Below are 57671 nucleotides of genomic sequence, written 5' to 3'. Positions count from 1 at the left end.
GGCTTCACTTCCACATCTTCAAACTGGCATTGCGTGTTCGCGTCGCGTCCGTCCGGGCAGTACCAGTAACCAAAGTCAACCAGCTCACGACGCGCTTTACCCGCAATACACCAGTGCGAAATTTCATGTAAGGCGCTGGCGTAATAACCATGCGCAAAAACGATACGGTGATACGGTACTTCCGCATCAGCAGGAAGATAGATCGGTTCGTCATCGCCTTTAATCAGACGGGTATTAAATTCATCGGCAAAGCAGCCGTTAAAAATCTCAATTAACTGTTCGTAGTGATGGGTGTTATTCATTAGTTCATCCCCAGCCAGTGGAGAATCTCCTGTCCATGATTATCGTAAAGTAGCTTGGCGCTCATCACGGCGGAGACAATGACGATCATTGGCCGAATGAGTTTTTGTCCTTTGCTGAGCACCAGTCGCGATCCCATCCGTGCGCCAATGAACTGGCCAATGAGCATCACAAACCCGGTCGCCCAAATCACTTTGCCGCCGAGGGCAAACAGCAACAGTCCACCGATATTCGAGGTGGCATTTAATACTTTGGCGTGGGCCGTCGATTTTGCCAGGTTATAGCCGCACAGCATGACAAAAGCCAGCGCGTAGAACGAACCCGCCGCCGGGCCAAAAAAGCCATCGTAAAACCCAACACAGCCCCCGGCCACCAGCGCGAAAGGCAAACCGTGCAGCCGACGCTGCCGGTCTTCTTCGCCCACTCTGGGCATCAACAGAAAGTAGAGGCCAATACAGATAACCAGCACCGGCAGGATCTGGCGTAATATGTCGGACTGCACATGCTGGACCAACAACGCGCCGCTCATGGAACCGACAAAAGTCATGAAGATGTTGAGCTTCTGATCCGCCAGATTAACCACGCCCCGGCGAATAAAATAGATCGAGGAAGAGATGGATCCCCCGCAGGCCTGTAGCTTATTGGTGGCCAACGCTTGCGCGGGCGGCATTCCGGCCGCCATCAATGCCGGGATGGTGAGTAAACCGCCGCCTCCGGCCAGAGAGTCAATAAAACCTGCCAGCATTGCCACAAAAAAAAGCACACCTAACAGCAGTGGCGACACCATAAACAGAGAGACAAAATGATCCATTAGAGTACATGCTCATCCAGTAGCGCCTGGCAGGAAGGCGGCAACGGCGGCGGTGTCTTCTTCTCAGGCTTGGTGGTTCCAGGTTTAGGAGGTTCGAACCAGCTTTGCAGCTCCGCGCCACAGCCATCGCCTGGAGGAGGCAACGGTTGATCTTCGCACTCAAGGCTGTCAGCAGGACAACGTAATCGTACGTGCATATGCGCACGATGCTGGAACCACGGTCGAACTTTACGCAACCAGTCCCTGTCAGTCCCTGCATCCAGACACAGTTGCTGCTTAATCGCCGGATTCACAAAAATGCGCGTGACTTCATTATCTTTTGCCGCCAGCCTAATCAGGCTGAAAATCTCCGGCTTCCACAGCGACGGCACGACATGTTTGCCATCCCGTGAGACCAGATCTAACGCCTGAGGACGCAGCAGTTGTGACTGGGTCCAGCGCGTTTTCGGCAACTGCAGGAAAATATCGACATCCAGTCCCGTCTGGTGGCTGGCGTGACCGCCATTGAACCGCCCACCGGCCGGCATACCCATATCGCCGATTAACACCGTGCCCAGCCCCAGATTATTCGCCTGATTACTCAGACGCTGGATAAACATCACCAGATCCGGATGACCAAAATAACGTCGCTGATCGGTGCGCATCACCTGATAGTGTTCAGACTGTACAGGCAGCGTCTCGGCGCCAACAATACAGCCATTGGCGAATGCGCCGATAGACTGCGGGCTGCCCGCCACCGGATGGGTAATTTTCTGCCAGGGCGTCGCCGCCAGGCAGGCGGTGCTGGCAAAAAGAGCCAGCGCCGCAAGTGCCGTTTTTTTCATGTCTTACCAGCGTGGAATGTCAGTCTTCACGTCCGCGTTTTGCGCCCGCTGACGCAGCAGGTGATCCATTAATACGATCGCCAGCATTGCTTCTGCGATCGGCACGGCGCGGATCCCAACGCACGGATCGTGGCGTCCTTTGGTGATCATGTCGACTTCTTCGCCAAAGCGGTTAATCGTGCGTCCAGGAACGGTAATACTGGACGTCGGTTTCAGCGCCATATGTGCAACAATTTGCTGCCCGCTGCTGATCCCGCCCAGAATGCCGCCCGCATGGTTACTCTGGAAACCGTCTTTGGTGATTTCATCACGGTTTTGGCTGCCGCGCAGCGCGACAACGTCAAACCCGTCGCCAATCTCTACGCCCTTAACGGCGTTAATGCTCATCAGCGCATGGGCAATGTCGGCATCCAGGCGGTCAAAGACAGGTTCACCGAGACCCGCAGGTACGCCGCTTGCCACCACGCTGACCTTTGCTCCGATGGAGTCGCCCTCTTTTTTCAGGCCGCGCATCAGTTCATCGAGCGCCTCGATTTTATCCGGGTCCGGGCAAAAGAACGGGTTAAGCTCTACCTGAGACCAGTCTTTAATCTCCAGCGGGATATCGCCCATCTGCGTCAGACAGCCGCGAATTTCAACGCCGAGTTTTTCCGCCAGATATTTTTTGGCAATCGCCCCGGCCGCCACGCGCATTGCTGTTTCACGTGCGGATGAGCGTCCACCGCCACGATAGTCGCGCAGACCGTATTTTTGCTCATAGGTATAGTCGGCGTGACCAGGACGAAAAACATCCTTAATCGCGCTGTAATCCTGTGAACGCTGATCGGTATTTTCGATCAGCAGACCAATGCTGGTACCGGTGGTCACGCCTTCGAACACACCAGAGAGGATTTTCACCTGATCCGGTTCACGGCGCTGCGTAGTGTAACGCGACGTACCTGGGCGACGTCTGTCGAGATCGTGCTGCAGGTCAGCTTCTGTCAGAGAAATGCCCGGCGGAACACCATCGACAATACAACCGAGCGCCAGCCCGTGTGATTCGCCGAATGTGGTTACGCGAAAGAGTTGCCCAATTGTGTTTCCTGCCATCACGGCTCCGTTATGAGTGTTGTGTTTGTGCGCGTGTATTTAGTCTTTATAAATGCTGAAGTGCTCGCGAGCAGCAACTAACTGTTCTTTGGTCAGCATGAATACACCGTCACCGCCGTTGTCAAACTCCAGCCAGGTAAACGGTACATCCGGGTATTGCTCTATCAGATGTACCATGCTGTTTCCGACTTCACAAATCAGAATACCGTTATCTGCCAGGTAATCTGGAGCGTTCCCCAGAATGCGGCGAGTCAGTTTCAGCCCATCGCTACCGGACGCCAGACCCAGCTCAGGTTCATGACGATATTCGTTTGGCAGATCGGACATATCTTCCGCATCGACATACGGCGGGTTGGTCACAATCAGGTCATACTGCACTTTCAGCAGTTCGCGGAACAGATCGGAACGGATCGGCGTCACGTGATGGATCAGACCATGTTCTTCAATATTGTGCTCAGTCACCGCCAGCGCGTCAGTCGAAATATCCACCGCATCCACTTCGGCTTCCGGGAAAGCATACGCGCAGGCAATAGCGATGCAGCCGCTGCCGGTACACATATCGAGGATATGCTGCGGCTGCTCATTGATGAGGCCCGCAAAACGATTATTGATCAGTTCGCCAATCGGTGAGCGTGGAACCAGCACGCGTTCGTCAACATAAAACTCATGCCCGCAGAACCAGGCTTTATTGGTCAGATAAGCAACCGGGATACGCTCGTTGACGCGGCGAATCACGCGTTCAACAATACGATGGCGCTCGCTGGAGGTCAGACGCGCGGTGCGCATATCTTCAGGTATATCCAGCGGCAAATAGAGCGACGGCAGCACCAGTTGTACGGCCTCGTCCCATGGGTTATCCGTGCCATGGCCATACCAGATATTCGCCGCGCTAAAACGGCTGACCGCCCAACGCAACATGTCCTGAATGGTATGCAGTTCACTCACTGCTTCATCGACGAAAATTTTATCCACGTATTCCTCCAGGGCATGCTCGTATTAATTTCGGCGGCTAGTTTGCCACGAAGACGGCGATAAATCAGCATCCACACCGGGCCTGAACGCGAAAATTGCGTTTTAAGCGATCGGATGCCCGTCGAGTCGGGTTAAACTAACGGAAAATAAAAGATGAGACTCTCGAATGAAAAAGAAAACATCGCTCAGCGAGGAGGATCAGACGCTGTTTCGCCAGCTGATGACCGGCACGCGTAAAATTAAGCAAGACACTATTGTTCACCGACCGCTACGTAAAAAAATCACCGAGGTTCCGGTTAAAAGGCTGTTGCAGGAACAGGCTGATGCCAGCCACTATTTTTCTGACGAATTTCAGCCGTTGCTGAACACAGACGGCCCGGTAAGATATCTACGTGCCGACGTCAGCCATTTCGAACTCAAGAAAATGCGCCGTGGCGACTACTCCCCGGAGCTATTTCTTGATTTGCATGGACTGACCCAGCAACAGGCCAAACAGGAATTAGGCGCGCTGATCGCCGCCTGTCGTCGTGAGCATGTGTTTTGCGCCTGCGTTATGCATGGCCACGGAAAGCATATTCTTAAACAGCAAACGCCTCTCTGGCTGGCACAGCATCCGCACGTGATGGCCTTTCATCAGGCACCGAAAGAGTATGGTGGCGACGCCGCACTGCTGGTGCTGATTGAAGTGGAAGAGTGGCTGCCGCCAGAACTTCCCTGATGCAGAAAAACAGAAAGAGCCGCGTTTGCGGCTCTTTTATTTTCCTGATGGCGGTTGTGCCTTATCCGGCCTACTTATATCGCTTTCGCCATTTTGAGATTACACGGGCTCATTTGCCAGTTGAAAACCCCTTTTCCGCTTTCATCAAGCGTAACGCTGGCAATCGCTGACGTGGTAAACATCGGCGGAGTTTCGCCTGGGCAAAGCTCAGACACCAGGTACCCCACTAAAGGTAAGTGAGAAATCACCAGCGCCGTGGTGATACCTTCATTGGCCAGAGCCTGTAAATAGGCGCTGACCAGACCAACATCGCCGCAGGGAGTCAGCTCCGGCAAAACATCCACGCCGCCTGGCAGGTTCATGCATTCCCCCACCACATCCAGCGTTTGTTCGGCTCGCAGGAACGGGCTCACCAGAACACGTTCGATATCCACTTTTTGACCTTTCAGCCAGTTCGCCATCAGGCGAGATTCGTCACAACCACAAGAGGTTAAAGGACGAACCGAATCACTGGCGGCATCGAGGGCCGCGTCGCCGTGACGCATGATAAAAACTTGCATATTGCACCGCTTTTGTTAACCAGAATCACCAACACCAGTTAATCACGGCCCCTATTGACCGTGGTAACGATATGGTGGCCGGCATTGTGCCTTATCCATTCACCGAATGAAACGCTGTTTTTTACCTCAACGGCGTAAGTATAGTCAATCTCTGTTTACATTTTGAGCATGAGCCATACATTCAGTGCGGATTCATCCTACCTTTGACCTCATGAATTCAGGTCAGTTTCCCTACTATTCCAGAATCTTTCACCGCGTTCCGCCATCAGCAATAACTGCTCACACGGCGTAAACCGCGAGCCATATTGTGTTGATAGCCGTTGCAGAACCGCAACTACTTCACCCGCGCCGAGGGAATCCATATACCGGAACGGGCCGCCGAGGAATGGCGGAAAACCAATACCAAATACAGCGCCGATATCGCCATCACGGGCGCTGCGGACGACCTTCTCGTCGAAACAGCGAGCTGCTTCATTGAGCATTAACATGACACACCGCTCAGCAATTTGCGTGGCGGTGAGTCGAGCCTGGCCCTGAGCGCCAATAAGCGTATAAATTGCAGGGTCGACCTGTTTTTTGCTTTTACGCCCTTTCGCCCCATAAAGATAGAAACCACGACCATTTTTTCTACCTTTGCGATCGTCATTCAAAATTGAAGCAACAACATTTGCAGGCGCGCTAAAACGTTCTCCATACGCCGCTTCAAGCACAGGTATAATTTTAGTGCCCGTATCAATTCCGACCTCATCCAAAAGTTGGATTGGCCCAACCGGAAAACCAAACTTAACCAGCGCGGCGTCAATGGCTTCAACCCGCTCGCCTTCGGTTAACAGGCGTATAGCTTCATTGATGTAAGGCGCTAAAATGCGGTTAACGTAAAATCCGGCCTTATCTCTGACGACTATCGGTGTTTTACCCTGTTTTTTCGCCAACTTGACAGTTGTGGCAATAGTTTGCTCAGAGGTCGTTGCATGCGGAATGACCTCAACCAGCGGCATTTTTTCCACCGGGCTAAAAAAGTGCAAACCAATCACTTGTTCAGGTCTGGCAGCCTTAGCCGCAATATCACTAATTGGTAAAGATGAGGTGTTGGAAGCAAAAATAGTGTGAGGTGCGCAATTTTGTTCAACTTCTGCCACCATCTTTTGTTTTAACGCCAGATCTTCGAACACGGCTTCAATAACCAGATCGCGATGCGCAAAACCGCGATAATCGGTAGATCCAGAAATCAACGCCAACTGTTTATCGCGCTCGCTGGCTTTGATATGACGGCGACGAACTTTCGTTTCAAGCTGATCCCAACTGTACTTCAGCGCGTGGTTGATTCCCTTAGCAGTAATATCCTTGATACGTACTGGCAAGCCACCTTTACAGGCCGTCACATAGGCGATACCTCCGCCCATCAGACCGCCACCCAGAATGCCGACACTGTTTAGCGGACCGGACTTTGCATCACTACCTGGATCCTTTTTCACGTCGGTATTGGCAAAAAAGATGTGCCGCAGCGCCTGAGACTGGGGTGTCATCGCCAATTCCCCAAATGCGCGGGCTTCTGCGTCATAACCGCTACTGCTTCCCTGGGCAAGGCCGGTTTCAATGACCTCAAGGATACGTTCCGTCGCGGGATAATTTCCCTGCGTTTTTTGCGCCGTCTTTTTACTGGCCATACGGAATAGCAGCGCTCGCCCCAGCGGCCCCGCTAATACCCGCTCACGTACGGGCAGACTCCGATGTGAGGAACTCTCTTTTTTAGCCAGTTCAACGGCAGCTTCCAGCAAAATGGACAGCGGCACGACTTCATCCACCAGCCCCACTTTAAGCGCCTGTTTTGCGCGCAATTGTTTCCCTGTGAGGATCATATCCAGCGCAGTACTGACGCCAATAAGGCGTGGCAAGCGTTGCGTGCCGCCGGAGCCGGGCAACAGACCAAGCTGGACTTCCGGCAAACCCAGTACGGTTTTAGCATCATCGGTACAAATACGATTATGGCAGGCCAGCGCCATCTCCAGGCCACCGCCCAGACATGCGCCATGAATCGCGGCGATAACCGGGATCGGCAACGCATGGATTTCCGCCATAATCTGCTGCCCCTGGCGGGCCAGCGTTTCGGCTTCCTGCGCGCTGCGGCAGCTACCAATCATGTTGATATCTGCTCCGGCGATGAAGTTATCGGGTTTCGCTGAAATGAACACCACACCGCGCAGCGCTTTGTTGTCGCGAATTTGTTTCAGGATGGCCCGAACCTGAGAAGCAAACTCCGCTTTCAGGGTATTCATTTTCTCTCCGGGCACATCAATGGTGACAACAGCAATGTTATCCAGACGCACGTTTAGCGTAAAAGCCGATGTCATTTCCATCATTCCGCCTCCAGAACCATTGCCGCACCCAAACCACCTGCCGCACAGGCGGTGACTAAACCAAAGCCGCCGCCACGCCGGCGTAATTCATTGAGGGTTTGCGTGATCATTCGCGCACCGGTAGCAGCGAAAGGATGTCCATAGGCAATAGACCCACCCAGCACGTTAAATTTACTGTCATCAACCTCGCCAGTGGCATGCGCCCTACCCAACACTTCGCGGGCAAAACGTTCGCTGCCCAGCAACTGAAGATTCGCCAGCGTTTGTGCGGCAAAGGCTTCATGCATATCGATCAAGGTTAAATCCGTCATCGTCAGTCCAGCTCGCTCCAGCGCAAGCGGTGTTGACCACGCCGGTCCCAGCAGCATGTCCTGCCAGACATCAATTGCGGTGAAAGCATAGCTGCGTAAATACCCCAGCGGCACCAGTCCCAGCTCTTTCGCACGCGACTCCGTCATCAATATCACCGCGGCTGCGCCGTCCGTCAGCGGGGTACTGTTCGCCGCAGTGACGGTGCCGTGCTTTCGGTCAAACGCCGGACGCAGTTTGGCGTAATCGGCCAGCGTAGAGTTGCCGCGAATATTGTTATCTTCGGAAAGAGGATCTTTAAACGGTGGCGCGTAGGTGGTCATCACCTCATCGGCGAGCTTTCCTTCAGCCCATGCCTGAGCGGCACGTTGGTGAGAACGATGCGCCAGGGCATCCTGCTGCTCGCGCGTAATGCCATAGGTTTTCGCCATTTGCTCGGCCGTATCCCCCATGCGCAAGCCGGTGGAATATTCAGCGACGGCGGGGGGTACAGGCATCAGGTCACGCAAACGCAGCCGGGAAAACAGTTTCAGGCGTTGCCCTGTTGTGCGGGCTTTATTGACATCCACCAGCACGCGCGCCAGCTTTTTGCTGACGCCAATCGGCAGGACAGACGACGAGTCCGCCCCGCCGGCAATTCCGGCGCGAATTGTCCCCGCCATCAGGCTTTCCGCGACATTCGCTACTGCCTGGAAGCTGGTAGCGCAGGCTCGGCTTACGCTGTAGGCATCCGTGTGCACATTCATACCGGTTCCCAGTACGATTTCACGAGCAATATTGGGGGCTTCAGGCATTTGTACCACCTGACCAAAGACCAGTTGCTCGATCACATCAGCGGGTATTTCGCTACGCGCCAGCAGTTCACCAACAACCATTTTCCCCAAATCTACGGCGGGAATGCCATGAAATGCGGTTGCCTGACGGGCAAATGGCGTACGCAATCCGCTTACAATGGCGATGCGATCGCCCTGGCGGGTAACCAGCGGTAAAGCCTGACTCATAACACTCCCCTGTAAAAATAAAAATAAGTGGTCTGACCTGATCACAGTCTTAACCAATTTTTTACATTTAGCCAAGCGGAGAGAAAAGAAAGTGGGAGCTAAGACACAGTGAATAATCACTGACTGTTACGAAAATACCCTTGCTACCAGGCAGCAAGGGTATAAAGAGAAGGGATTAACGCAGGCCCAACTGGAAAATCAGCGTTTCAGCTTCACAAGCAAAAACAAAGTCAATATCCAGACGCACACCATCTGATTCTTCGGTAAAGGTAGAGGTGATTTGGCAAGGCTCAGATTCCACGCCACGCGCCTTTTCAGTCAGAGCGGCCAGCGTTTCTTCTGCCTCTGCGCGATTCGCGAACACACGGCTGTATGACGCGGTGCAATCGGAGTTGTCCATGATGGTGCCAACATCCATACAGCAGCAAACCGGGGTTTCATCAGCACTGCATTTACTCATTGTAGATTTCCTCTGTATTCGCACCTGAGGTGCCAGATAAACGATAGGGATATTTTACGCTCCCCTCTTTCGCCTCTCCAGTCGTTAATTGTATGAAATGCGATAAGTGACCGAAATCACACTTAAAAATGATCTAAAACAAAAATCACCCAAACAGGTGAGTGCGCATACCCGCAATTTTGCCAGCTGGATCGCGTTTCCGAGATCAGAATTGAAAATATTTATAAACATACTTGCAACATTTCAGCTGGTCAGACCTATACTCTCGGCACTGGTCTGATTTCTATGTCGTACCTCAGACCCTACACTTCGCGCTCCTGTTACGGTATGTAACATTGTTTGTATAAAAATAAATCTATGAGGTTATGGTCATGAGCCAGAAAACCCTGTTTACAAAGTCTGCTCTCGCAGTCGCAGTGGCAATTATCTCCACACAGGCCTGGTCTGCAGGCTTTCAGTTAAACGAATTTTCTTCCTCTGGCCTTGGCCGGGCATATTCGGGTGAAGGCGCTATTGCAGATGATGCAGGTAACGCCAGTCGTAACCCGGCACTGATTATGATGTTCGATCGCCCCACTTTTTCTGCGGGCGCGGTGTATATCGATCCAGACGTTAATATTTCCGGTAAATCGCCATTCACCGGACGTAGCACCGACGCAGATAACATCGCCCCTACAGCGTGGGTTCCCAACGCTCACTTCGTGATGCCTATCAACGAGCAGTTTGGTTGGGGGGCTTCTGTCACCTCAAACTATGGTCTGGCAACCGAGTTTAATGACAGCTATATCGTCGGTGAGTACGGTGGGAAGACTGATCTTAAAACGGTCAACCTTAACCTGAGCGGTGCCTACCGTCTGAATGACAGCTGGAGCTTTGGTGTTGGTTTTAATGCCGTTTACGCCGATGCAAAAATTGAGCGTTATTCCGGTGAGCAGACCGCCGCACTGCCGAAAGTAAGCCAGAAGATCGCCAGCCTGAAGGGTGACGAATGGGGCTACGGCTGGAACGCCGGTATTTTGTACGAGCTGGATAAAAATAACCGTTACGGCTTGACCTACCGCTCTGAAGTTAAAATCGACTTCGATGGTGATTACAAAAGCGGTATTCGTTCCCAGGCCAATGCGTTACCTGGCGCAGGCACCGCGTTCCCATGGGGAACAACCAATGCCACCGTTCCGGGTTCTTTGACGCTGAACCTGCCGGAAATGTGGGAACTGTCGGGCTATAACCGTATCGCTCCGCAATGGGCTATTCACTACAGCATGGCTTATACCAGTTGGAGCCAGTTCCAGGAGCTGAAAGCAACCGGCACCAACGGCCAGACACTGTTCTATAAAGAAGAAGGCTTTAAGGATTCTTACCGCATCGCGCTGGGCACGACCTACTATATGGATAAAAGCTGGACCTTCCGTACCGGTATCGCCTATGACGACAGCCCGGTTCCTGCAAGCAAGCGTTCCATCTCCATTCCAGACCAGGACCGCCTGTGGCTGAGCGCGGGTACGACTTACGCATTCAATGATGACGCATCTATTGATGTTGGTGTTTCTTATATGCACGGACAGAAAGTGACCGTCAAAGAAGGCCCGTATACTTTCGACTCTGAAGGTAAAGCCTGGCTGTTCGGTACCAACTTCAACTACGCATTCTGATTTTCTGCAGACATTAAAAAAGGTGAGCTTTTTTAGCTCACCTTTTTATTTGCCTCAATTCCTTACTCGGAATCAATATCTTTTAAATCATCCTGAATGGCTTTCGCGTTCGGGTTTTCTTCTGGTTTAAGTTTCCCGCCGTTCGCGATGAAGTCATGACGCTGGAAGTAGGCTTCACGTACCATGATGTAAGGATCGGAAGACTGACGCAGCAGACCGTCGGAATCAAGCAGCTGTGCGCGGGTTTCAATCCCTTCGACTGTCCATTTACCTATCGACAACGGCCAGGTCAGCCAGGACAGTACCGGATACAGCGTATCCACCATATCGCCACCATCATCGCGCAGCGTGAAGCTACCGTAGAACGGAAGCTGCATATACGGTCCGTAACCCACGTCATAGTGGCCTAACGTACTGCCAAAGCGGTGTGGTTCAACGCGCTGTAGCTTCGGATTCGCCATACCCGCCACATCGATAAAGCCGCCCATACCCAACAAGGTGTTCAGGAAGAAACGGGTAAAATGCACCATCCCCTGATAAGGATCGCCTTGCAGGAAATAGTTGACCATGACGGCCGGCTCTTCAAGGTTGCCCGTAAAGTTGCTCAAACCATTACGCGCCGGCTGCGGGACATAATCACGCCAGGCTACTGCTACCGGTCGAACAACATAGGGATCTAACACATTAAAGTTAAAGTTGTACATTGTGCGGTTGAACCCTTCAAATGGATCCGAACGCCCCTGCTGTTCAGTACCGGAGCTCGCACACCCCACCAAAAGTGTGGTTCCCAGCGCAAGCGCCGACAGGCGAAGCTTCATAAGTGTCTCCCTGTGTAATATGGCTATCGCTGATTGCCATCCATGACGGAACGATGACGTATCCGCCTGTTAAGATGTGAGCGATTGTAACAGCACGTCAAACGATGTCTATATACCCGGTCTTACTGATTTGATCATAGCCTGGTTATGCACACTACGCGGCGGTTCTATTTTAGCTAACCCGATAAAAACAAACGTTACCATTTTTGCTATCTCAGACTTTCTCCCGCTGATTTTCGGATAAAAACCGCTACGCTTTAGCAATACGTGCTTATGCAGGATTCGGCTATGAATGATATTGAGAAAGAAAAAATTGATCGGCACAGCGACGAAATCCAGGTCGAAAGTGATGAAAAGTTAGAAGGTAAAAAGATAGAGGTCGATGAGGACAGACTCCCCTCGCGCGCCATGGCGATTCATGAACATATCCGCCAGGATGGGGAGAAAGAGATGGAACGCGATGCGATGGCGCTGCTGTGGTCGGCCATCGCTGCCGGGCTGTCGATGGGCGCTTCGTTACTGGCAAAAGGGATTTTTCACGTGCAATTAGAAAGCGTGCCAGGTGGATTTCTACTCGAGAACCTTGGTTATACCTTCGGGTTTATCATCGTCATCATGGCCCGCCAACAGCTTTTTACCGAAAATACCGTCACTGCCGTACTACCGGTTATGCAAAACCCTACCCTCGGCAATTTTGGTCTGCTAATGCGCCTGTGGGGTGTGGTTTTACTGGGTAATATTATCGGTACCGGCATTGCGGCGTGGGCCTTTGAATATATGCCGATTTTTGATGAAGAGACCCGCGACGCCTTTGTCAAAATCGGTATGGACGTGATGAAAAACAGCCCAACAGAAATGTTTTCTAACGCGATTATTTCTGGCTGGCTGATTGCTACAATGGTCTGGATGTTCCCTGCGGCCGGTGCGGCGAAGATTGTGGTCATTATTCTGATGACCTGGTTGATTGCGCTGGGCGATACCACGCATATCGTCGTCGGCTCGGTGGAAATTCTCTATCTGGTCTTTAATGGTACGCTGCACTGGAGTGATTTCTTCTGGCCCTTTGCGTTACCGACACTCGCCGGAAATATCTGCGGCGGTACGTTTATCTTTGCGCTGATGAGCCACGCGCAGATCCGCAATGATATGAGCAACAAACGCAAGGAAGAAGCCAGGCAGCAAGCAAAACGCGAAGAATCGAAACAGAAAAACCAGAAAAAACAGGCTTGAATGGTGACTGTTTGAGCAGTCAGGCGGCTTGAGACTTACCGTTGAGGGTAAAAAACGCTATACTCGTGCCGCTTCGTCCCCTTAGTTAAATGGATATAACGAGCCCCTCCTAAGGGCTAGTTGCAGGTTCGATTCCTGCAGGGGACATTCCGAACGCTTAAATCCCCTGCTAAATAATCCTACGAAACCCGTACCACGCAAGGCTTAGAGCCGAAATCAGTATCCAACCATTTCCAGCCGATAGCTTTCGCAGCCACGAACAAAACTATCTCTTTTCGTTACTCTCACACGGTCAGAACGTCGGGAGAGATATCTATGGCCTTAACTAATATTCAGATTAAAAATGCAGCTCCCGACGAGACGGACTACACCCTTTCAGATGGGTCAGGATTATTCATTACCATAAAACCTCAAGGTTCCAGGCTCTGACGCTTCCGTTACCGACAGGATCAACTGTTCTTTTTTGCTGACGATATAGCTCGGTAACTCCCCATGAAAACTGCTGGTAAGCAGTTCTTAAAGAGAAGGTGAATTTCTGCGCGTGTAGACTTCGTTTTTCTGTTATGGATATGATAAATTCATTTCATCCCATCAGCCGCAGAAGTAATGTGCACCTCCTGTTCAAGACTTGCGATTAAAGAGGCCCATGTTGCTGTAATATATTCATTTAGCATCGCATCACTTAATGGCTCTTCCGCACACTGGTTCTGAGCACAGAGATTCTCAATATAAAAGTCCAGTGAACGATAAAAATCTCCGACATTATATTCCAACGCAAATGCCAGCAGGTAACAGGCGCTAATCATTGCATATTGAGCAAATGTTCCTTCTTTAGCAGGAAAAGTGTCCGTATCAGGAACTCTCCTTATACAGGCATCCCGTAAATGGCATAAGGATGAAGCAGGCAATCCAGAAGCCGAAGCTAATTTCAACGCATTAATCATATTTTCATAAAACGGGAGAAGCTTCTCATCATAAATACCATCAAAGTGCGCGACACAATTACTTAGATCACGCAAAACTAAAACACCCAGCATTAACTTTCGGTGAAAATCGAGTTTCTCGATATCTTCAGCATACTTACCAAAATAGTGATTGCTATACATTTCAACTTCCTGACTATGTGATGATTCGTTAAGAGTAAGTTACCGTGTCGGCTTACAATAATAGCACTGAGAGACATTGCCTCTTTCTATTCTGGTAACGGGCGCCCTGTCGCGTTCCATGCACTGATAAAATCGTTAATATTAAAATCGATTTCTTCCTCTTCCAGCACATCCAGTATGTCATGGTAAGAATGTTGACTCATACCGGGTTCCTGAAGCCAGCGAAGTAATCCTTGCTGATTAAGGCCCTCCGATGCTACGCGAATTTCACTTCGCAATGAAGACTGCATGTGCGCACGCGTGGTGTGACTGAGCCCCTGCCGCAAAGCTGCTCGTTTACCTGAGGTCGTAGGCATGGCGTAGTCAGTATTCTTTTGTTTAGACTCTTTTATCCACTGACTTATCTTGGTTTTTGAAGTTTTGAGTTTTTTTGCAATTTCATTCTGGCTAATCCCCTCCAGGGACATTGCTAATGCCTTAGCTTTCCTTGGATCACCTGCTTTACGTTTTTTCTGTTTCTCCAACCATATTTTATGTTCTGGCCATGAAACCATAGTGCTTTTATTAATTCCGGTCTGCCTCCCAATATCGGTGAGAGATAACTCACCTTCGACTAAAAGGCGTCTTGCTTTGGCTACATTATTTGCTTTTGTCGAAGATTCTGCCTTCATGGTTTTAGCGAACTGGCGTTCTTCCTCGGTATAAGACTTTCCGGTGCGTTGGCCTTTGCTGAGTTTATGTGAAAAAGGTCGACTGGTGGTGACATGATGCTTCAGCATCTTATGCTCGCATTCAAGACAAACATCCCGGGAGGGTTCAATATGTTTTATTTTGCTGACCTTATTAACCAAAACGGCCTCGGCATGCCCGGCATCTTCCACAACAGTGACACGATGGCTACGTGCCCAGATTTTTAATTTCTGACAAACAGGATAGCTACTTGATGAAAGGTAATATTGATTGTTGTTATCCACCCCAATTGCTGTTGTTGTGCAGTCCCGAACAAAGGGATCCAATTCATCAATAGCTGAACTCAATAAGGCTTTCATTTTTATCTGAACAGATTGAACAGCATTACACTCCTTGCCGACTACCTGTTTTATTGTCGCAATTTGCTTCATCAGTACATTTTCTCTTTCAGAGACTGAGGCAGCAACATCATTTGTTTTTAAATTCTTAAGATCATGCTTCCAGTTATGCAATGTTCTTTCGGCAACCTGAGTCTCTTTTGCAATGGCTCTCACTGACCGCTTTTCAAGCAAGAGTTTCTTCGCTTTTTCTTTATCCTGTATCCTGGTTTCTTTTTGTTTCTCAGGCCTCCGGGCGCGATATTCGTCCATACGCCGCAAAGTGCCCGTTGGAATACCGGTTTTCCTTGATATCACGACAAGATCTTTATGGGTAACGATATCTTTATTACACATAAGTTGAGCGGCTTGTTGTCTCCCCTGGGTTTTCTCTGCTTTGGCCTGATTTTGTTCTTCTATAATTTTTCGGTAGATGGGCCATTTAGCGATACGGGAGCGAGGAATCCCGGTTTTCTGCTCAATAAGTCGGGCAGCTACCTTTAGTTTCACCAGACGTTCAGCCCACTGAGTATCGGTTTCTTCTGGTTTGCGTAATAACATGTCGCTGCTGATTTTTTCGTCCGATACTGCTGCTGGCAACGCTACTGGATGTTGCTCCAGAGTCGCGCTGCCAGCCGCCATCGTTTTTTTTACCTTACGCTGATAGGTTGCAGTCGTACCGTATTCAACCTTTCCAGCATCAAGCCGCAGGTAGCTGCCGCCGCCAATTAATGTAATTCGCTTCTTCCCGGTAATGGAAATATCACTTGCCGAACCCAGAGTCAGCTTCTTCTCTGCAAACAAGCTCATGCTGGCATTTTGCGCCTGTACTTCTACTGGCCCCTCGCCGGATTTCAGGCTCAGTTGTCCGCTCCGGGTAAACACCCCCAGCTTATCCCCGGCAAGCGCTGTCATATTGCCCATCGCTCCGACACTGATATCACCTCCTGCGTTGACAGCAGCATTCTTCGCGGCTGTCATTTGCAGATGCTCCCCGCTGGTCAGAGCCACTCCTTCAGGCGCCGAGAAAAGCACGGCTTCATTGAGCGGTTTCAGTCGTTGCTCAAACATCTGTATCTGGTTGTCGATATCCGCCTTCAGGGACTGCGCCTGCTCTGCCGCCATTCCCAGCTGTTGCAGATGCTGATTAAGCAGACCGATTTCCTTCAGCGCGGCGTCCCTGTCCAGCGCGTCACCCTGCGCCTTTGCCTGTGCATCCGCACTGACAAACAGCCCCTTCCCGGCGCGTATGGTTCCCCACTCATCGGTACGCAGCTCAGCTCCTTTGCCGCGAAGTTGTCGCTGGCTGTCCACCAGGTGCCCGCTGTTGAGCTGCGTCCTGCCATACTCCGTGGCGAGCTTGATGTGCTCCTCACCGCGCTTGTCTTCCATGCGTAATTTTGAGTTGGCCGGTGTCCGGAGGATGTTCCGGGTGTGATTGTCCCGGTTCACGAGGTCGGGATGTTCGGAGTCGTGCAGCGCATATGCTATGTACGGCAGGTCAATATCACCGTTGCTGTACGCTATCGCCACTTCTGTCCCGTCAGTGAGCGGCGTATGCCAGCCCAGCATTTTACCGGCAGTCGGCTTCGCCATTCGCAGCCACAAATAGCCGTAACCTGGCTCCGTATTTTCACGGTCGAAGTCCAGCTTCACCCGATAGCGCCCCTGATCATCCATATGGGCGTAAATGTCATTTTTTTCCCGGCTTTCAATCCGGGCCGGAAGCGTGCCGTGAATTTCCGGACGCGGGATTTCCGCCGGGCGGAAACAGTAACGCTCAGTGTAAGGCATTCCCCAAACAGACACGTGAAGACGGGAATCACGAGCCCCCTCGAAGGTCACCAGGGTGAGGATCATGCCTTCTTTCAGGTCGGCTATCACATTCCCCTGCGGCTCGAGTACCTGCCCGGGGGTGAGTTGGGCAGCGTTGCTGTACAGGTGGATGCGGGCTGATTTGTTGAGCTCCCGCTCGTGGTGGATGCGGGCATAAAAGGCGCCGGATTCGGTCTCCGGCTCCGGACTGGTGTCATCACCCGCGTCACGGTAAGGCGCTGCGTAGCGGTAATGCTCCCCGGTGGTGACAGCATCACTGCGCACGCTGACCGCCGCATCCATCGGCGTGGAAGCCTTGCTGTAGTTGTAGTCACGTGTCTTGACCTTACCGGTGACCACTTTATGCGTAGTACGAAAATCCCATACCGACTCTTCGGCGCTGTCATTCAAACCGGACGGTTCGCTATACGGCAGGCGCACACCAAACCGGTAGCCAAGCTGGCTGTCAGCAAAAACGTACGTATCCAATGCACGGGCGTTATCCATCTCCGTGCGCCAGTATATTCCTACCTCAGAAAGAATACGCTGGATGAACTGCAAATCGCTTTCCCGCCATTGAGTTATCAGACGCCTATCCGGGTAGCCTCGTTCCAGCTGAAACTCGAAATCGGCCCCTTCCAGCCCATGTTCGCGAAGCACCTGTTCTACCACCTCCGGTACCGACTGGAACCGAAACAGGCGACACTGCCGGTTTTCCGACAGCAACGCCAGGCGGGAACTGAGTGTGAGACTGTAGTGAGACTGGTCTTCTGAGGTGGAGAGCCATTCCAGGTGGGTCACTATTCCATGGACATTTTTACCGCCACGCATCAGCAACGTCGCATATTTCATCAGTACCTGTTCCGGGGGAATGCTCTCCTGCGGTGTGGTGAATGCAATCTCCCACGAAAACGGCTCGCTCAGAGCTTCCCTGCCGCGAAAACGCAGAACATCCGGCTTTACCGGGCTGTCATTGATCATCAGGATATAGCGGTTTTGTCCGTCAAAAAGCGCTGGCCAGTTATCCATCACGTCACTCCTTTACCGGCACGAGGCTGAGCCAGCCATCACCCAGTTCAATCGTACGGGGTGTGTCCGGTTCGAGGTCGTCACGGGTCAGCACCAGGCGCCAGCGGTTCTCCTTCTGATCCGGTCGATTAAACAGCCCCACCACCGCCACGAAGTGAGCGTCTTCATCCATAGGCATATTGAGCGTCACGCTGCCTTTGGGCATTACCAGCAACTCTTTCGCCGCCAGCACATCCTCTTTAAGTACCGTATCGGCCTGGCGCAGCAACGTCTGGTAATCGGCGGCTTCAACCGCTTTACGATCCCTGAGTTGATAGACTCGCACCATTGTCGCCAGCGGCGTCTGTGCGCCATCGGCGTTTACGGCCGTGCGCGGAGTAAAATCCAGATGCAGCGTTTTAATTTTCTTGTAGAAGATGGAATTCGTGATGCTGACCGTACCGTCCGTGACGGTCTGCGTCAGACCGCAGCCAGCGAGCAGGCTACAGGCAATAAGTGTCAGCGCCCGCCAGCGGGTTACTGTTGTCATTCAAAAGTTCCTTTTGTGAGAGAGGGAGTAGGTGATTATTCGAAGCGGTAATGTCCGTCCTCAGCGGGCGGGAGCGCAGAACATTGCAGCCCTTCATAGCAGCCCAGACTGACGGTGAGACTCTCCCGGCTATTGCTGAATTTGCCTGCTTTCAGGCCCAGCAAACCGGTACGGCCCAACTGGATACGCCTGCCTTTGCCAAGTCGCGGCTCAGGCAACAACCGCACGGGTACGGTGAGGCTCAGTCGGGCGTCGCTACGGTAGCCGAGATAGACACGCAGCAGGACCAGCAAATCGGTATGGAGGACACCTCCGGGTAACCAACCTTCCGCCTCATCCGGGTCCGCTGTCTCCAGCGTCACCAGCACACGACTACATGATTCCTTTGCCGTTTTACCCAGCGTGGCCCGCTGCGAAAGACGGACGCGGTTTTCGGTACCCAGCCCACTGCGATTTTCGATATGGACCTTAACCGGATCGGGTTCGGTGATGAATGCCCGGGTATTCGGTGCCAGCAGGCTTACCAGGGCCCGGATACCTTCGGCATTGCGTGTGGGCAAACGCATGGTGCCCAGCAGGGCCAGGAAACGGGAAACCGGTGTCGCCACCTGTTCCGCCGTGCCTGGTATACCGAGTCCCACCAGCCCCAGCAGACACTGTGATGTGGCATCGCGGCCACCCGCCTCGAACGTCGCCGGATACGCGTATTTTCGCCAGATCCGGTAATACTGCGTGGTGATGCGGTGGCTGAAAATATCCAGAAATGAGGTGACCGCCTCGTGTCCTTCGCGGCGCTGCGCAATATCATCCAGCCAGGACGTCGGCAGAGGGGAGTCCACCCCATACATCCCGAGAAATGTCGTGCGGACCGTTGGGGGTAATGTCGGATGGTCTTCGTCGGTCTCCACCGCTTTGAGGGTACTGACCGGGAAACCCATACCAGGCCAGGGTCTGAATCGTACCGGATCATCGCCCGGATGGCTGGTGGCGCCCAGTTTTGGCGCGTCCGGATTTTCCTGTTCCAGCAACTGGCAGAAACGATAGAAATTGGCCCGCCAGATGTCTTTGTTAAGGGCCTGCGTCAGCCCGGTACGTGCTGGCTGTGATTCTCGCGCCATCTCAGTCGTTTCCCTGTCGGTTGCAGTACCAGCGTGAGCTGGTTAAAGAGGTGAATATCGGCATAGAGCGCGAAGAACCTGTGCAGCATCTCGCCGAAGAGGTTTACATCGCCCTCGCCTGCAAAATTATCCATGTTCAGCGTGACCTCTATGTCCACGCCCCGAAGCATAAAGCCCTTCTCAAAACGGCGGATCAGGGTGTGCTTCACGGCAACAATTGCTTCAAGCCGACGTCGGTTCATTTCATCGTCGGTCCAGTCATAGAGCGCCAGCGTGCCCCGCAGAACCTCCGGATTGTCCATCATGCTGAGGAAGTTTGAACCAAGGTGGCTCATCACCCGCCAGTGAAAACGGTCGTTTGCCGGGGGATATAGCGGCATCGTCGGGGCTGTGACGTTCAGTACCCTGACGGGCACTTTGCCGGTTTTGACCACTCTGTCCAGGAGCGTACTTTCCAGCGCTTTGCGCGGAAGCTGGCCGTTGGTGCCAGTTATTCGCATTGAGAGGGATTCTGGTTTTTCGGACAGTTGCTCCAGCTCGAATGAACGTCCCCCGAGAATTAGCCAGGTGTCATACAGGCCAGAGGGGCCGCGTTTCACGCGGGTGTGGTAATAACGTTCAGGGGCATCGTGGCGCATCATACCGCCCCGGTGCCGGAAACTGGTGAACGGTACATAGGGGTGTTTACCATTCTTCACCGCACCGTGGATGTTATCGACGCTGTAAATCTCGGTGTGACCATCCTGAAGACGCAGCGGCCTGAGCAGGTATTCGTTATCCAGCGGATCAAGTGTCAGCGGATCGGCTTCGAGGGTAAAAAGATTGATGACCGGGGCACAGTGCAGCCGGAAGTTTTCTGTCTCAAAAGGCAGATCGGATGACCAGGCTTCACTGAGCACAATGTCGATTTCAAACCAGGTGCTGGCCGCAGTGAGTCCGATGGCGTCGAGGCCGCGCAGCTCAACGAACATAAACTTTGGACGGAAGCTGAAATATTCAAGCAGCAGTTGGTAACCACTGAAGGCAGTATCGGCTTTCTTCCACAGGCCATCATTGTCATCAAAACCCATGGGTTTGCACCAGCCATCAAACTGATAACGTTCAGTATGCGTCCCGGCATGACGGGCATACATTGCATGTACACGCCGGGTCATTGCCAGATGCAGCGCAGAGCTAACCGGACTCTCTGCGTTAAGAAAAATGGCGACTTTGTCTACCCCGGCTTTACTCCAGTCCACTTTTTCAGGGCATTCGAAGCGCAGACGGATAGCAGAGCGGCCATCGGTTTCAGTATGGAGGCGAGCATCTGCAAGGTGCAGTGGTTGTAGCGGCACATCGCGGGTCGTCCGGTACTGACAGGCGGTTCTATGCGGCCCGACAGGACGTGACAGAACGGAGAAGCCTTCCGCCAGCATTTCAACCTGACGCAGACTACGCCAGTCAGGAGAGAACTCGACGATGGCCAGCGACGGGATAGTCCGCATATAATGCGGCCACAGCAGACTTACCAGCCCTTCGGTCATTTCCGGCAGATCATCGTCCAGCTTTTCACGCAGACGGCCTATCAGGAAGGCAAAGCCTTCAAACAGACGTTCCACATAGGGATCGCGGGCGCCGGGTTTATCCAGATTAAGCATTGCTGCCCGATCCGGATGGGCTCGGGCAAACTCTTTACCCGCCTCACGCAGGTAACGCATCTCTGCTTCGTAATAGCGCAGGGTCAAATCATCCATGCACGGCATTCCTGAAAATTTTTAAATAGAAAATTAGCCACAGAGCACCATGGCACGGGTCGGGCGGTTCAGTTAACGCGAGATACTCTATCCTCATCGGAGTGTGCTTGCGGGAAAGCGGATCCTGAGCGAGCGTCATACAAACGATATGCGGTGGGGAACGTTACATAATCATGGGACAAAGGAATCCTTCCTTTGGCGCGAGATTATGCTTCAGCCAGTCACAGAGCCATGCCTGACACTGCCGAAAGGCCATAAACTACCACGGGGATAAGTTTGCCCGCCCATCGTTACTGGCGCTCTTCTGCGCCAGCGGCGACACTGAAGATAGTATCGGGCAGCGTGAATCCCTGTAGCTTCAGTAATGCAAGAGGGCCATTGCCGAGCTCGCTGCGCATCACAAACTTCAGAGGATTGCCATCGGCAGTGATCCACACCAGTTGTGTACGACTGGCATCGAGAGGTGTGATCCGGGCTTTGTTCAGCAGGCGAATGAAGCCCCAGTTACCCTGATTACTGGCGTAGAGTTGCATGCCACTGTTTACACTACGCCAGCTGAGCGAGACGCCTGGATAGTAAGTATTCCCCGGCCAGATAAAACTCTGCCAACTTTCCATCTGATTGAAGTAATCCAGATGCTGCTCATCGAGGGTCAGTTGCACCCTGGCAACATCCCGTGAAGGACGCGCCATCAGTTCGAAGTTAACACCGGCATCGCCCTGAGAAAACACGATATCAGACAGCTCAGCCAACTGATTAATCGCCCGGAGAAAATCCGGACTGATAACCATCCCCTGACTTGCGGAAGGGTCAATAACCCAGCGATTCCCCTCTTGGTGGAGGATCCCGCCAAGATTCGTTTTCAGAAAGGCAGTGATTCGACCCGAGTCGCTACGCAGGAACTGAGCCAGTAATGGCAGGGAGGCATCGCTGCCAGTGGCTTTAAACGGGTACCGTCCCGCAAAGGCCTTATTCCACTGTTCGACAATGGTTGCCTGCCAACGGGCATTTAGGCTACCCGCAGCCGGGACAAGTACCTGCCGCCAGGCCAGATCAAGCGGTTGTACAAACAACGACTGGCCAAATCCATTCCACTCCTGCCCCAGACTCGCCGCAACCAGACTGCCGTAGTCGCGGGTATCGGTCAGATCGATGGCTTTGCCCTGGAATATGGTCTGAGCCAGCATCTGAGACATGGCCTGCGGATCCGGGGCGCTGGTAACCTGCTGAAGCTTGAGCCGCACCTGAGTTACGCGGGCCAGCCAGGACTGGAAACTGAGATTGCCGTTTCTACCGGTACCTTCTTTACCTTCCATCACTCCCATAAGTGGCCCAAACACCCCATCGAGCGGCCCTTTAGGACCCTGAGCTTGCTCTATAAACTGTTTTGCATTTTTTTTCTGACCGATCAGCTTCTTCGCTGAGTCCACTATCGAGTCGGCAAGTAGCTCCCCCTTCTGCCCCGTTTTCCCCTGGAAGTTTAGCGTGTTCATCAGGGCAACCAGCGGGGACTGACGGACATCACCAATGAGACTGAGCTGGGCAATCGCCTCAGACAGTGACGCAGCTTCCTGCCACTGAATGCTGTTGACCATTTTCAGCCAGGCATTACCAAAATCGGTAAAGTAGCGTTCAGTCAGACGGGCCTTCAATGCCTCCGGGGAGATATCACTCCCTGTCTGATGCGTCTTCTCCGTCAGCACCCAGTCAATTTCATCGCGGCGGGCTTTGACGACTTCGTTAATCGCATCCTGTACCTGCTCTTCCCAGGCCTGACGCGTAAACATTCCCGGGACGACTTCGTCAGTGCGGAATACCGTTGAGGCATCGGTGTCGCCGGTCATATCGGCAAGCGTTAAATCAGGCCAGTTGCTGGCCACGCGCTTAAGCATCTCCTGATATAACCCGGACTCAGCGTTCCGCTGGCCTATTTGCTTGAGCAGGATCTGACGGACCGTGCTGATTAGTTCAGCATCAGGCTTAATTTTCCATTCCGGGTGTGCCGGGAGGTTCTGCGCATAGAAGCTCAGCAGTTTCGGGGCCAGCGCCTGCCACGTGCCATCCGGCACATTCTGGCGTTTCGGTAAGGCTGTCAGCACGTTTTTTGCCAGCCATTCTGCGTCCGCTTTGTCCGGACGAGCCATCATCAGATAACTTTTGAGCACGTCGTAGGTATGCTGTGTACCCTTCGTACGGGCATCACTGGCAGGAGGAAGTCGCACAAAGGCATTCAACTGCTGCCTGAGACTATCTGCTGTGGCATCCCTCATCAGTTGTGCGTTATTTTTCGCATACAGCGGCCAGAGTGCGGCCAGCGTGTCGCCGTCCTGATTAAGACCAAATCGTGTGTACCATGGAGCGCCGGTCGCCTCACGATGTTGCAGACGGGCAATGGCTTGCTGTAGTACGAGCTGGTTGTGCAGGCGTTCAGTCAGTGGTTTTGCGGTATCTGCTGCCTGCCTCGCGGTTTCCTGCGCCTGATAAATCTGGGTACGGTTAACGATCAGGGACAGCAGTGTACCGGCCCCCCACAGAACAATCAGGGAAAGCAGAATTAACCGCAGCATCTTCAGCCAGTCGAAGCCCAGCTTTCTGCCGCTGGAGGCATCACAGTCATCAATGACGGCTTTCCAGGTCGGTGTGTCGAGGCGTGTGTTTGGTATCGTTCCGGCAACAGCCAGTTCTGGGCTGAACATGACACCGCGTAAACGCCAGGCCGCGGATCCCTGCATCAGCCCGCTGAGCAAAACAGCCAGACTGTCTTTCAGCTCTTGCCGTAGTCGGAGAGACAACTGAAGCAGACCGAAATCAGCCGGATTATTCAGTATCTTTGCCATACCCACTTTTTGCAGGTGTAGCGCCAGTGTAGAAAACCCTTCACCCGCGCTTTTTACGGTGCATTCCGGCCCGAAGATAACCCCTGTCGCCGCCGTTTCCTCGCCCTGCTGAGCACCGGTAGCGTTGTCAGTCAGCCACAGCCAGACAGGCGCCTGCCAGCCAAGCTGATGGTCGGCTTTCTGGCTGCAACGCAAGAAGGCATCCCGTTCCCTATCCGTAGGGAGGGCTGAGGTACTTATTACCTGAATGATGCCATCAATCGGTTGCCCGGATCGCAGGCGCTTCAGTTTTGAAAGGAAGATCTCATCCGGAAGTGACTGCGCGTCACCACCATAAATCAGCACGTTGCCGTCGCCTTCCTGCCATAGGTCATGACACAGGCCCGGGGCCGCTTTTTGGACGTCGTCCGGATTACCCATCACCAGCAGGAGTCGCACCTTATGTTGCCAGCGACGTCCATAGCGAAACCGCAGATGCTCAGACACCGCGTCTTCGCTGAAGACAGGTTCTTCGTCGTCATCTTCGCTGGCAATGGCATTCATCACCGGAGAGACACACTCCGCTTTTTTCTGCCCCCAGTGGAAGTACAATCCGGATTTACCCGCGTGGTCGAAAGCCTTCTCAGTCAGCCAGCCAAGTAAAAACAACGCAGCAACCAGTATGGCGCATAATGTGAGTATGCGTTGGCGGTCATAGGGTCCGAAGCCGGTGGCCGAAGCCACGTTTTCCGGAAAGGCATAAAACAGAAATGCCACGATGACCGTCAGGAAAAAGGCGACAGTTACAACGGAGCCAATGAGAGTTTTTACTTTTACCTTAGGCATTCCTGGGCGATTCCTTGCGAACTTCTTCTTTGGTGATGACGGCGATCCAGATGTCATCTTTGTCAGCGGCGGGTTGTGCGGCGATAACCTGCACCCCTCGTTGTTCAAAGACTGCATCGGCGAGGGTGATAGCAATCCATGGACCCGCATGGCCGGAGTAACCCAGCACAGGGTCGATACTGAAGTTGTCTTCTGAAAGGCTAAATTCAACTCCGCTCTCTTCGCAGGCATTATTCCAGCTGCTGCCTTTCGTCAACGTGGGGCCGGAGATCCAGCTTCCTTTAAGTTCGTCGGGCCTGGTCTTTGCCCAGAGCAGCGCCCGGGTGAGTGACTTTGTGAGCGTTGTTTCTGCTCCCTTTTCGGGGCGATGAAGGCGGAGCGCATCCGGCCAGGCGTGAGTTTTGCGGTTGCTCAATACCACCATCGAGACGGCATCAGCGTCTTCTTCCCGGGGAGAAGGCGGTAAGGACAGCGTGATAGCAACCAGGATGCCCGGGTTGTCCCATCGCTTGTCCAGCCAGACATCAAACGCACCCAGACCTTTTCCAGCCAGCAGGCGAAATATCCTACCTGTTTTGAGTAAGAGCTCGGCTTTTAGCTGCTCTTCAACCAGGGGATACAGGTCACTGTCACAGTCCAGCATCAGCCAGCATGGCAGCTCTGAAGGAAGTGGCTGAACGATTACATCTACACGCGTGGTCAGCTTGGTGACCGCTGCTGTCAGCGCTTTCAATAAATCCGTCTGATATTCTGTTAATGCCGCGTATCTGACCGGTTTGTCGCATCCTCTTGGGTGTGAGAAATCGATAGCGGGAGCAGCGACCTTCATTACCTCCAGCAGGTCGCCGGTTTTGTTTCCGGCCGGACTCTGAATATATGTGCCGAGGATCCAGGCGCAGCGCTGACCGCGCAGAATTTCACTGTCGATGAGTGCTTCCCGCGCGGCATTGCGTGATTCAGCACCAACCTGTTCTGCTTTATAGGCAAACCGGCGTAAACCGAAAATAAGCCCCCAGGTGCAAAATGGAAGAGCCAGAGCGGTGAACCAGAAGACAAAGCCGCTTCGCTCTGACGTCCAGCACCATAGCGTGAGTGCTATGCCCGCCAGCATGACAAACGCGAGAAAAAGCAGCCAACGGCCGGTGCCGGGACGCGCTATCTTAGGAGCCTTTTCAGGGATGGCATCCAGCCAGACGGGCATAATCAGGCAACCTTTGCTGCGGCAAATGAACTAATCAATGTGCAACCACAGGCACATTTGTGGCCGTGAAAGGCAACCGGGATACCATGATCAAGGTAATCAGGGTTTCCTTCTACGATGGTTGTAGGGCCATGTCCAGGAACCGGGCAGGACACTTTGTCGCCTTTGCGGGCAACGCCGATACCGCCAAACTTCATCGTTTCTGAGGCGGTCAGTACTGAACCACCGTGGGTAGTTTTATCGCCTTTTCTGATTATCTGAAGCATTTTATTCCTCTCCAGGGATAGGTATCCCCATGTTAATTGATGCTACTTTGTTAGCTTTTAGTGTGAAATCCAGATACATATCACCTGGCGTGTAACTGATTTTTTCAGGTGTTATTTGTGCCTGATTCGCAGTATAGGCTTTAAACACTTTATCAGCAGGGTCGCCAACTTTTATTCCGCGTAACGTAGAATACGCTGGCGTTTCTATGTTAATTGCCGAGATTATATAATCATCATCAATTGTATATTGTCTCTTATCATAATTGGCATTTGAGGAAACCAAACTTATATCTTTATAATTATGCATTGTGTATTTATATAACCCTCCGGCACCATTAGGGAAGTCTCCTATATAAGAAGAACCTGTTTCGTCTTCATCTATGCCAGAAAGTTTATTGCTATAGAAAGAACCAATCCCAATCCATTTCTTATTTTTTATGACGATAAAGTCAATAATATTAATTTGAGTGCTATTATGAAGTGTGGTGGTTGGATTGAATTCTTTTAGTTCTGATTGGGGAATCCAGCCGAATACATCTTTTCCCGAAGTTGTCACATACTGTGCCAAAATGAAATCTGCATATTTTTTGAGGGCATATACATTGTCACCTTTAATAATAAAAGTGCTTTCTTTTGGGCAGTTTCGGTCAGGCGCATTATAGATGCATAACCTTTGTCTTAACCGCTGTTGCGAATGCATTGCTTGGTGTTTTGAGCCCTCCGCTAAAAGCCTGAGTCGCCGCTAAATCAGAAACTAATTCACAATGATTTTTTATAGGGTGATTGCTTTTATGTCGATGTGTTTTAGTTGTGATTTGTCAAGCCATCCAGTGACTGACCATGACTCATTTTTTGCATAAGAAGCAGAAACATAGCCGTTGTATTCTGTATGCCCGGTTATAATATCTCCTGGCACCAAGAAAAGGTCTTTTATTTTGCAGGTTTTATTCGGGGAGCTAAAGAAATGAAGCCGCTTTGTGGATATCACTTCAAAAGAAGTGTTATCCGGATTAATGTAAGTTTGCGATGCTTCAGATTCTCTTCCATAATTTCCGCAAACGTCGTTCGCAAATGCAACACTGGAATATAAATAAATTGAGATTAGGAAGATAAACTTCAGAATTATGCTTTCCTTCATTAAAAGTCCTTTTATCGCTTTGAAGTATGTATTTTTATTAAGGCTCTACCTTGAGCCAAGTATGAACCATCCATGTCTATGTATGCTGAATCAGCAATAACTGCTATGGTTTTTTCGGGTAGTTTTCAAACGAAATAGACTGCACAATATTCGATGAATCAAGGCAGAAGTTTAGCTTCATATCAAAGTACTGATAAAATCTGCAACCGTCCTCAGTATCCTTATGACTACTCATTCCATATTTTGAAGTTACCATATTCCAGCTGTCGCCGACTTTTATGCCTCGTGTGGTTTTGTATTTATTATCAATAAATGTGATCGCTGACACATATGTATCATCAAAACCTAATCTTTTCGCTATTATCTCATTGGACTGAGATATTGTCACAATTTCGTTTTTAATTGTTAAAGTCCAGGATTCGAACCCATTATTAAAACCGTGATTGACGGGATCAGGAAGTTTTACACCAGACTCTTTAGTCCACTTATTTAATTCAGGTGTGGCCTTTCCTAAAAGAACGGTTTTTTGACCATTTTCTGTCCATGCAAAATCATCGTAGGTTAACTCATTATTCTGTTCATCACCAGGGGAAATTTCTTCGTTCTTTACCCATCCATCAACGACTGCGCCATTTTTATTAACAAAGTTTACGAAACTATATTCTTTGTTTTCTCTATACTTAAGCACTTTATCATTATTGATGATGAATATGCTCGTCTTACAATCGCTATTGGTAAGGAGTATAAATAAACTCGTCCCTTTGATGTAGCTTCTTTGGGTACTGGTTCTTGAGAGGGATTGTAAGAATAATAACTATTGTCTGCTTTGCAATTAGTTGAAGCGATTGAATTCCCTGCAAATAGCAACAATGACAAAAACAAATTTAAATTGAGATGCTTCATTATTTGGTCCCTTTAAAACTGGATCATCAAAAATCAGTTCATTGTCGAAATAATGGTAGTCATCGCAAAGCCCTCCAGATACAGACTCATTTCTCAGAACCATTATTTAGGTGGGACATCAGACATTTCTATCATGCTAACTAAATCGTCTTTTTTGCAAAAAGTTAATTTCATCCAAAAGTAAGGGTAAGATAAACATGATGGTCCGTCAACAATCCCCTTGCCTTTGCCATATTTATCTAACATATCATTCCAACTGCTGCCAATTGAGATACCACGATATGTTTCGAACCCCGCGCCAGATATGTTAAAGATAGCTAAATAGGTCTCGCTATCATTATCGATCCTACCTTCTATGGACTTATCAACTTCGTTAAGTCCGACATATCCTCCATCGAATGATACTGTCCAATTGTTTTCATCAATTCCAGCCAATGATGGGTCAGACAATTCCAGTCTGCTTTTCTGTGCCCAGCTATTAAATTTCTTAGATGAGGAACCTAATAAAATAGGCGATTTGCTTTTATAGGTTACTAGAAAATCTTTTATATTTATAACATCTTGTGTGTTATTTTGAGGTGCTACTGTACTCACGCCATTTGAATGAACCCACCCGCTTGTAATTTTATTTTTGTCACTTAAATAACTTACATATGTGAAGTTTTGACTTTCATGATATGCAAGCAAATGATCACTATTCACAACAAACAAATCTTTAATTTTGCAGTCTTCTTCTGGAGCAGAATAGAAATACAAGCGATTCTGTGTGTTTACAATCATTTCTTTTGGAGGTGAATTTATTAAGATATTTTTAGATGCTATATTGTCAAGGCAAGCTCCGTGTGCGCCTGTGATCATTAAACATGTTAAAATAAAAAATGGTAGGTAGGTTTTCACAATCACTCCTTGTATCTAGGTATATCAAACACTATATCGGAAGATATTGCCGAAAGGTCATGACCACAAATTTTTCGGATGTTTTTAGATATTTCATTTGCCCAGTTGACAGACGATGCGTATTCATGACTGGCTGGGGCTTCAGGATTCCATTTCATCTTGTAAAGAGTGTTTTGGAATTTATGTTTTGTACTGTTAACAAAATTTGCAGATATATATTGAGCACCACCATCAATGGCAAGTTCAGGGGTAAACCATCCTTTATAGTAAGCTGTGCCGAGTCCGCCCAATGTAGCATTGTTGTCAACGGCCCCAATCCCGTACATATTGTATACTTTCCTCTCGCCTTGATTTTTATAATTGAACGTTCGTCCTCCCCCCATTCCTCTTGGACTACCGTTTCCTGTTTCAACTACCGAGTGAGCAGCGAGATAACATTCATTTATATCGTATTTCTTAGCCGCTTCGATAAATATCTTCTCTTGGCCAGATAGTGTTCCTTTACCACTTAAAAAAGCCTTTAATTGTTCCTCTGGAACTCCCATATAGCCTTTGATCACCAAGAACTGAAATATACCACCCCCCTCTTTATCTTCATATTTCTCTGGGTTGATATATTCCCCCACAACACGTTCTCTTGACGCGGGTGATATTGGGTCATTTCCATACATATTTAACACTGTCAGTTGCTTCTTCAACATTTCTTGTAGTGTAAGTTTATAATCAGTATATATGTATTTAATTTTGCTATTGAGCTTCATCATCCCCAAAAACATTATTGGATGCATATGCCATAATGAAGGCCCGAGCTTCTCAGTGGACACATCCTGCATCCATGCCATTTTATCGAGAAAATCCTCACTGTATTTCTTCCATTCCGGAGCGTCTTTTTTCAGCGCATTCAGGAATGGTTGCCAGATAGCATCGTCTTTTTTGAAGTACCAGTCGCTGGGATGTTTTACAATAGTTTTCTGAATGACGTCACGATAATCAGGGTTGTGAAGTGCTCTCCAGTATTCCATTGGCGAATAGCGTTCACTTCCGCTGTCAATTTTATCCAGCAGGCGCTGATAATTATGCTTAACCAGGGCATGACTGGTTCGCGTATCACCGGTCGCAGCCTCATAGAGTGAGTTGATAAGGCTGCGGAAGAATCCAACAGGCTGGTTTTTTCCATCCAGGTAATCAAAACTGGTAGGCTCTGAGGTTTCAGTTCTAAAGCCTAGCTTCGCCAGATCATACTGTGACAGAAGTTGAGGCTCCGCCTGGCCTTTGGGCACATAGGCATTTTCCGGCCGCAACTGCCAGTATTCTTGCTTTGTTGAGTTATCAGTTTCTGTTGTGACCTGACTCAACGGTAGAATTCCTGTCCGCGTTGTTGACGTCGCCCCCTTTGCGAAAGTGCCCTTCGCAACATCTTTTGTGAAAAGAGCAAGACCAGGAGCATACTTCAACCAGAGCGGGTTTTTCTCCCCCACTTTTTCTGGGTTGGTCAGGAAGTTCTCCAGATTATCATCCATGCTCGTGCATTCGATATGTACCTGGTATCGTGCCTCATAACCACCGTCTTTTGGTGCCTGATAGTAGCCCATGTGGCCAATCGGGTCACCGGCCTTAATAGCAAATGGAGAACTGAGACTCACTGTCTTATCGAATACCATGACTTCCTTTGCGGGAGGAAGCAAATGCCGCCACCAGCCTGGAGCGGCCCCCGGCGCTGGCTTAATATTGTTGTTATCCACAACAACCCAATAGCGCTGACCAAGTGTGAGGATACTGCTGGTTTCTTCTGGTAATCCTTTTAGTATCACAAGGCCATATTTTCGCTTGTTATTTCCTGTGGCGTTAAGATTGCTGTCTGCTGGGTCCCACTCCACTCTTGCCCCTTTAGGCATGTGTCCGGCAATTTGTGGTGAAGTTTTATCTGAAGTCAGTTTCGCCGTCAGCCAGTCCATTTCAGAATATGCTCTTAGAGTATCCTGAATGACCCACTGATTTTCTGCTTCAGCTTCATAAGCTGAATACGGCGCAAGATGCATATACAGGGTGTAGAAATGCAGCCCGCTGGATTCTTTATCACCCGGTTGAATGTAGTGTTTTACCAGCACAAATGAGCCGGAAAAACTCAGTGGGCCGGATTCCCAAGCAAGCGTCAGATAGTCCTTGCAGATCCGATAAGCAACTACTTCGCCGTCAGCCATGCAACGTACAGCCTGCTCGCCTTTGAAAGCAACCGGGAAATCGAATGCCTCCAAAGGTGCCTTGCCACTGAGAGCACACCACGGTGTCGTGGTATGTGTTATATGAATACCGCCATGCCACATCCCACTACGGCCAATTGCGTATTGTCCGGTTGACTCCCCACCCAGATGCGAAAGGATATCTTCCTGACTACGAAATTCAGTTCCACGGTTGTTAGAGGGGATCGGCCAAACGATATTTATTTTCCCCTTAGTAGAGGCTGTACTTTTATTTACAGCCGTTGCACCAGCATAGCGATAAAGTTTATATGCAACACTATTTTCCCTGTACGCTTGGGCAGGATAGAATCCACGGTCCTGCACAAAGTCAGACACCCATTTGGCTCCATCGAACATGGTCATATGGCCATCGGTATGCTTTCCCACGGCCTGAATGACTGCAACATCACCGGCTTGTTGTCCTGAGATGGAATAAACGCCACCACTAATTACCGTTGTTACACCTTCAACAGGTCTAAAATTATTTTCAACCAACCAAGGCCCGTAATCTTTTGCTGAGTTAATTCCGGAGTTTTTTGCCGACAGCCCACCAGAAATCAATGCCAATTTTACATAATGCGCACATCTGGACTTTCCATATCTCAGTTTTTTATCTTTGCCGCTATCAAAATTCTTTTTGTTTATAGCAGCAATAGACGCCGCATTTGATTTTAATGTGCTCAGAGCAGTGTTTTGATTGAACATTGTCTCTCTCCGTTAGCTCTCGTTGCAATGGCCTGTTTTTCTGGATATGAACTTCACCGAATTCATTAGCCATTTGTCATTCTTGAGAACAAGGCCGATATCATATTTTGATTCACTATCAGCATGTCCAAGCGTTAACTCAGCTGCAACCTTATTACTGCTCACGGAAGATGTTTTAACCTCGATTTCATTAACCCAGTCAGGACATATTTCCTGAGCGTTGATAAAATAATCAGCCCCAGTATCATTGTCACTGTTAAGTTGCTGAAGGTATTGCGTCGTATAGCTATCAATTGCCTTCTGACTTTTCTCTGCACCACTCTCCACATCAGGGTCGTTCCACGCGGTGAGATAGTCAGAGTAAAACTTTTTAACAACGAATTCTGGACTTTTCGCATCGAGTGTCGGGTTGTTATTTTCTCCAAAACTGAAGTTTAAAAATATTGCGAAAACAAAAGTCAACAGAAGCAATAAATTTTTAAGCGTTGATTTCATAGTCTATGTTCCCTGTTCACTATTTTTGTATCAGTCATTGAATGACTTACTGCTGATCTTATTTTCCTGGATAATATCCGTCAGGCTGAAATTTGGGGTTTCATTTGGAAGATTCGCGCCAGTACCCGGTACCATATAATTCGACGTCTTCATAATGAACTCACCTGATGAACCGTGCTCAATGCCGTTCTTACTCAGCCTCAGGTAAGACCCACCACCGTTAAGCGTCAGCGTTTCCGGGGTGCTGATAATAATTTCATCTTCACTACTGGTCACCGTCAGTTGCTTTTCAGAAAACAGGGCCATCGTGTTGTGCTGCGCCTGAATCTCGATGTCTCCCTGGTTGGCAACCAGCTTCGCCCCGTCTTTATGCACAAACAGACCGAGGGCTTTTTCAACGCTCACGGACAGATTTTTCATCGCACCGATATCAAGATGCTGGCCTGCATTGATCATGGTATTGCCGGTGCTGCTGAGCTGAAGGTGTTCACCTGAGGTCATTGCCACCCCCTGCGGGGCGCTACCCAGCAGGACCGCTGACTGGAGGGCTTTGATTTTGTCGGTCACAAAATTAATCTGGGTGTTGATGTCAGAGACCAGGGCTCCGGCGGCTTCGGCGGCGCTGTTCAGGGCCTGCATCTGGCTGTTGGCCTGGTGAATCTGGTTAATGGCAGGGGCCATTTCCAGCACCGGGCCCTGCGCTTTGGCCTGGGCATCCGCCGTCAGGAACAGCCCTTTTGCCGCACGTACTGCGCCATGTTCATCCGTTCGCAGTTCAAAACCGGCACCGCGCTTTTCACGCTGGTTGTTGACCAGGTGCCCCAGGTTCAGCTGCGTTTTGCCATATTCCGTCGCAAGCTTGATATGCTCTTCCTGGCGCTTATCTTCCATCCGCAGCTTATTGTTCGCCGGCGTGCGCCACACGTTCCGCGTATGATTATCGCTGGTGACATGATCCGGATGATCTGAGTCATGCAGGGCATAAGCGATGTAGGGACGATCCGGATCTCCGCCGTCAAATACGACAGCCACTTCCGTTCCGTCGAGAAGCGGTGAGTGGAATCCGTATGTATCACCGGCATAGGGTTTCGCCAGCCGCAGCCACAAATACGCATAGCCCTGTTCGGAATCGTTGCGGTCAAAGTCCAGTTTCACCCGGTAGCGGCCCTGTGCGTCGAGCCAGGAGTACGTATCACCTTTCTGTGTGCTTTCCACCCGGGCCGGAAGCGAGCCGGATATTACCGGGCGGCTGAGCAGTGCCGGACGCCAGCAGACGGTTTCGCTGTAGGGGATACCCTCAAACGTCAGCGTAAAGCTGCTTTTGCGTGAACCGCTGGTGCGTACCGTGGTGATGACGATGCCTTCCCTGACAGCATCGGGTAACGTGCCGTCCGTTTCCAGTACCTGACCCGGAGCCAGATGGGGGCTGGAGGAATGCCCGCTGACGCGGGACTGCGCGTTCAGAATACGTTCATGACGCAGGCGGGCGAAGTATGCCCCGGTCTCAGTGCTTTCAGCGTCATCTGCTGTCAGGAAAGGTTCCGCATAATGGTATGTTTCCCCGGTGGTGATCCCTTCCTTGCTGAAAATGCTTTCGGCACTGTCCTGAGGTTTCAGCGCTTCACGGTAGTTGTAGTCCCTGGTGACCACACTCCCGCTCACCACCTTATATGCAGTCTGAATATCCCAGATGCTCTCCTGCCCGCTGTCGCTCATCCCGGCCTGGTTGCGCAATGGCAGGGTGACACCAAATTCATACTGCTGCTGGCTGTCCTGAAAAATCACCACGTCCTGCTCAAGACGGCTGTCCATTTCATAGCGCCAGTAAATACCCACCTCCGCCAGCAGGCGCTGGATAAATTCCAGGTCAGTTTCCCGCCACTGGGTGATGAGCTCCCGGGAGGGATATTCGCGGGAGAGCCGGAACTCAAAATCATGCCCTTCCAGACCGTGTTTACGCAGTACCTGTTCGACCACCTCAATCACTGACTGACTGAGGTAGATTTCGCTCCCTTTCGTATACTCCAGCAGGGCGATACGGGGAACGATCGTCAGCGCGTAATGGGTCTCATCATTCGAGGTGGACACGCGGCGAAAGGATTCCACCACGCCGAACACCGTCCTGACCGGCAGCGCCGGTGTTCCGTCAAACACCGGGGTCTGGAAAGTAAATGACGCGGGTTTCAGCAGTAACGCGCCGCAGGCAATATCCACAGAGGAGCTGGTGACCGCAACGTCATACCGCCAGGGCTGACTGAGGGATTCCACCGCGCTGTAGTGCAGAACATCCAGAAATTCGCTGCATTCATGCACCTCAACCCGGTACCGCGACTGCCCTAAAAGCTGCGGTACCACGCTAGTTGCCTTGTTGATCAGGGAACTGCTCATGACGGCTCTCCTTCTGCCCGTTCATCAAACGCCAGCACAATGCCCTTTTCGTCATCCCTGGTCAGTTGTAATGAGGAGGGCTTTTGTTTTGCCGCTATATGGCTTAACAACTGTTGACTCAGAACCGGCAGGTCACCTTCACCCTGATCCAGCAACTTTAACAACCAGTGCTCAGGCGTCATTTCTGCATGCGCACGGATCTGACATAAAGAAGCCGCCCCCTCCAGTGCTCTGGCGCAATAAGGGTTAAGTCGTCGTAGCAGGACTGCTGAATAATGTTCCATGTCGTTCCCTCTTGTTCAGGCACGCTACCGCCCTTGACCGTCAACCGATGCCCATAAGGTTCATGCCGATAAATTGTGTGACTGCTCTGCAAAGCGTCCACCTGACAGGCGCTGTGCGGAGCAATACAAAATGGCGGACAGAAGGGATATGTCCGCCTGGGGCTTACGCCGTGGTACGTTCGTTCCAGGAATCGGAATGAATGATGTTGCCGTCTTTGTAGGTCCAGGAGATTTTTTCGTAGCGCAGCTCGATCTGCTCAAGGTGGTTATGCTTCTCAAAAGAAGACTCCTTGATGTCAGCGCCGCCATCGTCTTTCAGCCGCAGAAAATCCGGGATTGCCATGTTTACTTCTCCATTTATTTAGTTGAAACGTCACTTACATCCTGTGACGCGTGTTTTGCATCTGGCAGACGACAGGCGTCAGCCTGCGGTACCAGGCTGATCTCGACACGCCGGTTGTGCGCACGGCCATCAGGCGTGTCGTTTGATACAATCGGTCGGCTGTCACCGTAACCCTGCACGGCAAAACAACTTTCCGGTATATCCCCGGTATCACGCATCCAGTTACGGACGGCCTCCGCTCGTTGCAAAGACAGGGTCTGGTTGAGTTGTACGCTGCCGGTATTGTCTGTGTGGCCGCTGACCACGATGAGCCAGCCTGTTCTGGCTTTGATCCCCACCAGTGCGTTGACGAGTATTTTGGTTGAGCCGTCTTTAAGTGCTGATTTGCCAGAATCAAACAGCGACATGCTGTCGAGCCGTACAATTTTGGGTACCGGTTTTGGTTTAGGGGCAGGAGGGGGAGTCCAGGTATCGATAGCCTGCTGCAAGGCCAGCCACAGGCGTTGCCCCGGATAATAGCCCAGGCTGTAGCGTAAAGGCTCTCCCTGACGCTGCCACCGCTCAAGCAGGAGCACATCCTGTTTCAATGCGGCCAGTGATTCTGCTTTAGGACGGTAATGTTTCATTGGAATAGCATTCCAGCGCTGTAAATTGGCACTGACATGACGAATAAGATTACAATTATTGAGCGCGGACATGCCCATAGCCGTCAGAACGCACAGCCACATCAACAGAACCAAACGGCGGGTACGCTGGCCCCCCTGAACTGTCGAAGTAAGCGGTACCAAAAGTGGCAGAACGGCATCCGGGAACAAACCGGTATGAAGTGGCTGCAGGGATTCCCGTGAAAACTGCAAGCAGGTGCGGGAATAGAGCCAATCGGACCAGACAGACTGAGTCTCTGGATTGACTACTCCGAGGCGCATGGCCACGGAAAATACGCGCACAGGCGGTGTTAACCGGTCAGGTTTCTCCAGCTCATCGGCCAGCATATTACGGAGAAAGGAAAATGCCTGGCTGACTGCTGGCAGCGCCAGGATATTGTCTCCCACCTGCTGCCAGTCAATGAATGCCTGAGGCGAATCATTAACCGGGCATACAATCCGCTTATCACCCCGAACGATTATCCACGGCGTTTCAGGTCCGGAAAATTCGGCACTCAACACAACCGGCAGTGTGAATCCCGTCAGGGATTTAATCTGTTTACACTGCTGGCGGAGCGTTTTCAGTGCGGAACGCAGAACGGCTTCATCCTGATGATGGTCTGGCAGGCAACGGTACATCACCGAGAGCTGTCCGAACTGGCGCGGGAACTGCTTCTGTATGCTGCGGACAATGTCAGTTAACCGGCTGACGTCACCGGCCCATAGCCACCATCCCTGGGCTGTTTTACGCAGAGGACCTCCCTGAAACAACGTTTCCAGCATGTCACCACACACCAGTACAACGGGGCCCTGGGTGTCGAGTAATGGCAGTTCAGCAACCGGGAGGGTAACGTCAGAAGTAGGCTCTTCACTCCGACAGTTTTTAACAACATACCCGCCTGCCAGAAGGAGGAGCAGCAGAGTGATCAGACCGTTAAAAACGTTGCCTGTCGGGATAAAACACCACAGCAACCACAACAACGTGGCAACGGCTACCAGGGTGTGCAGAACTACCGGAATGATGACTGTTCTACGCATTAGCCATGCAGCTCCGGTATTTGTGCTGACAACAGAGCCTGAAGCCACAGATGGCCCCCCCACCAGATAACGCCGGTAAGAATGACGGCAAGCGCTATCCAGAACCAGACTGAACGGAACAGACTCCAGCGATGTTTCCCCATCAGGACAACAACCAGTGACAGACCTGCATCAGGCGGAGAAACGCGTTCAGAAAGGGCTTTCACTACCTCATCACGCTGCGACTGGCTGACCTCTTTCAGGCTGTATAACCCCTGAAAACCCAGGGCAATCACCCGGTGATAACAGGTTAAAACGGCCGGGTTCGGTGAGGGCTGACGCAGGACTTCTGCAATGCGATCCCATAGCGCTTCACCTGCCCGAAGTGATCCAAAAAATCGGGCCTGAAGCGGCGCTTTACGCCAGGCTATCTGGCCTTCATCAACTTTCGTCGCCTCTCCTTCCTCGCTTTTTTCAGGCTTACGGCTCATCACCGTCTCGTCGAGCAGGGCGCATTGTGCGTAGGAAATATGCCCGACACTGGCCTCGTCATAACCGGCACGCTCCAGCGCTTCCCGCACACTTTCAACCTGTTTAACGCATTTGTGGTAAAGCGCAGAGCCATTAAGCGTGACAGCGCCGTTCTTCAGCATGGTGACGGTGAGCCAGGTCTCCGTCATCAGTTGGTCGATATCAATATCCTGTCTCATGAGCGCAATACCGCAAACAGTTCAAGTTCCAGAGCGCCAAGTAACTCAGGCACATAGAACATACACACCCCCTGCTCCAGCATTTCATGCGCAGCGGAGCTTTCCATATCAAGCGCGAAGTACTGGTTCTCCATACGTACAGGCAATGCTGCCGGGACTCTGCTCACCGGAATCAATGGAATCCCCCTGAGCGCGGCGCCATAAATGGTATTAACTTCATCAGGTGACCCCGCCTGACAGAGTGCCGGGAATTTGTCGGCAACCTGCCAGGCCGGGATATCTGAGCGCACAGAGAGCCAGAGGTCGGCCTCTTCACGCAGACGAATATCGTGAAGGTTGGCCTTCCATGTCTGTCCGTCCGGGCGGGACATTTCCAGTGCAATGACCCGGGATGGCAGACTTGCCTCCAGCAACCCCGCTATCAGGTCAAACAGCGGGGGAAACGCATTGGCTGGTTCCTCGTGGTCATACCCCGGTATAGCGTCAAGGTCATGGTCCAGGGAAAAGGTCAGCATACTGCCTGCCAGACGAGCGAGCTCCGCCCACACCTGTTCAGGTGGACGGCACGGAAAACGTTCGTATTCCGTCAGCACTCTGGCGTGAGAATTCAGTGCATTCAGCAACCAGAAAAGGGAAACATCCGCGACAGCAAAATCGGCAAGTCTTTCGTTGCTTTCACGACGCATGGTCATCAGACGCTGGCGTCGGGAGCGTAACTGGCGATTGAGCAGCACCAGACGTTCGCGAAGAACCGGACTTGCTCCGAATGACGCCACTGGAGGAATAAAAGACGGATCCTGTCGCCACGCATTTTGTCCATCCCGGAGCAGTCTTGCTACCGGGCAGACTTTCCAGGCCTCATTACTTTCATGGGCAAACCGGATGGTGAAATTAAACCGGGCAACTGCCATGGATTCTTCTTCAGAACCAAAAACATCCGGTATAGTTACCCATTCCTCCCGGTAACGAAGCGGACGGTCAGCGGTCATGCCTTCCTGTTCAACATTAACAACACCGGGCTGCAAATGAGGGAGTGCGATAACGACTGTTACCGCATCCAGACCAGCCAACAGATCCGGGTCTAACTCGCGAGGAGGGGGAAGCAGATCGCTCCTTTGCGCATCAATCAGTGAACCATCTTCCAGCCAGAGGCGTAACTGCGTAATCTGGATCAGGCCGGACGAAAGAAAACTGTCATTAAACTCAATCTTTTCCACGCCCCAAGGGAACGGGGTGGCTAGCGCTGATGCACCGGCACTGCGAAAAGATTCCCATTCAGCCTGCTGCTGGAACTGCTGAGGGGACAGCAAAGCCCCCTCGTTCCACAGTGGACGATAAATTTTCATCCCTGTCCTGCCTTATGCTTTTGCTTTAGGCATCCGGGATGCCACAGACAGATTGACGTCCATGCCATCGACCTGGAAATGAGGGATTGCAAAGCGTTTCACACGGAAGAAACCCGGCTTGTCCTCAATGTCTTCAACAATGACTTTGGTATCGCGAAACGGATGGGACGCCTGCAGATCGTCGCCTACGCTGTCGAAATTGCTCTTCGAAATGTTTACCTTTTCGCGTTCAGACAACGGACGATTTTCCCGGCCATGACAGAAGTCCCTAACTGTCAGCAGTTTCAGCGGCAGCCCGGTTTTTTTCTGGGCCCCACCGGTGTGCAGGGCTAAATATAAGTTAATACGAGCTTTGGGTATTTCTTCCTGGTACGAACCGGACATGCAATGTTCCTTCATTTGACGTGTCTACGACAGCAGAAGAAGTGAAAGCCAAAGGGGCTTTCCACAAAACGACTCCACCGCCCTGACAGCGATAAATAATGATGAATAAAACAGAGGGTTACGATGAAAATCGTACGCCGGTTGATGGCGTTAACAAGTCTGCACGCCCAATGCAAATGTAAATAATAATTTCACTTAAAGTCCGTCACTGCTATTTTCCATTTCAGAAAATGAACAAATATTTCTTTCCGGATCCATTGCCCATAAAGGATTTAAGCGTATACAACCTGCCATCGCGCCACTTAATTCCCGTTATTAATTATTTCGGTTAAGTAACAATTTAGCGCCCAGCTCCGATTAAGTTTTGCCAATCTGATGATTATTCAATCCGCAAACTTCACCCCATAAATACAAACAACATAAACAATATCTTTTGACAATTATTAATTACCCACCATGTACATCAGGCAGAGAATTCAGAGTGGGTTTTATGTATATTTTAAATGTTAAACCATTTTCCAGAAAATCAAATTATTTATTCCAGAAACTTATTCTCCATTGAAAAATAATTCTTCACAACAATAATTATGAATGCGTTAAAGTATTTATAAAATAGATATATACTCCAGCAATCATTGATTAATCGCCGAAACAGATCGAATTTTAAAAATAGAAGTGTGAAAATGATCTGGCTTTTCAAAATACCTCTGCCAGCATATGCCATAAATTCCCATTAAGCCGAGAACGGTTATTAATGAATCCCCCTTTTACGCTGCCGGCCAAACTGTCGCCCCTGGCTTGTCGTCAGGTTGCCAATCAGGCCTGGTGCCCTGCCACAACCGGCGAGCCATTGCTGAATTCTGCCCGTGATATTGCCGAAAGCTGGCTGAATGCTGTCATATCTGCTGCAACGATGCCATGATTCAGTCCCACATCGACCGGGCGCTGTCTCCCCAGGATGCGATTAACTATCTCATTGAACGTTGCAGGAAAATATCTCTTTAGCTCAGCCCTGAGCCAGGCGATAAAACGGTACTGGCCTCATTGTTGCAGTGAGATTATCAGACACCAATATCTGGCCCGTCGCTACCCGCATCCCTGATTTTCTCAACCTCAGTACGTCAGCTGCTATACGCTGGCTGCCAAACCAGAAAAGCCCGTCCAACGCCGTGACATCAAGTCCTGATTCGAGCGCCATCTTCAGGCGTTCCCGTGGAGATTTCACCGCTTTTGCGATCTGCTGGTAAGGGGCTTCGGTCAACCCTTCTGGATCTATGCGCCGGATACGATGCGACAGGCGATACTGAAATTCATCCGGTATACCGTCAAGGCTCGCTTTCAGGGTATATACACACCCAAAGCGTTTACCATTAAAGATGACGTTTTTCTGGCTAAGCTGTAGCGCGTCACGCACGCTGGCAATCAATTGCGGGGTGCGAAGTAATAACAACCGAAAAGGCAGCTCAAAGCTGGTCACATAGTCCACGTTCAGTAAGGCAATACGCAGACGCTCTTCCGGGCCGGCCTTCATTTCCCGACATTCAGCAATGACGTCAGCCCATTGGCCGGTAAGACGAGAACTTTCAGCAGCCTCTGTAAAGCTGTACTTTTCAGTCTGATAATCAATACGTCCGCTCACACGGCATTCCCTTCTGGCCACATTTCGGTATTTGCTGCTCACTTTACCAGCGACAGACGACTACCGAAAGCCCGGCAACCTAACAAATATTGATTCAACTCATATACTTAATTGTTATCACACTGATAATCTCATGGAATTCATTGGCTGGCGGACAGGGTCACCGTGTTAGAAATCTTTTCTTAACCCACTGAAAAATATCTGACAAATATTTTTCTCATATAAAAACGATGGTTCGTTCAATACGGATCCGAATTTATTTGGGTTAAAAAAGGTACGGTATGAAAGTCACATGGACTGTCACTCCTGCCGGGTACCAGCGTATTACCAAACGCTGTCCCGCATGTAATGTAAAACGCGAGTTTGCACCTTCCGGGTCCTTCAGGGTCAATTCACAAAAAAAAGTGCTCGATATCTGGAGCATTTATAAATGTACGCATTGTGAATATACGTGGAATATCTCGCTGTTCTCACGGCTTCACATCAGCAAAATTAACCGAGAGCTGTACCAGCGGTTTATCACTAATGATGCCAGTACGGTTCACTATTATTCTCATGATAAAGCCACTCTGAGCCGAAACAACGCTGAGCTTGCGGGTAAGCCTGATTTTCGTGTTCATGAACAATGGCAGGCCAGCATCAACATTGACCAGCACTTCGCCGTCAGCATCAGGCTTACCTGTGCTTTTCAGATCAGTGTGCTATCGATATTGAAGCGCCAGCTTTTACTCAGCACGGCGGAGATTAAGAGCCTGATAGATGAAGGTCATATTCGCGGTATCACCATGAAAGAACTCAAATCCCGAAAGTTACGGACAGCAAATGTCGATTTTCACTTGTCTGCGGTAACGTTGTATGCCCGGCGAAGGGTGGTTCTGGCGCCACGTTAATAGAATAAGGCTCATCCTGAGGTAATGAGCCCTCCCGATCCGACACCTTTGCCGGATCGGGATAGCGGTGTCATGTCAGACAACAAAACGATTAACCAGATCCCTCATGGTTACTGAGAGATTATCCAGCCGCTGGCTGTCATTCGCGGCCTGAGAAACCAATGCCGCGTTTTGCTGTGTAACTTGCTCCATGGGTCTCAGCGCCAGGTTTATCTGGGAAACACCCTGCGATTGTTCCGTCGCTACCCGGGCGATATCGCCGATATATTGCTTCATACTGGTGGTATTATCCGCCGCCGCTTTTAGCGCGGTAGCTGATGCGGTAACCCGCTCAACGCCCTCGCTGATTTTTACCATATTCTGCGCCACCAGCTCCCGGATCTGATTCGCTTCTTTAGCACAGCGCTGTGAAAGGTTACGCACTTCACTGGCTACTACCGCAAACCCCCTTCCCATCTCTCCGGCGCGAGCCGCTTCAACAGCCGCATTCAGCGCCAGCAAATTCGTCTGAAAAGAAATATCATCAATTGAGGTAACGATATTTGAGATTTTCTCACTGGAGGAGCGAATATCCCCCATGCTCTGATTTGCCGCGCTGGCGACGTTACTGGCCTGGCGAACCTCTTTTTCCAATCTTATTGTCAGGAGCTCCGCTTCGCGGGCATTGTCCGCCGTTTGCGTAATCGTCGTTGAGAGCTGTTCCATACTGGCCACGGCTTCTACAATCGATGCGGCCTGTTCATCGGTGCGCTGGGCCAGATCCTGATTTCCCGCCGTAATACTACTGCTGGCATCGTACAGCACCAGAGAGCCTTGTTTAATCTCCTGTACGATGTGCTGAATATTTTCCAGCATCGTGTTATAGGCGCGATTGAGCGAAGAAAGCTCGTCTTTCCCTGGTGTCGCCAGACGTTGAGTCAGATCGCCGTTCATACCCGCAATCTTGTTTAGCGTGTCGCTGAACTGACGGTGCATATTGAGTGCGATGGCCCCGGCGAACGCCAATGATGCCAGTAGCGCCAGCAGGCTCACGGCCATATATATCTGCCAGTTCTTACGCGCATCCTGCGCGAGTTTTATCGCACTTTCCCACAGAAGATTCGCTGCCACATTTTCAATCTGTCGCATCACTTCAATACGCTGGGTTTGTACTTTAAACCAGACGGTAGGATCGACGTCAAATCCACCATTCGCCGCATGACTAAACGCAGCTTCGCGTAATGAAAGCGCTTGGGTAGCGTCGGTGGATTGTAAGCGACTTTTGAGCATGGCGGCCTGTTCAGGTGGACTCAGGCGCAAAGATTGCGCCAGCCAGACATTCTGTTTACTGACCACATCGCTAAGCTGATGTAATTGTCCGTCGGCGAAATGACCAGAGGAAAAGATATTTGCCAGCAGCGCCCGCTCAATACCCGCTTGCTCCTTCAAATTCAGCAGGTTGTAGTAGGCTGCGAATGAATTCGCCATCTCGCCGGAATCCGTCAACGTCCCTAACCGGCCCACAAAATTCAGTACATCAGCAATAACGTTGGTATAAAACTTAACCACCTCAGAGGCTGGCAGACCCAATTGCGTCACCTTTTCCCGGAGTGTCGCCAGTGACAGAATATTTTTCTTAAACGCGGCGACAGAGGTGGTGACATCCCCTGCCTGTAAGGCGGTATCGGACAGCGAATCCACAAATACCTCGATCTCGCGATCGGTTAAGGCCCGTTGTGCGTTTAGTTCATCTTTGAACGTCTTCCCTTCGGCCCCAAGAAACCCGACACTCATTCCACGCTCTTTTTGCAGTTCATGCACCACATTTCCGGCACTGCGCGCGAGGGCTGTCAGTTGGGCAATATTCTCCATCTGTCGTTCTGTTTCGATGCGCGTCCATATTCCTGAACCAGCAAACCAACATAACGCCAATAATAGTGGTTGCAGCGCGATTATTAACTTCATTTTCATCGGCATTCGATAAACCCACCACATGCCACTTACCTCCCTTATCCATATTTTCGTCATGGTTATCGGCGTGACATAGCTGCACTTTAAATTTTTTCAAAAGAAGGATGGGTATTTTTAGGTTTAAAATCAGAAAATATACCTCTATTTAATTACTCATAACAGAGCAAACATCTGCACTATCAATAATTTCAGATCTATATTTTGTGATTTCATAATTTATAGAATATTATTCTATCCATCAAAATAACGTAATTACTGTTCCTGGCCAAGACCGCTAACAGGAAAGTCTCAGTAATCAGTTGAAATCTTAATTACCCCTGCGGATATAATTAGTTCATAGAGATAACAATCGATATTCTTTGCAGATCGCAACTGGAATCCAACGTTAGGATTATTATATTAAATATCAATTCATCAAAAAATACTTTTAGATCAACTAATTAATCACCTCTAAAAATGTGGCATCGGTAATAAACTCACTTTCGCATTGAATTAAAAAATAAATTATCTAACATAATTATTGTTCACCATTACTCTAATAAGAGAATCAACTTATGAAAAAATTTAGCATCATGGTATTGTTAGGTTCGGTAATCGCATTTTCAGCATATGCCGCAGAGCAAATTACACCAGAACAGGCAAGCAAATATACCAAAATAGGAGAGATTAGCGTAACGGAAGATGGATTCACAATGACTGATGATGGGCTCAGCAAAAAAGTAGATGAAAAGGGTGGCAAATACTACGTAATTACATCAACTGAAGGGCATGCTGAACACAAAACTATCAATGCGGACATTTACAACTAAATGCCATGATACAAATAAGTCATTTATAAATTATTCCTACCTGAAAACTCGATTCTCCTGATAAGGGAGAATCGAGTAGCTTTATTATAATGCTTTTCTATTTAACCTTACATTTAATCTATTTAAGGAGATAATATGTTAAAGGTTTATCCCTCTGGGAAATTACCATATATCGCGGTCATCGCGATTACACTCTTTCTCTCTGGTTGTAGCACTATTCCTGCATCGATTAAAGGTAATAATCAACCAGACTTGCAAAAAGATTTTCTAAAACTGAAGCAAACCCCTGGTCTCTATGTTGGGCAAGAGGTTCGACTGGGAGGCCTCATTATTAATGTTGTTAATCAGCCTCAAGAAACGTTGCTTGAAATAGCTGTACTGCCGCTTAATTATAATGCGCAGCCAGAAATTGGGGCACAATATCAGGGACGGATACTGGCCAAAAGCTTAATGTTCCTCGATCCGGTAAATTTCCGCAATCACTATGTTACCGTACTGGGTAACCTGACGGGGAGTCGTACTGGCCGGGTTGGTAATTCCACCTATTCTTTTGTTACAATGAATATTGTTGGTTATCAGGTGTGGCAAGAAGAAACGCGTATTATGCCGGCCCCAGGTTTTGACTACGGTATTGGGCCAGTTTGGCCTGCCGACTGGAATGGCATGATGTATCCCGGTTGGGGATGGTACGATCCACCACTACAGGTAGAGAAAACCCTGTATCCTTAACATTCGATAATTATCTTCTGTCCATTCTATTCAATGCCTGGAAAACTATGTTTCCAGGCATTACCGCATGAATCTCTCACCTTTTCTCTGTTGAATATAAATAAAAAAGCTGGCGAAGTTATCGCCAGCAAAAGTCTGTATAGGAGTCTCAAGTTCGTCACTAATACAAGTGACATATTTATCCTAATGTTCCAGAAGATATTGTACAAGCTAGCTTTATATAAATTAATCCTGGATAACATAAAACATAATATTTCATACCAATATCTAGTTGGCATTTTGCACACTAGGAATTTTCTTATACTAAAATATAAAAACCAGTTATTTCATAGCACTGAGAATTTTACTTAGGATTATTATATAGATTTACATCTGGATTAATCAGAAAAATAGATTATGTTTATAACATTAAATAAACATAGCATGGAATAACTGCCTCCTGCATCTTCAATCTCAATAACCAATGTAAAACTCTATTATTTACAAATATTATAACTAGATATATGCACCAAAGGAGCATTGTTATGATTTTCATCATCACAAAGGATTTTTTCCTTTTCCAGGGTATTATTCACCTACAGGAAAAGGAAAAAATCATCAAGATTAATCAACTTTCAGACATTAACTTTAATGACATCGATCACACTGTAAGAATAGTTATCGATACTTATCACAATAATATTATAGATGAAGTTACGGTCAGACTGCTTAATCACATTGATGTGCAAAGAATCATCATCCTTGCCCCTTTTCAAATTAGTAAATTGAAAAGCGCATCGCCTTTACTGTTTGTAAACAGAAAAGAGCCACTTATGAACTTACTCTCACTCATCATAGATGAAAAAATTTCATATCAGAAACCGAATGTGGCACTTTCGCATAACCAGCTGAAACTTGTTAATTCGATTATTAATCAGCAAAACATGAATGACATCACCCAATCACTTAACATCTCTGAGCAGACGATGCGTATTCAAAAATTCAACATTATGCTTAAGCTAAAGCTTCGGCGAATAAGCGATCTGGTCACTCTAAAAATATCACCTTACTTTTAGCATACAAGTGAGTAATATTTCAATTTTATCAGGAAATTAATATTATATGCTAACATCATTAATTGCCATTATGATTGGTGGCGGTATAGGAAGTGCATTACGTTGGGGTATATCTCAGCGATTAAATGCTTTTTTTCCTTTATTGCCGCCGGGTACTCTCATCTCGAACATCATTGCTGGATTCATTATTGGCTTTGCTACGGTCTTTTTTACACGACTTACATCATTCTCACCGGCAGTTAAACTGATGATCACAACTGGGTTATGTGGTGGTCTGTCGACCTTTTCAACCTTTTCAGAGGAAGTTTTTTCACATTTGCAAAACGAAGATTATATCTGGGCCAGTACAGAGATTGCCGTTCATGTACTGTTTTCCTTGCTCGCCGTTTATACCGGCTTCTTAGTTGCGTCGTTTATTACCAATTGGTGCCGATAAACCGCAAACTCTCGTGATATTAATGTGAGCGATATGATGCAGATAAAAAGAAAATTCGCGGTAATTGGTCTGCTTAATCTTCTCTTCATCGGGGGATGTGACGACAGTAAAAATACGCTTCCACATCCCGCCGTACCGGATGTGGGGGTTATTACTCTGCAGGCTGAATCAATAAATATCACCAGCAAATTACCAGGACGCATTGTTCCTTTCGAAATTGCCGAGATACGCCCTCAAGTTGGTGGAATCATAATTAGTCGTCAGTTTAAAGAAGGCAGTAAGGTCAATGCAGGAGAGCAGTTGTTTCAGATTGATTCTGCCCCCTTGCTGGCAGAACTGGATCGAGCGAAGGGTAATCTGGCGAAGGCTCAATCCGCTGCGGATAACAGCCGTTTAACGTTAGATCGTTATACAGCATTACTAAAATCAAATTATGTCAGCCGACAGGACTATAACACGGCTCAAGCTAACGCAAAGGAAGCGCAGGCAAACCTCTTAGTGGCAAAAGCGGCAGTACAAAGTGCCAGAATCAACCTGAACTATGCCAGTGTCACTTCACCACTGAGTGGATTAAGCGGAAAACCCACAGTCACCATCGGTGCGTTAGTCACCGCCAACCAAACACAAGCACTGGTCACGGTTCAACGACTTGACCCGGTTTATGTCGATGTGACCCAGTCCGCCAATGATTTTCTTAAGCTAAAAACTGACATGGAACAAGGCGTAATTGAGCAAAGCCAAGGGCAGGTGACGGCCTTGCTGGAGTTTGATAACGGTAAGCGGTATGCCCACACGGGAAAATTGCAATTCTCTGACCTCACGGTAGATGAAACAACGGGATCAGTTACGCTCAGAGCTATTTTCCCGAATCCTGATAATACTCTTTTACCCGGCATGTATGTTACTGCTGTACTCAATGAAGGCATCCAGCACCATGTATTGCTGGTTCCGCAAGAAGCGGTCACCCGCAACGCCAGCGGCAAAGCGACAACGCTCATTCTCGATGCCGAGAACATCGTCCAGTTGCGTGAAATCACAGCTGCAAAAGCGATAGGAGATAAATGGCTGGTGACGTCAGGATTACGCCCTGGCGACAGAGTAATTGTCTCTGGTCTCCAGCAGATTCGTCCAGGCATTAAAGCCCATGCCCTTTCCTCCCCCCTGGAATCAAATCCCCCTTTACCTCAGTAAGGCCGGGTAACAGGAGTCTTCCTTATGGCGAATTTCTTTATTGAGCGCCCAGTCTTCGCCTGGGTTCTTGCTATTATCATGATGTTAAGCGGCATTATTGCCATCACTCAGTTGCCCATCGCCCAATACCCCAGCATTGCTCCACCTGCGATAACAATCACCGCGACTTACCCAGGCGCGGATGCACAGACCGTGCAAAACTCGGTGACGCAGATTATTGAACAGAATATGAATGGTCTGGATGGATTAATGTATATGTCCTCTACCAGCGATGCCTCCGGTAATGCGGTCATGACCCTCACGTTCGAATCGGGAACCAATCCAGATATCGCTCAGGTCCAGGTACAAAATAAACTCCAACTGGCGATGCCATCACTTCCGCAGCAAGTACAACAACAAGGTATCAGTGTTGATAAAGCAAGTAGCAACATTTTACTTGTTGCCGCATTTATTTCAGATGATGGGTCGCTTAACCAATACGATATTGCCGATTATGTCACGTCAAATATCAAAGATCCTCTCAGCAGAATCGCAGGGGTGGGTAGCATTCAGTTATTTGGTTCACAGCATGCCATGCGTATTTGGCTAGATCCGATAAAACTCAATCAATACCAACTTGTCCCTCAGGACATCATTCAAGAAATCAAAGTACAAAATAACCAAATATCCGGAGGGCAATTAGGTGGTGCGCCTCAGGCGAATAATCAGCAACTGAACGCCTCCATTATCGTTCAGACCCGGCTGCAAAATACTGATGAATTTGGAAATATTCTTCTGAAAGTTCAACAGGATGGCTCGCGAGTTACGCTGAATGACGTTGCCCATATCGAGCTGGGTGCTGAAAGTTATGGCACCGTTGCGAAGTACAATGGGAACCCCGCAGCAGGAATTGCGATTAAATTAGCGACCGGCGCGAATGCCCTTGATACTGCCAAATTAGTAAAAGAGGAAATATCCCGACTTTCCCCCTGGTTTCCCTATGGGCTCAAAACAGTTTATCCCTATGATACAACCCCTTTTATTCAGATATCGATACAAGAAGTAGTTAAAACTCTGGTTGAAGCTATTGTTTTAGTTTTCATCGTTATGTATCTATTCTTACAAAATTTTCGGGCAACACTTATTCCAACAATTGCAGTCCCGGTTGTCATATTAGGCACCTTTGCAGTGCTCGCCATAGCCGGCTTTACCATCAATACTCTGACCATGTTTGGCCTTGTTCTGGCTATTGGCCTGCTCGTTGATGATGCGATTGTGGTTGTCGAAAATGTTGAACGCGTGATTGCCGAAGAACACCTTTCGCCAAAAGAGGCCACACATAAATCGATGTCGCAAATTCAGGGGGCGCTGGTGGGAATTGTTCTTGTCCTCTCAGCGGTATTTGTACCAATGGCGTTACTGGGGGGCTCCACCGGTGAGATATACCGGCAATTCTCAGTAACTATTGTTGCCGCCATGGCGCTTTCCTTATTAACCGCCTTGTCATTAACCCCCGCACTGTGCGCCACATTGATCAAGCCGGTTCATCCAGATTCCCCCCACTCTCCACCACGTTTTTTCGCGTTGTTTAACCAGTACTTTGAGCGTTTTACTCAACATTACAGCGACAGTACACGCAAAATACTGCGAGTAACGTCTCGATATATCTTTCTGTATTTATTGATTATTATTACCATGATAGTGCTTTTTCTGCGCATTCCAACCTCGTTTTTACCTGAGGAAGATCAGGGCGTTTTGCTGACCATGGCACAGTTGCCGCCTGGCGCGACGCTGGTAAAAACCAATCAGGTACTTGCAGATGTAAGCCGCTACTACCTGGAACAGGAAAAAAAGAATGTGGAATCGGTCTTTACGGTTAGCGGTTTTGGATTCAGTGGGCAAGGTCAGAACAATGGCCTGGCTTTTGTCAGTCTGAAACCCTGGTCTGAGCGCACAGCCAGTACTGACGGTATTAATGCAATTATTCAACGTGCGGTTAAAGCACTAAGTACCATCAATCAGGCTATTGTCTATCCTTTCAATCTACCCGCCGTACCTGAACTTGGAACGGCCTCAGGGTTTGATCTGGAACTTATTGATAAAGCCAATCTGGGCCATCAAAAACTCACTCAGGCAAGAAATCAGCTCCTGGGAATGGCAAAACAGCATCCCGAACAGGTAGTCGGCGTTCGCCCCAATGGACTGGAGGATACCCCCATGTTCAGGGTACAGGTCAATGCAGCAAAAGCAGAATCCATGGGAGTCTCTCTCAGCGATATTAATCAAACGATCTCAACCGCTTTTGGTAGCAGCTACGTTAACGACTTTCTGGATAACGGACGCGTCAAAAAGGTCTTTGTGCAGGCAGCCATCCCCTACCGCATGCTGCCGGAAAATATTAATAGTTGGTATGTTCGTAACGCATCAGGAGATATGGTTCCGTTTAGCGCTTTTGCCTACACAGAATGGACTTATGGATCACCGCGTCTTGAACGCTATAACGGTTCCCCTTCGATGGAGATTCTTGGCGAAGCCGCGCCAGGTAAAAGTACCGGTGATGCCATGGCATTTATGGTCTCGCTCATTGAAAAGCTACCTGCTGGCATCGGATATGACTGGACAGGAATGTCTTATCAGGAGCGCTTATCCACTGAACAGGCCCCTATGCTGTACTTTATTTCAATCATTGTTGTTTTTCTGTGTCTGGCTGCGCTCTATGAAAGCTGGTCAATTCCATTTGCAGTAATGCTGGTTGTTCCACTTGGTGTTGTTGGAGCGTTGTTAGCGACCTGGCTACGCGGATTAACCAATGATGTTTATTTTCAGGTAGGTCTTTTGACCACGATTGGGTTATCCGCCAAAAATGCAATTTTGATTGTTGAATTTGCCGTTGAAATTATGCAAAAACAGGGGAAAAGCGATATCGAAGCAACATTGGATGCAGCACGTATGCGCCTAAGACCGATCCTGATGACCTCTCTGGCATTCATTCTTGGTGTGCTTCCATTGGTCATTAGTCATGGTGCGGGCTCGGGTGCGCAAAATGCGGTTGGAACAGGTGTGATGGGCGGGATGATAGCAGCAACCATTCTGGCGATATTTTTTGTTCCAGTATTTTTTATTGTTGTACATCGTTTGTTCACAAAAATAACAACAACAAAAGAAACCAAGAATAATAATTAAGATTTATTTATTAAAATACAACTGAGATATCTTTTGAAATGTATGTCGATATTATTTAGGATTGTACAGGCATCAGTACATACTGATCCCCTGAGAACATATTTAGCTATGCTTCCATTTTTACTGCCCGAAAGGGCAGTTTTTTTATATCTTAATGACCCCGTTACCGGGGCCTGGTGATAATATTATCTGAGGCTGTAATGCTATGGCTTACGAAACTGATTGGCAATAAATACGCAGCTAATCCCACTCAACATTAGTTCAATACCCGTTACCATTGACACCATATAAATTGATGCCTGCGGTTCAGCAGTAATAAAAAACCATGCAATAAAAAGATCCACAATACCGATCACCCCTTGCAACCATACTTTTTTATCTTTACGCCACTTAAAAAATGTGGTCAGTCGAATAACGCCTCCCAGACAAAACAGACACGCTAAAAATGTTGCAATAGCAAAAATTCCCAACTCGGGTGCCGTAATGAAAAAATAGCCCATCAAAAAATATGCGATACTGACGACTACCCCAGAAACAACGGGCCAAAAGTTATGCACCCTGTTCTTAAACATACCTATCGCCAATGCCACACCGCTACACATCAAAATTACGCCGACAATAATACTCAGTACACCTCCGGATACATACGGAAAAAGGATAAAAAGTACACCACCTAAGAACATCAGGCATGCCAGAAACTTAAGAAATCTCCGCTGTTTAACCAGCACATCATCGTCAAGCTTAGATAAAATATCTCGTGTTACATTTAACATTTGCTTCTCCTGTTAGCCAGAGTTCTACTGACAACATTAATTTATGCTAAATATCTTTAATAAATAACATATCGTTAATAATATAGTCTGATAACTTCATCTTAAACAAAGTGCAACTCTTTAAAATAAAAAGAAAATATTGAGCATATAAAAAAATCGGTTTCATTCAAAATATGACATTTATGCGGTTCCAGGATATATATTAATAGTCGCAATGAGACTTTCCACCCGTCGATATTAATTGATACAACAAGAGGTACCTTAGATGAATAAAACATTAAGCATTGTCGTTGGCTCTCTACTCATTATCCCTGCATTAAGTCAGGCGGCAGACAGTCACAAGCCAGTCAGCCAGTGGACATGTGAGGATTTTCTTGCCACAGATGCCACCTTCCAACCCACCGTTGTTGGCTTTGCTGAGGCCCTGAATAAGAAAGACAAACCGGAAGATGCGGTACTGGATGTTAAAGGCGTTGAAACTGTGACTCCTGCGCTGGTTCAGGCATGTATGCAGGATAAAAAAGCCAATTTTAAGAATAAAGCCGATAGTGAGTGGGATAAAATCAAAAAGGATCTGTAGTAAAGCCAACACCAATAATTTTATTTATTGACATCACTGAAGCGAGGACTGTCCCCCAGCAGTTCCCGCTTCAGTAAATAGATTTGATTCAATACACCGCGAGGTTATATATGAAACGCGTACTCATCACATTTACTCCTCTATTATCATTATTAATGCTAAGTATCCCGTTGGCGCATTCGGCAGAAAACAGTCCTGACAAAATGACCTGTCAGGAGTTTATCAATCTGAATCCCAAAGCAATGCTTCCTGTCGCATGGTGGATGCTTAATGAAGAAACGGTTTATAAAGGAGGAGACTCAGTCTCTTTGAATGAAACCGATCTTACCAGCATCCCGCAAGTTATTGAATATTGCAAACGTAACCCGCAATTAAAATTGTATTCATTCAAAGATAAATAATTATCTGTCAAAACAACAAGTCGTGATTAGCCCTTCGTACTAAGAATAGCTAAAACACATCATCTTTATAGACCTTAAGCAAGGGGCACAGGAGATATGGGAATATTACCTGTACAGTTTCAGATACTGGATCCAGCTAATACAGCATTTATGCTGTTGTGCACCAGTCTGGTCATGTTAATGACACCGGGGCTTGCTTTTTTTTACGGTGGTTTAGTCCAGCGTAAAGGCATACTCACCATTATGTTTCAAAGTTTTGTATCGATGAGCTGGGTAGCGATACTGTGGTTTTCTGTCGGTTATTCTTTAGCCTTTGGCCCTAGTCTAAATGGTATTATCGGCGATCCACTTCACTATGCTTTTTTAGATAATATCAATGCCAACACGCTGTTTACCGGTAATAACGCCGGGATCCCCCTTCTGGTTCATTTTGTTTACCAAATGATGTTCGCTATTATCACCCCAGCCCTGATCACTGGCGCTTTTGTTGGCAGGGTGAAGTTCAAGGCATATTTGATATTTATTACTCTATGGACCTTATTCGTTTATTGTCCGTTTGTACATATGGTCTGGAGCCCACAAGGCGTAATGGCTAAATGGGGTGTGGTTGATTTTGCCGGTGGTATCGTCGTCCATGCAACAGCTGGATTCGCGGCGCTGGCCTCTGCTTTATACGTTGGGCGACGAGTCATTCAACCTGATGGTAGCCATAACATTCCTTATATCGCTCTGGGTGCAGGATTGCTCTGGTTTGGCTGGTATGGTTTTAACGCAGGCTCAGAATTACAGGTTAACACTATTACCGTTTCCGCTTTTGTCACCACCGATATTACTGCTGCTTTTGCGGGAGCAACATGGCTATTAATTGAAAAAATGCACACCGGCAAACCTAAGTTCGTAGGTTTCCTGACCGGGGCCGTCGCAGGTCTTGCCACCATCACACCTGCAGCAGGATATGTTTCAATTCATTCTGCCGCATTTATTGGCATTGTTGCCGGTTTTATCTGCTATTACTGCGCACTACTCGTTAAAAAATATGTCGATGATGCACTGGACGTTTTTGGCGTACATGGTATGGGTGGGATTACTGGTTCTATTCTACTCGGTGTTTTTGCCTCTCAGGCCTGGAACAGCAAAGGGCCATCAGGATTGCTGGAAGGTGGTGGAATATTGCAGGTTGCGAAACAACTTGCCGCAGTACTGATTACCAGCATATGGTCTTTTATCTTTACTCTGCTCATTTTATGGATAATTAATAAAGTTACCCCAGTGCGAATTTCAACCAATGACGCGCGCCAATCTCCTGATTATTCAGCATTTGGCGAAGATGCTTATGCCCCTTCAGGTAAGGAGTAATTAATGAAACTTAGCCCCAGAGAAATAGAGAAAATAATGATTTATTCACTTGCCAGTGTGGCTCAAATCAGGAAAGAAAAAGGAATAAAATTAAATTATCCAGAAGCCGTTGCTATTATTGCGTCAACAGCCATGGAGAGTGCCAGAGAAGGAAATGATCTGGAAACCGTCATGAATAAATCAAGAGATATTCTGAGTAAAGATGACGTCATGGAAGGCGTCGCAGATCTTATCCCACAAATACAAGTAGAAGCTATTTTTACCGATGGTAGCAGACTGATAACTGTGCACGATCCTATTCGTTAATGGCAGGAGAAACGGACTATGTCTGAAGATAAAAATGCAATACCTGTACCCTATGGTGGCTACGTTTTACACGATACCCCTGTTTCATTTAATACAGAGAAACCTGTAACAAAAGTACGTGTCAAGAATACGGGAGATCGCCCTGTTCAGGTAGGCTCACATTTTCATTTTTTTGAGGTTAACAAAGAACTAGAGTTTGATCGTGAAAGTGCACTGGGTAAACGCTTAAACATTACGGCCACGACTGCAATACGCTTTGAACCAGGTGATGAAATAGAGGTAGAACTCATCCCCTATAGTGGTAATAACGATATTTTTGGATTTAATAATCTTGTCGATATGACTGGTCAACAGCTCGCTGACGTCATAAATGATCCAATAAAATTGAAATCACTAATTGATAACGCCCGGCAAGCCGGCTTCAAAATGCCAAACCATCCCAGCTAAGGATCTCTTATGCCAACTATATCCAGAAAGGAATATTCCAGTCTGTTTGGTCCAACGACCGGTGATAAAATTCGTTTAGGTGAAACTGATTTATATATTGAAATCGAAAAAGATTTACGTGGTTATGGTGACGAATCAGTCTATGGTGGAGGAAAATCTCTACGTGATGGAATGGGCGCGAATAATCAGTATTCCCGTGACCAGGGGGTCCTCGATCTGGTTATTACAAATGTCACGATAGTTGATGCAAAACTTGGTGTGATTAAAGCGGATGTAGGCATTAAGGATGGACTGATCTCGGGAATTGGTAAAAGCGGTAACCCCGCAATTATGTCCGGCATAACACCTGGAATGACGGTTGGGCTTAGTACCGATGCTATATCAGGCGAGCATTTGATTCTGACTGCGGCAGGCATCGACTCCCACATTCATCTCATCTCACCTCAGCAAGCTTATGCGGCATTGTCTAACGGTGTTACCACCTTCTTCGGTGGAGGTATAGGACCCACTGATGGTACGAATGGAACCACAGTGACTGCCGGTCCTAAGAATATGCGTGCTATGTTACGCGCATGGGAAGGAATTCCGGTCAATATTGGTCTCCTGGGCAAAGGCAATGCCTACAATAAAGCGCCTCTCGAAGAGCAAATCATTGCCGGTGCAGTTGGGCTAAAAGTACATGAAGACTGGGGCGCGACGCCAAATGCGCTTCGACATGCGCTTCGCACCGCCGATGCTATGGATATTCAGGTTTCTGTACACACTGACAGTCTCAACGAAGCAGGATATGTCGAGAATACGATTGCCGCCTTTGAAGGAAGAACAATTCACACTTTTCATACAGAAGGCGCTGGCGGTGGTCATGCCCCGGATATTATTAAGGTCGCCAGCCAACCAAACGTCCTGCCAAGTTCCACCAATCCAACACTACCTTTTGGGATCAACAGCCAGGCAGAACTGTTCGATATGATTATGGTGTGCCACAACCTCAATCCTAACGTGGCTGCCGATGTTTCATTTGCAGAAAGCCGCGTTCGTCCTGAGACCATTGCAGCAGAAAATATCCTGCATGATATGGGCGTAATATCTATGTTCTCCAGCGATTCTCAGGCTATGGGACGCGTGGGCGAAAACTGGCTTCGCCTGGTACAAACTGCGCATGCCATGAAAGTTGCTCGCGGAAAATTACCGGAAGATAGTCCAAATAATGATAATTTCCGCGTTCTCCGATACGTCGCCAAAATTACGATTAACCCGGCCATTACGCAAGGCGTTAGTCATATTATTGGTTCTGTCGAAGTGGGTAAGATGGCTGACCTGGTACTCTGGGAACCACAATTTTTTGGGGCCAAACCAAAACTCATTATTAAAGGGGGAATGATTAACTGGTCTTTAATGGGTGACCCTAACGCTTCGCTGCCTACTCCTCAGCCAGTATTTTATCGCCCTATGTTTGGTGCAATGGGGAAAACCCTGCAGGATACCTGCCTTACTTTCGTATCACAGGCAGCCTTTGATGATGACGTTAAAGAAAAAGCGGGTCTTGAAAGACAGGTTGTCGCAGTCCAAAACTGTCGAAATATCAGTAAACACGATCTTATCAGAAATAATGCGACCCCAAAAATTGACGTCAACCCAGAGACATTCGCCGTCAAAGTTGATGGTGTGCACGCTACCTGCCAACCCATTCAAACTGCGGTAATGAATCAAAAATATTTCTTTGGTTAATAGGAAAATAGCTATGTACTTAATTGAAAAAACTCTCGGGAATATCAATTCTCGTGGCGAGCTTGACCTCTCTGCTGAAGGTATTAAACATGATGTGT

48 protein-coding genes, 1 tRNA gene and 5 pseudogenes (2 of these 54 running past the window's edge) are annotated in these 57671 nt (G+C 48.9%); 19 read left to right on the top strand and 35 right to left on the bottom strand.

What is annotated here, in order from left to right:
• The 5 genes in view from AC534G_RS07815 to prmB are tightly spaced (at most 39 nt apart) and all read right to left on the bottom strand, a layout consistent with a single transcriptional unit that may run on beyond the window.
• Positions 1-302 carry the 5' portion of an elongation factor P hydroxylase gene (locus AC534G_RS07815; RefSeq protein WP_038642365.1) on the bottom strand. 247 nt of this gene lie to the left of the window's left edge, so 302 of the gene's 549 nt are visible here — the first part of the coding sequence; the start codon lies at positions 300-302; the stop codon falls past the left edge of the window.
• Positions 302-1111, bottom strand: coding sequence for a sulfite exporter TauE/SafE family protein (locus tag AC534G_RS07810; protein ID WP_038642367.1), 810 nt, complete (start codon positions 1109-1111; stop codon positions 302-304). Before AC534G_RS07810 ends, AC534G_RS07815 begins: the two co-directional genes overlap by 1 nt.
• The gene (gene mepA, locus AC534G_RS07805; RefSeq protein WP_038642368.1) at positions 1111-1935 is read right to left on the bottom strand and encodes a penicillin-insensitive murein endopeptidase; all 825 of its coding nucleotides are present in this window, start codon (positions 1933-1935) and stop codon (positions 1111-1113) included. Before mepA ends, AC534G_RS07810 begins: the two co-directional genes overlap by 1 nt.
• A gap of 3 nt (positions 1936-1938) precedes the next feature.
• Positions 1939-3024 (bottom strand): chorismate synthase, encoded by a 1086-nt coding sequence (aroC, locus tag AC534G_RS07800; protein WP_110497320.1) that lies wholly within the window; start codon positions 3022-3024, stop codon positions 1939-1941.
• Positions 3025-3063: 39 nt separating this feature from the next.
• Positions 3064-3996 carry a 50S ribosomal protein L3 N(5)-glutamine methyltransferase gene (prmB, locus tag AC534G_RS07795; RefSeq protein ID WP_110497319.1) on the bottom strand — a complete coding sequence of 311 codons (933 nt, stop codon included), beginning with the start codon at positions 3994-3996 and terminating at the stop codon, positions 3064-3066.
• Positions 3997-4162: 166 nt separating this feature from the next.
• Here prmB and smrB point away from each other — a divergent pair, with 166 nt between their 5' ends.
• Positions 4163-4714, top strand: a complete 552-nt coding sequence (gene smrB / locus AC534G_RS07790; protein ID WP_006683613.1) for an endonuclease SmrB — start codon at positions 4163-4165, stop codon at positions 4712-4714.
• Positions 4715-4788: 74 nt separating this feature from the next.
• On the opposite strand, the gene sixA is transcribed toward smrB, so the two are convergent.
• The 4 genes from sixA to AC534G_RS07770 form a co-directional block, all read right to left on the bottom strand.
• Positions 4789-5274, bottom strand: a complete 486-nt coding sequence (sixA, locus tag AC534G_RS07785) for a phosphohistidine phosphatase SixA (protein WP_069323372.1) — start codon at positions 5272-5274, stop codon at positions 4789-4791.
• Positions 5275-5483: 209 nt separating this feature from the next.
• Positions 5484-7631: a fatty acid oxidation complex subunit alpha FadJ gene (gene fadJ / locus AC534G_RS07780; RefSeq protein ID WP_110498803.1), complete on the bottom strand. Its 2148-nt coding sequence runs from the start codon at positions 7629-7631 to the stop codon at positions 5484-5486.
• Positions 7631-8941, bottom strand: a complete 1311-nt coding sequence (gene fadI, locus AC534G_RS07775; RefSeq protein ID WP_069323371.1) for an acetyl-CoA C-acyltransferase FadI — start codon at positions 8939-8941, stop codon at positions 7631-7633. Before fadI ends, fadJ begins: the two co-directional genes overlap by 1 nt.
• A 175-nt stretch (positions 8942-9116) precedes the next feature.
• Positions 9117-9401: a YfcZ/YiiS family protein gene (locus AC534G_RS07770; RefSeq protein ID WP_038642389.1), complete on the bottom strand. Its 285-nt coding sequence runs from the start codon at positions 9399-9401 to the stop codon at positions 9117-9119.
• A 371-nt stretch (positions 9402-9772) separates the two neighbouring features.
• Here AC534G_RS07770 and fadL point away from each other — a divergent pair, with 371 nt between their 5' ends.
• A complete protein-coding gene (fadL, locus tag AC534G_RS07765; RefSeq protein WP_038642391.1) occupies positions 9773-11053 on the top strand; it encodes a long-chain fatty acid transporter FadL in 1281 nt (426 codons plus the stop codon).
• Between the two features lie 62 nt (positions 11054-11115).
• On the opposite strand, the gene mlaA is transcribed toward fadL, so the two are convergent.
• Complete coding sequence (mlaA, locus tag AC534G_RS07760) at positions 11116-11871, bottom strand: phospholipid-binding lipoprotein MlaA (RefSeq protein ID WP_038642393.1); 756 nt, start codon at positions 11869-11871, stop codon at positions 11116-11118.
• Between the two features lie 297 nt (positions 11872-12168).
• Between mlaA and AC534G_RS07755 the strand changes: the two genes are divergently transcribed.
• Both AC534G_RS07755 and AC534G_RS07750 read left to right on the top strand, forming a co-directional pair.
• On the top strand, positions 12169-13101 hold the full coding sequence (locus AC534G_RS07755; protein ID WP_110498802.1) for a formate/nitrite transporter family protein: 933 nt from the start codon (positions 12169-12171) through the stop codon (positions 13099-13101).
• A 75-nt stretch (positions 13102-13176) separates the two neighbouring features.
• Positions 13177-13248, top strand: a tRNA-Arg gene (locus AC534G_RS07750).
• A gap of 431 nt (positions 13249-13679) precedes the next feature.
• Here the strand turns inward: AC534G_RS07750 and AC534G_RS07745 are convergent.
• The 22 genes and pseudogenes from AC534G_RS07745 to AC534G_RS07640 form a co-directional block, all read right to left on the bottom strand.
• Positions 13680-14207 carry a hypothetical protein gene (locus tag AC534G_RS07745; RefSeq protein WP_110497315.1) on the bottom strand — a complete coding sequence of 176 codons (528 nt, stop codon included), beginning with the start codon at positions 14205-14207 and terminating at the stop codon, positions 13680-13682.
• A gap of 1691 nt (positions 14208-15898) precedes the next feature.
• Positions 15899-18118, bottom strand: a pseudogene (locus AC534G_RS07740) (type VI secretion system Vgr family protein); the annotation flags it as partial.
• A gap of 4 nt (positions 18119-18122) precedes the next feature.
• Positions 18123-18647, bottom strand: a complete 525-nt coding sequence (gene tssJ, locus AC534G_RS07735) for a type VI secretion system lipoprotein TssJ (protein ID WP_110497313.1) — start codon at positions 18645-18647, stop codon at positions 18123-18125.
• A 35-nt stretch (positions 18648-18682) separates the two neighbouring features.
• Entirely contained in the window at positions 18683-19765 is a 1083-nt protein-coding gene (tssG, locus tag AC534G_RS07730; protein WP_110497311.1) for a type VI secretion system baseplate subunit TssG, read from the bottom strand.
• Entirely contained in the window at positions 19729-21498 is a 1770-nt protein-coding gene (gene tssF, locus AC534G_RS07725; RefSeq protein WP_110497309.1) for a type VI secretion system baseplate subunit TssF, read from the bottom strand. Before tssF ends, tssG begins: the two co-directional genes overlap by 37 nt.
• A gap of 290 nt (positions 21499-21788) precedes the next feature.
• Complete coding sequence (locus tag AC534G_RS07720) at positions 21789-25160, bottom strand: ImcF-related family protein (protein WP_110497307.1); 3372 nt, start codon at positions 25158-25160, stop codon at positions 21789-21791.
• Positions 25153-26361, bottom strand: coding sequence for a KPHS_23130 family T6SS system protein (locus AC534G_RS07715; protein ID WP_110497305.1), 1209 nt, complete (start codon positions 26359-26361; stop codon positions 25153-25155). Before AC534G_RS07715 ends, AC534G_RS07720 begins: the two co-directional genes overlap by 8 nt.
• 2 nt (positions 26362-26363) lie before the next feature.
• Positions 26364-26627 (bottom strand): PAAR domain-containing protein, encoded by a 264-nt coding sequence (locus tag AC534G_RS07710; RefSeq protein WP_032418592.1) that lies wholly within the window; start codon positions 26625-26627, stop codon positions 26364-26366.
• Between the two features lies 1 nt (position 26628).
• Positions 26629-27327, bottom strand: a complete 699-nt coding sequence (locus AC534G_RS07705) for a hypothetical protein (RefSeq protein ID WP_110497303.1) — start codon at positions 27325-27327, stop codon at positions 26629-26631.
• A gap of 72 nt (positions 27328-27399) precedes the next feature.
• Positions 27400-27765, bottom strand: a complete 366-nt coding sequence (locus AC534G_RS07700) for a hypothetical protein (protein ID WP_110497301.1) — start codon at positions 27763-27765, stop codon at positions 27400-27402.
• A 103-nt stretch (positions 27766-27868) separates the two neighbouring features.
• Entirely contained in the window at positions 27869-28453 is a 585-nt protein-coding gene (locus AC534G_RS07695; protein ID WP_233593747.1) for a hypothetical protein, read from the bottom strand.
• A gap of 317 nt (positions 28454-28770) precedes the next feature.
• Positions 28771-29565 (bottom strand): hypothetical protein, encoded by a 795-nt coding sequence (locus AC534G_RS07690; protein ID WP_110497299.1) that lies wholly within the window; start codon positions 29563-29565, stop codon positions 28771-28773.
• A gap of 2 nt (positions 29566-29567) precedes the next feature.
• The gene (locus tag AC534G_RS07685; RefSeq protein ID WP_162620717.1) at positions 29568-32510 is read right to left on the bottom strand and encodes an N-acetylglucosaminidase; all 2943 of its coding nucleotides are present in this window, start codon (positions 32508-32510) and stop codon (positions 29568-29570) included.
• Between the two features lie 12 nt (positions 32511-32522).
• Complete coding sequence (locus tag AC534G_RS07680; protein WP_069325345.1) at positions 32523-33005, bottom strand: DUF3828 domain-containing protein; 483 nt, start codon at positions 33003-33005, stop codon at positions 32523-32525.
• 30 nt (positions 33006-33035) lie between these two features.
• On the bottom strand, positions 33036-35393 hold the full coding sequence (locus tag AC534G_RS07675) for a type VI secretion system Vgr family protein (RefSeq protein ID WP_110497297.1): 2358 nt from the start codon (positions 35391-35393) through the stop codon (positions 33036-33038).
• A gap of 110 nt (positions 35394-35503) precedes the next feature.
• A pseudogene (locus AC534G_RS07670) lies at positions 35504-35677 on the bottom strand (Clp protease N-terminal domain-containing protein); the annotation flags it as partial.
• Between the two features lie 163 nt (positions 35678-35840).
• Positions 35841-35975: pseudogene (locus tag AC534G_RS07665) on the bottom strand (type VI secretion system tube protein Hcp); the annotation flags it as partial.
• 59 nt (positions 35976-36034) lie between these two features.
• Positions 36035-37702, bottom strand: coding sequence for an OmpA family protein (locus AC534G_RS07660; RefSeq protein WP_110497292.1), 1668 nt, complete (start codon positions 37700-37702; stop codon positions 36035-36037).
• On the bottom strand, positions 37702-38391 hold the full coding sequence (gene tssL / locus AC534G_RS07655; RefSeq protein WP_199981238.1) for a type VI secretion system protein TssL, short form: 690 nt from the start codon (positions 38389-38391) through the stop codon (positions 37702-37704). Before tssL ends, AC534G_RS07660 begins: the two co-directional genes overlap by 1 nt.
• Positions 38388-39737, bottom strand: a complete 1350-nt coding sequence (gene tssK / locus AC534G_RS07650) for a type VI secretion system baseplate subunit TssK (protein WP_087857284.1) — start codon at positions 39735-39737, stop codon at positions 38388-38390. Before tssK ends, tssL begins: the two co-directional genes overlap by 4 nt.
• 12 nt (positions 39738-39749) lie before the next feature.
• Positions 39750-39923, bottom strand: a pseudogene (locus tag AC534G_RS07645) (type VI secretion system contractile sheath large subunit); the annotation flags it as partial.
• Positions 39924-40121 (bottom strand): annotated as a pseudogene (locus AC534G_RS07640) (type VI secretion system contractile sheath small subunit); the annotation flags it as partial.
• Positions 40122-40875: 754 nt separating this feature from the next.
• Between AC534G_RS07640 and AC534G_RS07635 the strand changes: the two are divergent.
• Complete coding sequence (locus AC534G_RS07635; protein WP_161959066.1) at positions 40876-41043, top strand: hypothetical protein; 168 nt, start codon at positions 40876-40878, stop codon at positions 41041-41043.
• A gap of 84 nt (positions 41044-41127) precedes the next feature.
• Here the strand turns inward: AC534G_RS07635 and AC534G_RS07630 are convergent, their stop codons facing one another.
• Positions 41128-41760, bottom strand: a complete 633-nt coding sequence (locus AC534G_RS07630; RefSeq protein WP_085047793.1) for an ECs1377 family protein — start codon at positions 41758-41760, stop codon at positions 41128-41130.
• A 281-nt stretch (positions 41761-42041) separates the two neighbouring features.
• Here AC534G_RS07630 and AC534G_RS07625 point away from each other — a divergent pair, with 281 nt between their 5' ends.
• Positions 42042-42650, top strand: coding sequence for a DUF1062 domain-containing protein (locus AC534G_RS07625; RefSeq protein WP_038642403.1), 609 nt, complete (start codon positions 42042-42044; stop codon positions 42648-42650).
• A 75-nt stretch (positions 42651-42725) separates the two neighbouring features.
• Here AC534G_RS07625 and AC534G_RS07620 read toward each other — a convergent pair whose 3' ends face one another.
• The gene (locus AC534G_RS07620; RefSeq protein ID WP_069325337.1) at positions 42726-44624 is read right to left on the bottom strand and encodes a methyl-accepting chemotaxis protein; all 1899 of its coding nucleotides are present in this window, start codon (positions 44622-44624) and stop codon (positions 42726-42728) included.
• A gap of 530 nt (positions 44625-45154) precedes the next feature.
• On the opposite strand from AC534G_RS07620, the gene AC534G_RS07615 reads away from it, so the two are divergent.
• The 6 genes from AC534G_RS07615 (at position 45155) to AC534G_RS07590 (ending at position 51982) form a co-directional block, all read left to right on the top strand.
• Positions 45155-45409: a YdgH/BhsA/McbA family protein gene (locus tag AC534G_RS07615; protein ID WP_069325336.1), complete on the top strand. Its 255-nt coding sequence runs from the start codon at positions 45155-45157 to the stop codon at positions 45407-45409.
• A gap of 135 nt (positions 45410-45544) precedes the next feature.
• Positions 45545-46138 carry a Slp family lipoprotein gene (locus AC534G_RS07610; protein WP_069325335.1) on the top strand — a complete coding sequence of 198 codons (594 nt, stop codon included), beginning with the start codon at positions 45545-45547 and terminating at the stop codon, positions 46136-46138.
• 524 nt (positions 46139-46662) lie between these two features.
• Positions 46663-47193, top strand: coding sequence for a helix-turn-helix domain-containing protein (locus tag AC534G_RS07605; protein ID WP_110497283.1), 531 nt, complete (start codon positions 46663-46665; stop codon positions 47191-47193).
• A 46-nt stretch (positions 47194-47239) separates the two neighbouring features.
• On the top strand, positions 47240-47629 hold the full coding sequence (gene crcB, locus AC534G_RS07600) for a fluoride efflux transporter CrcB (RefSeq protein WP_069325332.1): 390 nt from the start codon (positions 47240-47242) through the stop codon (positions 47627-47629).
• A 36-nt stretch (positions 47630-47665) separates the two neighbouring features.
• A complete protein-coding gene (locus tag AC534G_RS07595) occupies positions 47666-48820 on the top strand; it encodes an efflux RND transporter periplasmic adaptor subunit (protein WP_077224012.1) in 1155 nt (384 codons plus the stop codon).
• 24 nt (positions 48821-48844) lie between these two features.
• Complete coding sequence (locus AC534G_RS07590; protein WP_110497281.1) at positions 48845-51982, top strand: efflux RND transporter permease subunit; 3138 nt, start codon at positions 48845-48847, stop codon at positions 51980-51982.
• A 203-nt stretch (positions 51983-52185) separates the two neighbouring features.
• Here the strand turns inward: AC534G_RS07590 and AC534G_RS07585 are convergent, their stop codons facing one another.
• Entirely contained in the window at positions 52186-52755 is a 570-nt protein-coding gene (locus AC534G_RS07585) for an HdeD family acid-resistance protein (RefSeq protein ID WP_110497279.1), read from the bottom strand.
• A gap of 265 nt (positions 52756-53020) precedes the next feature.
• Between AC534G_RS07585 and hdeA the strand changes: the two genes are divergently transcribed.
• From hdeA to AC534G_RS07550, 7 genes are all read left to right on the top strand, one after another.
• Complete coding sequence (gene hdeA / locus AC534G_RS07580; protein ID WP_110497277.1) at positions 53021-53335, top strand: acid-activated periplasmic chaperone HdeA; 315 nt, start codon at positions 53021-53023, stop codon at positions 53333-53335.
• 155 nt (positions 53336-53490) lie between these two features.
• A complete protein-coding gene (gene hdeB, locus AC534G_RS07575; protein WP_233638734.1) occupies positions 53491-53736 on the top strand; it encodes an acid-activated periplasmic chaperone HdeB in 246 nt (81 codons plus the stop codon).
• A gap of 96 nt (positions 53737-53832) precedes the next feature.
• Entirely contained in the window at positions 53833-55092 is a 1260-nt protein-coding gene (locus AC534G_RS07570; protein ID WP_496594527.1) for an ammonium transporter, read from the top strand.
• Positions 55093-55095: 3 nt separating this feature from the next.
• Entirely contained in the window at positions 55096-55398 is a 303-nt protein-coding gene (locus AC534G_RS07565) for an urease subunit gamma (protein ID WP_069325410.1), read from the top strand.
• Between the two features lie 18 nt (positions 55399-55416).
• Positions 55417-55845: an urease subunit beta gene (locus tag AC534G_RS07560; RefSeq protein WP_069325411.1), complete on the top strand. Its 429-nt coding sequence runs from the start codon at positions 55417-55419 to the stop codon at positions 55843-55845.
• 9 nt (positions 55846-55854) lie between these two features.
• Complete coding sequence (locus tag AC534G_RS07555; RefSeq protein ID WP_069325412.1) at positions 55855-57573, top strand: urease subunit alpha; 1719 nt, start codon at positions 55855-55857, stop codon at positions 57571-57573.
• A 13-nt stretch (positions 57574-57586) separates the two neighbouring features.
• On the top strand, positions 57587-57671 hold the beginning of the coding sequence (locus AC534G_RS07550) for an urease accessory protein UreE (RefSeq protein WP_110497273.1). The gene runs 479 nt beyond the window's last position; only the first 85 of its 564 coding nucleotides appear in the window; it begins with the start codon at positions 57587-57589; its stop codon lies off the right edge, out of view.

It is taken from the genome of Citrobacter sp. CRE-46 (assembly GCF_059615875.1).
Note: the sequence above shows the minus strand (reverse complement) of the source record. Positions and strands in the feature narration are given on the sequence as shown.

What these genes read in the sequence shown, in the direction of transcription:
- AC534G_RS07810 (WP_038642367.1), bottom strand. Translation starts at nt 1,111, where the DNA reads ATGGATCATTTTGTCTCTCTGTTTATGGTGTCGCCACTGCTGTTAGGT.
- mepA (WP_038642368.1), bottom strand. Translation starts at nt 1,935, where the DNA reads ATGAAAAAAACGGCACTTGCGGCGCTGGCTCTTTTTGCCAGCACCGCC.
- aroC (WP_110497320.1), bottom strand. Translation starts at nt 3,024, where the DNA reads ATGGCAGGAAACACAATTGGGCAACTCTTTCGCGTAACCACATTCGGC.
- smrB (WP_006683613.1), top strand. Translation starts at nt 4,163, where the DNA reads ATGAAAAAGAAAACATCGCTCAGCGAGGAGGATCAGACGCTGTTTCGC.
- sixA (WP_069323372.1), bottom strand. Translation starts at nt 5,274, where the DNA reads ATGCAAGTTTTTATCATGCGTCACGGCGACGCGGCCCTCGATGCCGCC.
- fadJ (WP_110498803.1), bottom strand. Translation starts at nt 7,631, where the DNA reads ATGGAAATGACATCGGCTTTTACGCTAAACGTGCGTCTGGATAACATT.
- fadI (WP_069323371.1), bottom strand. Translation starts at nt 8,941, where the DNA reads ATGAGTCAGGCTTTACCGCTGGTTACCCGCCAGGGCGATCGCATCGCC.
- AC534G_RS07770 (WP_038642389.1), bottom strand. Translation starts at nt 9,401, where the DNA reads ATGAGTAAATGCAGTGCTGATGAAACCCCGGTTTGCTGCTGTATGGAT.
- fadL (WP_038642391.1), top strand. Translation starts at nt 9,773, where the DNA reads ATGAGCCAGAAAACCCTGTTTACAAAGTCTGCTCTCGCAGTCGCAGTG.
- mlaA (WP_038642393.1), bottom strand. Translation starts at nt 11,871, where the DNA reads ATGAAGCTTCGCCTGTCGGCGCTTGCGCTGGGAACCACACTTTTGGTG.
- AC534G_RS07745 (WP_110497315.1), bottom strand. Translation starts at nt 14,207, where the DNA reads ATGTATAGCAATCACTATTTTGGTAAGTATGCTGAAGATATCGAGAAA.
- tssJ (WP_110497313.1), bottom strand. Translation starts at nt 18,647, where the DNA reads ATGACAACAGTAACCCGCTGGCGGGCGCTGACACTTATTGCCTGTAGC.
- tssG (WP_110497311.1), bottom strand. Translation starts at nt 19,765, where the DNA reads ATGGCGCGAGAATCACAGCCAGCACGTACCGGGCTGACGCAGGCCCTT.
- tssF (WP_110497309.1), bottom strand. Translation starts at nt 21,498, where the DNA reads ATGGATGATTTGACCCTGCGCTATTACGAAGCAGAGATGCGTTACCTG.
- AC534G_RS07720 (WP_110497307.1), bottom strand. Translation starts at nt 25,160, where the DNA reads ATGCCTAAGGTAAAAGTAAAAACTCTCATTGGCTCCGTTGTAACTGTC.
- AC534G_RS07715 (WP_110497305.1), bottom strand. Translation starts at nt 26,361, where the DNA reads ATGCCCGTCTGGCTGGATGCCATCCCTGAAAAGGCTCCTAAGATAGCG.
- AC534G_RS07710 (WP_032418592.1), bottom strand. Translation starts at nt 26,627, where the DNA reads ATGCTTCAGATAATCAGAAAAGGCGATAAAACTACCCACGGTGGTTCA.
- AC534G_RS07705 (WP_110497303.1), bottom strand. Translation starts at nt 27,327, where the DNA reads ATGCATTCGCAACAGCGGTTAAGACAAAGGTTATGCATCTATAATGCG.
- AC534G_RS07700 (WP_110497301.1), bottom strand. Translation starts at nt 27,765, where the DNA reads ATGAAGGAAAGCATAATTCTGAAGTTTATCTTCCTAATCTCAATTTAT.
- AC534G_RS07685 (WP_162620717.1), bottom strand. Translation starts at nt 32,510, where the DNA reads ATGTTCAATCAAAACACTGCTCTGAGCACATTAAAATCAAATGCGGCG.
- AC534G_RS07680 (WP_069325345.1), bottom strand. Translation starts at nt 33,005, where the DNA reads ATGAAATCAACGCTTAAAAATTTATTGCTTCTGTTGACTTTTGTTTTC.
- AC534G_RS07675 (WP_110497297.1), bottom strand. Translation starts at nt 35,393, where the DNA reads ATGAGCAGTTCCCTGATCAACAAGGCAACTAGCGTGGTACCGCAGCTT.
- AC534G_RS07660 (WP_110497292.1), bottom strand. Translation starts at nt 37,702, where the DNA reads ATGCGTAGAACAGTCATCATTCCGGTAGTTCTGCACACCCTGGTAGCC.
- tssL (WP_199981238.1), bottom strand. Translation starts at nt 38,391, where the DNA reads ATGAGACAGGATATTGATATCGACCAACTGATGACGGAGACCTGGCTC.
- tssK (WP_087857284.1), bottom strand. Translation starts at nt 39,737, where the DNA reads ATGAAAATTTATCGTCCACTGTGGAACGAGGGGGCTTTGCTGTCCCCT.
- AC534G_RS07635 (WP_161959066.1), top strand. Translation starts at nt 40,876, where the DNA reads ATGAATCCCCCTTTTACGCTGCCGGCCAAACTGTCGCCCCTGGCTTGT.
- AC534G_RS07625 (WP_038642403.1), top strand. Translation starts at nt 42,042, where the DNA reads ATGAAAGTCACATGGACTGTCACTCCTGCCGGGTACCAGCGTATTACC.
- AC534G_RS07620 (WP_069325337.1), bottom strand. Translation starts at nt 44,624, where the DNA reads ATGTGGTGGGTTTATCGAATGCCGATGAAAATGAAGTTAATAATCGCG.
- AC534G_RS07615 (WP_069325336.1), top strand. Translation starts at nt 45,155, where the DNA reads ATGAAAAAATTTAGCATCATGGTATTGTTAGGTTCGGTAATCGCATTT.
- AC534G_RS07610 (WP_069325335.1), top strand. Translation starts at nt 45,545, where the DNA reads ATGTTAAAGGTTTATCCCTCTGGGAAATTACCATATATCGCGGTCATC.
- AC534G_RS07605 (WP_110497283.1), top strand. Translation starts at nt 46,663, where the DNA reads ATGATTTTCATCATCACAAAGGATTTTTTCCTTTTCCAGGGTATTATT.
- crcB (WP_069325332.1), top strand. Translation starts at nt 47,240, where the DNA reads ATGCTAACATCATTAATTGCCATTATGATTGGTGGCGGTATAGGAAGT.
- AC534G_RS07595 (WP_077224012.1), top strand. Translation starts at nt 47,666, where the DNA reads ATGCAGATAAAAAGAAAATTCGCGGTAATTGGTCTGCTTAATCTTCTC.
- AC534G_RS07590 (WP_110497281.1), top strand. Translation starts at nt 48,845, where the DNA reads ATGGCGAATTTCTTTATTGAGCGCCCAGTCTTCGCCTGGGTTCTTGCT.
- AC534G_RS07585 (WP_110497279.1), bottom strand. Translation starts at nt 52,755, where the DNA reads ATGTTAAATGTAACACGAGATATTTTATCTAAGCTTGACGATGATGTG.
- hdeA (WP_110497277.1), top strand. Translation starts at nt 53,021, where the DNA reads ATGAATAAAACATTAAGCATTGTCGTTGGCTCTCTACTCATTATCCCT.
- hdeB (WP_233638734.1), top strand. Translation starts at nt 53,491, where the DNA reads ATGCTAAGTATCCCGTTGGCGCATTCGGCAGAAAACAGTCCTGACAAA.
- AC534G_RS07570 (WP_496594527.1), top strand. Translation starts at nt 53,833, where the DNA reads ATGGGAATATTACCTGTACAGTTTCAGATACTGGATCCAGCTAATACA.
- AC534G_RS07565 (WP_069325410.1), top strand. Translation starts at nt 55,096, where the DNA reads ATGAAACTTAGCCCCAGAGAAATAGAGAAAATAATGATTTATTCACTT.
- AC534G_RS07560 (WP_069325411.1), top strand. Translation starts at nt 55,417, where the DNA reads ATGTCTGAAGATAAAAATGCAATACCTGTACCCTATGGTGGCTACGTT.
- AC534G_RS07555 (WP_069325412.1), top strand. Translation starts at nt 55,855, where the DNA reads ATGCCAACTATATCCAGAAAGGAATATTCCAGTCTGTTTGGTCCAACG.